The organism is Ruminococcus sp. YRD2003, from assembly GCA_900109435.1.
GTDB classification, from domain to species: Bacteria; Bacillota; Clostridia; order Oscillospirales; family Ruminococcaceae; genus Ruminococcus; species Ruminococcus flavefaciens_G.
The window spans coordinates 1-57,671 of record FNZT01000011.1 but is presented as its reverse complement, the minus strand read 5'-3'; the positions used below and the strand labels follow the sequence as shown (position 1 = coordinate 57,671).

48 protein-coding genes (1 of these 48 running past the window's edge) are annotated in these 57,671 nt (G+C 54.4%); 27 read left to right on the top strand and 21 right to left on the bottom strand.

Going from position 1 to position 57,671, the window contains the following annotated elements; translation table 11 throughout:
* The 15 genes from BMX22_RS10370 to spoVM form a co-directional block, all read left to right on the top strand.
* Positions 1-309, top strand: the 3' end of a protein-coding gene (locus tag BMX22_RS10370) for a YicC/YloC family endoribonuclease (RefSeq protein ID WP_177173018.1). The gene continues 606 nt to the left of window position 1, outside the view; 309 of the gene's 915 nt are visible here — the last part of the coding sequence; its start codon lies off the left edge, out of view; its stop codon occupies positions 307-309.
* Positions 310-312: 3 nt separating this feature from the next.
* Positions 313-570 carry a DUF370 domain-containing protein gene (locus BMX22_RS16485; RefSeq protein WP_177173012.1) on the top strand — a complete coding sequence of 86 codons (258 nt, stop codon included), beginning with the start codon at positions 313-315 and terminating at the stop codon, positions 568-570.
* Positions 560-1,168 (top strand): guanylate kinase, encoded by a 609-nt coding sequence (gmk, locus tag BMX22_RS10365; RefSeq protein ID WP_074742380.1) that lies wholly within the window; start codon positions 560-562, stop codon positions 1,166-1,168. Before BMX22_RS16485 ends, gmk begins: the two co-directional genes overlap by 11 nt.
* Positions 1,161-1,361, top strand: a complete 201-nt coding sequence (gene rpoZ, locus BMX22_RS10360) for a DNA-directed RNA polymerase subunit omega (RefSeq protein WP_031560790.1) — start codon at positions 1,161-1,163, stop codon at positions 1,359-1,361. The genes gmk and rpoZ overlap by 8 nt, the downstream gene beginning before the upstream one ends.
* On the top strand, positions 1,361-3,805 hold the full coding sequence (gene priA / locus BMX22_RS10355; RefSeq protein WP_074742379.1) for a replication restart helicase PriA: 2,445 nt from the start codon (positions 1,361-1,363) through the stop codon (positions 3,803-3,805). Before rpoZ ends, priA begins: the two co-directional genes overlap by 1 nt.
* A gap of 17 nt (positions 3,806-3,822) precedes the next feature.
* A complete protein-coding gene (def, locus tag BMX22_RS10350) occupies positions 3,823-4,284 on the top strand; it encodes a peptide deformylase (RefSeq protein WP_074742378.1) in 462 nt (153 codons plus the stop codon).
* A gap of 1 nt (position 4,285) precedes the next feature.
* Entirely contained in the window at positions 4,286-5,215 is a 930-nt protein-coding gene (fmt, locus tag BMX22_RS10345) for a methionyl-tRNA formyltransferase (protein WP_177173011.1), read from the top strand.
* A 13-nt stretch (positions 5,216-5,228) separates the two neighbouring features.
* Positions 5,229-5,933, top strand: a complete 705-nt coding sequence (locus BMX22_RS10340) for a zinc metallopeptidase (RefSeq protein WP_074742377.1) — start codon at positions 5,229-5,231, stop codon at positions 5,931-5,933.
* On the top strand, positions 5,930-7,219 hold the full coding sequence (gene rsmB, locus BMX22_RS10335) for a 16S rRNA (cytosine(967)-C(5))-methyltransferase RsmB (protein WP_074742376.1): 1,290 nt from the start codon (positions 5,930-5,932) through the stop codon (positions 7,217-7,219). The genes BMX22_RS10340 and rsmB overlap by 4 nt, the downstream gene beginning before the upstream one ends.
* Positions 7,220-7,254: 35 nt before the next feature.
* On the top strand, positions 7,255-8,313 hold the full coding sequence (gene rlmN / locus BMX22_RS10330) for a 23S rRNA (adenine(2503)-C(2))-methyltransferase RlmN (protein ID WP_074742375.1): 1,059 nt from the start codon (positions 7,255-7,257) through the stop codon (positions 8,311-8,313).
* Positions 8,310-9,035, top strand: a complete 726-nt coding sequence (locus BMX22_RS10325) for a Stp1/IreP family PP2C-type Ser/Thr phosphatase (protein ID WP_074742374.1) — start codon at positions 8,310-8,312, stop codon at positions 9,033-9,035. The genes rlmN and BMX22_RS10325 overlap by 4 nt, the downstream gene beginning before the upstream one ends.
* 67 nt (positions 9,036-9,102) lie before the next feature.
* Complete coding sequence (gene pknB, locus BMX22_RS15875) at positions 9,103-11,565, top strand: Stk1 family PASTA domain-containing Ser/Thr kinase (protein WP_081349170.1); 2,463 nt, start codon at positions 9,103-9,105, stop codon at positions 11,563-11,565.
* Positions 11,559-12,437, top strand: a complete 879-nt coding sequence (rsgA, locus tag BMX22_RS10295; protein ID WP_074742373.1) for a ribosome small subunit-dependent GTPase A — start codon at positions 11,559-11,561, stop codon at positions 12,435-12,437. The genes pknB and rsgA overlap by 7 nt, the downstream gene beginning before the upstream one ends.
* Positions 12,434-13,051 (top strand): thiamine diphosphokinase, encoded by a 618-nt coding sequence (locus BMX22_RS10290; protein WP_074742372.1) that lies wholly within the window; start codon positions 12,434-12,436, stop codon positions 13,049-13,051. Before rsgA ends, BMX22_RS10290 begins: the two co-directional genes overlap by 4 nt.
* A 54-nt stretch (positions 13,052-13,105) precedes the next feature.
* The gene (gene spoVM / locus BMX22_RS17055; RefSeq protein WP_413777961.1) at positions 13,106-13,189 is read left to right on the top strand and encodes a stage V sporulation protein SpoVM; all 84 of its coding nucleotides are present in this window, start codon (positions 13,106-13,108) and stop codon (positions 13,187-13,189) included.
* Positions 13,190-13,367: 178 nt separating this feature from the next.
* Here the strand turns inward: spoVM and BMX22_RS10285 are convergent, their stop codons facing one another.
* Together BMX22_RS10285 and BMX22_RS10280 are read right to left on the bottom strand one after the other, a co-directional pair.
* Complete coding sequence (locus tag BMX22_RS10285) at positions 13,368-13,997, bottom strand: manganese efflux pump (protein ID WP_074742371.1); 630 nt, start codon at positions 13,995-13,997, stop codon at positions 13,368-13,370.
* A gap of 78 nt (positions 13,998-14,075) precedes the next feature.
* Entirely contained in the window at positions 14,076-14,582 is a 507-nt protein-coding gene (locus tag BMX22_RS10280) for a VanZ family protein (protein ID WP_074742370.1), read from the bottom strand.
* Between the two features lie 228 nt (positions 14,583-14,810).
* Between BMX22_RS10280 and BMX22_RS10275 the strand changes: the two genes are divergently transcribed.
* The 4 genes from BMX22_RS10275 to xylB all read left to right on the top strand — a co-directional run bounded on the left by BMX22_RS10275 (position 14,811) and on the right by xylB (position 19,649).
* Positions 14,811-16,043, top strand: coding sequence for a hypothetical protein (locus BMX22_RS10275; RefSeq protein WP_074742369.1), 1,233 nt, complete (start codon positions 14,811-14,813; stop codon positions 16,041-16,043).
* A gap of 329 nt (positions 16,044-16,372) precedes the next feature.
* Positions 16,373-17,695 (top strand): xylose isomerase, encoded by a 1,323-nt coding sequence (xylA, locus tag BMX22_RS10270; protein WP_074742368.1) that lies wholly within the window; start codon positions 16,373-16,375, stop codon positions 17,693-17,695.
* A 180-nt stretch (positions 17,696-17,875) separates the two neighbouring features.
* A complete protein-coding gene (locus tag BMX22_RS10265; RefSeq protein ID WP_074742367.1) occupies positions 17,876-18,103 on the top strand; it encodes a hypothetical protein in 228 nt (75 codons plus the stop codon).
* Between the two features lie 22 nt (positions 18,104-18,125).
* Complete coding sequence (xylB, locus tag BMX22_RS10260; protein WP_074742366.1) at positions 18,126-19,649, top strand: xylulokinase; 1,524 nt, start codon at positions 18,126-18,128, stop codon at positions 19,647-19,649.
* Positions 19,650-19,805: 156 nt separating this feature from the next.
* Here the strand turns inward: xylB and BMX22_RS10255 are convergent, their stop codons facing one another.
* The gene (locus BMX22_RS10255) at positions 19,806-20,570 is read right to left on the bottom strand and encodes a M23 family metallopeptidase (RefSeq protein WP_074742365.1); all 765 of its coding nucleotides are present in this window, start codon (positions 20,568-20,570) and stop codon (positions 19,806-19,808) included.
* 119 nt (positions 20,571-20,689) lie between these two features.
* Here BMX22_RS10255 and BMX22_RS10250 point away from each other — a divergent pair, with 119 nt between their 5' ends.
* The 6 genes from BMX22_RS10250 (at position 20,690) to nifJ (ending at position 33,562) form a co-directional block, all read left to right on the top strand.
* A complete protein-coding gene (locus tag BMX22_RS10250) occupies positions 20,690-21,808 on the top strand; it encodes an ATP-binding protein (protein WP_074742364.1) in 1,119 nt (372 codons plus the stop codon).
* Between the two features lie 374 nt (positions 21,809-22,182).
* Positions 22,183-24,165 (top strand): methionine--tRNA ligase, encoded by a 1,983-nt coding sequence (gene metG, locus BMX22_RS10245; protein ID WP_074742363.1) that lies wholly within the window; start codon positions 22,183-22,185, stop codon positions 24,163-24,165.
* Between the two features lie 227 nt (positions 24,166-24,392).
* On the top strand, positions 24,393-25,478 hold the full coding sequence (gene serC / locus BMX22_RS10240) for a 3-phosphoserine/phosphohydroxythreonine transaminase (protein ID WP_074742362.1): 1,086 nt from the start codon (positions 24,393-24,395) through the stop codon (positions 25,476-25,478).
* 244 nt (positions 25,479-25,722) lie between these two features.
* A complete protein-coding gene (locus BMX22_RS10235; protein WP_074742361.1) occupies positions 25,723-26,889 on the top strand; it encodes a phosphoglycerate dehydrogenase in 1,167 nt (388 codons plus the stop codon).
* Between the two features lie 452 nt (positions 26,890-27,341).
* Positions 27,342-29,246: a molecular chaperone HtpG gene (gene htpG, locus BMX22_RS10230; RefSeq protein WP_074742360.1), complete on the top strand. Its 1,905-nt coding sequence runs from the start codon at positions 27,342-27,344 to the stop codon at positions 29,244-29,246.
* A gap of 776 nt (positions 29,247-30,022) precedes the next feature.
* Positions 30,023-33,562: a pyruvate:ferredoxin (flavodoxin) oxidoreductase gene (nifJ, locus tag BMX22_RS10225; protein WP_177173017.1), complete on the top strand. Its 3,540-nt coding sequence runs from the start codon at positions 30,023-30,025 to the stop codon at positions 33,560-33,562.
* 86 nt (positions 33,563-33,648) lie between these two features.
* On the opposite strand, the gene BMX22_RS10220 is transcribed toward nifJ, so the two are convergent.
* From BMX22_RS10220 to BMX22_RS10205, 4 genes are all read right to left on the bottom strand, one after another.
* Entirely contained in the window at positions 33,649-34,080 is a 432-nt protein-coding gene (locus tag BMX22_RS10220) for a hypothetical protein (RefSeq protein WP_074742359.1), read from the bottom strand.
* 54 nt (positions 34,081-34,134) lie between these two features.
* Positions 34,135-34,386, bottom strand: coding sequence for a helix-turn-helix transcriptional regulator (locus tag BMX22_RS10215; RefSeq protein WP_074742358.1), 252 nt, complete (start codon positions 34,384-34,386; stop codon positions 34,135-34,137).
* Between the two features lie 297 nt (positions 34,387-34,683).
* Positions 34,684-34,977, bottom strand: coding sequence for a hypothetical protein (locus BMX22_RS10210; RefSeq protein ID WP_074742357.1), 294 nt, complete (start codon positions 34,975-34,977; stop codon positions 34,684-34,686).
* A gap of 14 nt (positions 34,978-34,991) precedes the next feature.
* Complete coding sequence (locus tag BMX22_RS10205; RefSeq protein ID WP_074742356.1) at positions 34,992-35,378, bottom strand: hypothetical protein; 387 nt, start codon at positions 35,376-35,378, stop codon at positions 34,992-34,994.
* Between the two features lie 138 nt (positions 35,379-35,516).
* Here BMX22_RS10205 and BMX22_RS10200 point away from each other — a divergent pair, with 138 nt between their 5' ends.
* Complete coding sequence (locus BMX22_RS10200; protein WP_074742355.1) at positions 35,517-36,044, top strand: 4'-phosphopantetheinyl transferase family protein; 528 nt, start codon at positions 35,517-35,519, stop codon at positions 36,042-36,044.
* Here the strand turns inward: BMX22_RS10200 and BMX22_RS10195 are convergent.
* From BMX22_RS10195 to BMX22_RS10145, 11 genes are all read right to left on the bottom strand, one after another.
* Positions 36,034-36,474 carry a SpoVA/SpoVAEb family sporulation membrane protein gene (locus BMX22_RS10195; RefSeq protein ID WP_074742354.1) on the bottom strand — a complete coding sequence of 147 codons (441 nt, stop codon included), beginning with the start codon at positions 36,472-36,474 and terminating at the stop codon, positions 36,034-36,036. The two genes, BMX22_RS10200 and BMX22_RS10195, sit on opposite strands and share 11 nt — an antisense overlap.
* 31 nt (positions 36,475-36,505) lie before the next feature.
* The gene (locus tag BMX22_RS10190) at positions 36,506-39,061 is read right to left on the bottom strand and encodes a YfhO family protein (protein ID WP_074742353.1); all 2,556 of its coding nucleotides are present in this window, start codon (positions 39,059-39,061) and stop codon (positions 36,506-36,508) included.
* Positions 39,058-39,762 (bottom strand): PIG-L deacetylase family protein, encoded by a 705-nt coding sequence (locus BMX22_RS10185; protein WP_074742352.1) that lies wholly within the window; start codon positions 39,760-39,762, stop codon positions 39,058-39,060. Before BMX22_RS10185 ends, BMX22_RS10190 begins: the two co-directional genes overlap by 4 nt.
* A gap of 94 nt (positions 39,763-39,856) precedes the next feature.
* A complete protein-coding gene (locus BMX22_RS10180; protein WP_074742351.1) occupies positions 39,857-40,426 on the bottom strand; it encodes an ANTAR domain-containing response regulator in 570 nt (189 codons plus the stop codon).
* A 12-nt stretch (positions 40,427-40,438) separates the two neighbouring features.
* Positions 40,439-41,731: a glutamine synthetase family protein gene (locus BMX22_RS10175; RefSeq protein WP_143055518.1), complete on the bottom strand. Its 1,293-nt coding sequence runs from the start codon at positions 41,729-41,731 to the stop codon at positions 40,439-40,441.
* 258 nt (positions 41,732-41,989) lie between these two features.
* Entirely contained in the window at positions 41,990-44,173 is a 2,184-nt protein-coding gene (locus tag BMX22_RS10170) for an NHLP bacteriocin export ABC transporter permease/ATPase subunit (RefSeq protein WP_074742350.1), read from the bottom strand.
* Between the two features lie 16 nt (positions 44,174-44,189).
* Positions 44,190-46,373: an NHLP family bacteriocin export ABC transporter peptidase/permease/ATPase subunit gene (locus BMX22_RS10165; RefSeq protein WP_074742349.1), complete on the bottom strand. Its 2,184-nt coding sequence runs from the start codon at positions 46,371-46,373 to the stop codon at positions 44,190-44,192.
* Positions 46,374-46,384: 11 nt separating this feature from the next.
* Positions 46,385-46,807: a hypothetical protein gene (locus tag BMX22_RS10160; protein WP_074742348.1), complete on the bottom strand. Its 423-nt coding sequence runs from the start codon at positions 46,805-46,807 to the stop codon at positions 46,385-46,387.
* Positions 46,808-46,822: 15 nt separating this feature from the next.
* Positions 46,823-47,119 carry an STAS domain-containing protein gene (locus BMX22_RS10155; RefSeq protein ID WP_074742347.1) on the bottom strand — a complete coding sequence of 99 codons (297 nt, stop codon included), beginning with the start codon at positions 47,117-47,119 and terminating at the stop codon, positions 46,823-46,825.
* 3 nt (positions 47,120-47,122) lie between these two features.
* Positions 47,123-47,974, bottom strand: coding sequence for a DUF7005 family protein (locus tag BMX22_RS10150; RefSeq protein ID WP_074742346.1), 852 nt, complete (start codon positions 47,972-47,974; stop codon positions 47,123-47,125).
* A 43-nt stretch (positions 47,975-48,017) separates the two neighbouring features.
* On the bottom strand, positions 48,018-48,305 hold the full coding sequence (locus tag BMX22_RS10145) for a hypothetical protein (protein WP_074742345.1): 288 nt from the start codon (positions 48,303-48,305) through the stop codon (positions 48,018-48,020).
* 325 nt (positions 48,306-48,630) lie between these two features.
* On the opposite strand from BMX22_RS10145, the gene BMX22_RS10140 reads away from it, so the two are divergent.
* Positions 48,631-51,969, top strand: a complete 3,339-nt coding sequence (locus tag BMX22_RS10140) for an EAL domain-containing protein (RefSeq protein WP_074742344.1) — start codon at positions 48,631-48,633, stop codon at positions 51,967-51,969.
* Between the two features lie 52 nt (positions 51,970-52,021).
* On the opposite strand, the gene BMX22_RS10135 is transcribed toward BMX22_RS10140, so the two are convergent.
* The 3 genes from BMX22_RS10135 to BMX22_RS16480 all read right to left on the bottom strand — a co-directional run.
* Positions 52,022-53,230 carry an ATP-binding cassette domain-containing protein gene (locus BMX22_RS10135; protein WP_074742343.1) on the bottom strand — a complete coding sequence of 403 codons (1,209 nt, stop codon included), beginning with the start codon at positions 53,228-53,230 and terminating at the stop codon, positions 52,022-52,024.
* Between the two features lie 27 nt (positions 53,231-53,257).
* Positions 53,258-56,611: an ABC transporter permease gene (locus BMX22_RS10130; RefSeq protein ID WP_074742342.1), complete on the bottom strand. Its 3,354-nt coding sequence runs from the start codon at positions 56,609-56,611 to the stop codon at positions 53,258-53,260.
* A 277-nt stretch (positions 56,612-56,888) separates the two neighbouring features.
* Positions 56,889-57,671, bottom strand: a 783-nt coding sequence (locus tag BMX22_RS16480) for a dockerin type I repeat-containing protein (RefSeq protein WP_207645880.1), incomplete at its 5' end; no start/stop codon positions are given.

Below are 57,671 nucleotides of genomic sequence, written 5' to 3'. Positions count from 1 at the left end.
AAGCTGACCGAGATACTCGAAAGCAAAGACATCGACCAGCAGCGCATACTCACAGAGGCAGCTATATTCGCAGAGAAGGTCGCAGTCGACGAGGAGACTGTGCGTCTGCGCAGCCATATCTCACAGCTTAAAGATATGCTCGCCTCGGAGGAGGCAGTCGGACGCAAGCTCGACTTCATCGTACAGGAGATGAACCGCGAGGTCAACACTATCGGCTCGAAGGCGCAGGACCTTAACATCACGAAGGTCGTTGTCGACATGAAGGCAGAGATAGAGAAGATACGCGAGCAGATACAGAACATCGAGTGAGCCATGAGACTGATAAACATAGGCTACGGGAATATGATATCCGCAGCAAGGATAGTAACGATAGTGAGTCCCGATTCCGCCCCGATAAAGCGCCTGATACAGGAGGCTAAGGACGACGGCAGAGCTATCGACGCAACATACGGCCGCAAGACGCGAGCGGTGATAGTGATGGACAGCGGACACATGATACTGTCCTCGCTGATAACCGAGACGCTTGCGGCGAGAATAAACGGGACAGGTGATACAGAAAATGAAGAATAAAGGCAGACTTATCGTTTTCTCGGCGCCTTCGGGCTGCGGAAAGGGAACGATGCTCGCAGAGATACTGAAGGACGAGAGCTTCCGCTGCTCGGTGTCGGCGACGACCCGCAAGCCGCGCGAGGGCGAGGTCGACGGCGTGAACTACCACTTCATCTCGAATGAAGAGTTCGAGAAGAGGGCAGCAAACGGCGAGTTTCTCGAACACGCAGGCTACTGCGACCACTATTACGGGACGCTGAGGTCCGAGGTCGACCCATACCTTGAAAAGGGCATCAACGTCATACTCGAGATAGAGGTGCAGGGAGCAATGAACATCCGCAAGGCGCGTCCCGATGCGCTGCTCGTGTTCATCGCGCCGCCGTCGGTGCAGGAGCTCAGCCGCCGCCTCCATAAGCGCGGCACCGAGACCGAGGAGGTCATCGCCAAGCGCGTAGCCGCCGCCCACGAGGAGCTGACATACGCTCCGAAATACGATTACATTATAGTCAACGACGCTCTTGAGGACGCAGTGAGCGACTTCTTCGCGGTGATACGCGCAGAACAGCTTAAAACGGAATTTCAGAGCGAATTTATAGATGAGGTGTTAAAAAATGCTTAGACCCGCAGTAAACCAGATAATATCAAAGAACGAGAGCTGCTACTCGCTTGTTATCGCAGTAGCAAAGCGTGCAAGAGAGATATCCGAGGAGCTCTACGAAAACGGTGAAACTCTCGAAGAGAAGCCCGTAAAGACTGCCGTTGAGGAGCTTGCGAGCGGCAAGTGCAAGATAGTCAGCACAGACGAGGAATAATGCCCCTTATCGCAGAGACAGCAGTCAGCGGTACGGCGTACTCGTTCGATATGCTGTTCAGCTACGCGGTGCCCGCGCATATGAAGCTGCAAGAGGGCTGCCGCGTGCTTGTGCCGTTCGGCAGGAGCAACAAGCGCAGGATAGGCGTAGTCATGCGGCTGAGCGAGGGTGAGGGCTCTGCCTTGAAACCGATAGTCGCTCAGGTAGATGACGAGCCCGTCATATCGGGCGAGCTGATGAAGCTTGCGGAGGTCCTTCGCGAGCAGACCTTCTGCACCTATTTTGACGCGGTGAGGACGATGCTCCCGCCCGCAATGGGCGTCAAGGCGAAGGAGACCTTCCGCCTTGTGCGGGACTTCACCGATGTCGGTTCGCTCAGTCCCGAGGCTGACGCGCTGCTCGAAACGCTTCGCAGCGCAAACGGCGACAGAGAGCTGACAGAGCTGCTCGACAGCTATATCACCGACAACGGCAGACGTCTGCCCGACGAGCTGCTCGACGCGGGTGCTCTTGAATCAAACAATGCTTTTCGTCAGAATGTGGGGGACGCTTCCGTGAAAATGGTGCGCCTCTCGGACGAATACCTTGCCGACCCGACGCGCTTCGACCTCACGCCGAAGCAGAAGAAGGCGGCGGAATTCCTCACAGAGTACGGCGCGGCTTCCGTTAGGGAAGTCGCGTATATGTGCGGCTTCACGGACGCGGTCATCAAGCGGCTCGCGGCATCGGGAGCGGCAGAGGAATACGATATGGAGGTCCTCCGCGGCGTGGAGGACGGCTCCGACGAGCACATCGACCCGCGTGACGTCGTGCTTTCGGAAGAACAGCAGACAGCGCACGACGAAGTGCTCGCACAGGTAAATGAACACAAGCCCGCAGTCTTTCTGCTCCACGGCGTCACGGGGAGCGGAAAGACCTCGGTTTTTGAGAAGCTGATATACGACACGACCTTGCTTGGGCGACAGGTGCTCATGCTGATACCCGAGATAGGTCTGACCCCGCAGGTGCTGAGGCGGTTCCGCTCGCTGTTCGGAGAGAGGGTCGCCGTCATCCACAGCGGACTGTCGCTCGGTCAGCGTCTCGACGAATACAAGCGGATAAAGCGCGGCGAGGCGGACATCGTAGTCGGCACACGAAGCGCAGTTTTTGCACCGCTCGACAACATCGGGCTCATCATCATCGACGAGGAGGGCGAGCGCTCGTACAAATCCGACAGCTCTCCGCGCTATCTTGCGCATGATGTCGCAAAGCGCAGGTGCGTGTACCACAGCGCGGTGCTGCTGCTTGCGTCGGCGACCCCGAGCATCGAGAGCTACTACCTCGCAGAGCGCGGCGTGTACCGTCTGCTCGAGCTGAAAAAGCGCTACAGCAGCAACCCGCTGCCCGAGGTGAGCATAGTTGATATGAACGGTGAGCGCGAGGCGGGAAACGCGTCGGAATTCAGCCGACAGCTCGTCAGCGAGGTCAACGAGAATCTCAGGCGCGGCGAGCAGAGCATACTGCTTCTGAACAGGCGCGGCTACCACACGATAACGAGCTGTGTGGACTGTTTCCAGCCGATATACTGCCCGAACTGCTCGGTGCCGCTGACCTACCACAAGAAGAACGGGAAGCTGATGTGCCACTACTGCGGCTACGCGGGCGACGAGCCGAAGACGTGCCCCGTGTGCGGCTCGGAGCGTCTGAAACGCATGGGCTTCGGCACACAGAAGCTCGAGGAGGAGCTGAATGAGCTCTTCCCGACGGCGCGTATCCTGCGAATGGACGCAGACACGACGTTTTCGCGCTACTCATACGAGAAGGGCTTCAACGCCTTCCGCGACGGCGAGTACGACATAATGATAGGCACGCAGATGATAGGCAAGGGTCTGGACTTCCCGAACGTCACGCTCGTGGGAGTCATGTCCGTGGACAAAGCTCTGTACAACGGCGATTTCCGCAGTTACGAGCGCACATTCTCGCTCATAGCGCAGGTCGTTGGCAGAGGCGGGCGCGGCGAGCGCTCGGGCAGGGCGATATTGCAGACCTTCATGCCCGACCACTACGTGATGAACCTCGCGGCGGAGCAGGACTACAAGGGCTTCTACACGGAGGAGATAGCGATACGCAGAGCGATGGTATTTCCGCCGATATGCGATATGTACATCTTCTGCTTTGCGGGAGCGACCGAGCCCGCCACGAAAAAGGGCGCGGACGCGGTGCTGGAGCTTATGAACGTCAGGCTCCGCGAATTACAGCCGAAAACGCCTGTCCGCGTGCTCGGACCCGTAAAGGCATCATACGGACGTCTCGGCGGCAAGTACCGCTACAGGATAATAATGAAAAGCAGGAACACGGCGGAGATACGCGGCTTCATCAGCAGCATACTGACAGAGGGGGCGCGGCTCCCCGAAATGCGGAATATAGGACTTTACGCCGATATGAACGGCGATGTCGGAGTATAAGGAAAGGAAGGATAAATATGGCACTAAGAAATATACTGACAGACAAGGACGAGGCTCTCCACAAGGTTTGCAGACCTGTTGAGAAGTTCGACGAAAGGCTCGCGGTACTTCTCGACGATATGCACGAGACTCTCGACAAGGCACAGGGACTCGGTCTCGCGGGACCGCAGGTCGGCATATGCAGACGCATCTTCATCATGCACCTCGAGGAGGGCAGCTTTGAATGCATAAATCCCGAGGTATCACAGAGGGAGGGCAGCCAGCGCGTGCAGGAGGGCTGTCTTTCATGCCCGAATGTGTGGGGCTATGTGACCCGTCCCAAGAGCGTTCACCTGAAAGCACAGGACAGGAACGGCAACTGGTTCGAGCGCGACTTCACCGACCTCGGAGCGCAGTGTGTCTGCCACGAGAATGACCACCTCGACGGTCACGTATTCACCGAAATAGTGGAAGAATTTTTTGTTCCCGAGGAGGAATAATATGAAGGTAGTATTCATGGGAACTCCCGATTTTGCGGTACCGTGCCTGCGCGCGCTCGCGGAGGGCGGCTGCGAAGTCGCGGCGGTGTTCACACAGCCCGACAAGCCGAAGGGCAGGGGCTACAAGATGATCCCCACGCCCGTGAAGCTGGCAGCGGAGGAGTACGGCATCCCCGTATACCAGCCGCTCTCGCTCAGGAAGGGCGAAGACGCCGAGGAGAGTATGCGTATTTTGAACGATATTGCTCCCGAGCTGATAGTGGTCACGGCATACGGACAGATACTGCCGAAGGAGATACTTGAGCTCCCGAAGCACGGCTGCGTGAACATACACGCTTCGCTGCTCCCGCGCTACAGAGGAGCCGCGCCGATAAACTGGGTGCTGCTCAACGGCGAGACCGAGACGGGCGTGACCTCCATGCAGATGAGCGAGGGACTTGACACTGGCGATATGCTCATCAGGAGAAGCACGAAGATCGGCGAAAACGAGACATATGAGGAGCTTTACGCACGCCTGTCCGCAATGGGCGGAGAGGTGCTCATGGATACGATAAAAGCGATAGAGAGCGGCACTCTCAGCCCCGAGAAGCAGGACGACGCACAGACCTGCTACTCACCGATGATACGCAAGGAGATGAGTGCGCTCGACTTCACAAAGACGGCAGCCGAGGTACACAACACGATCAGAGGCGTGACGGGCTTTGCGATGCTTGAGGGCAAGAGGATAAAGGTCTACCGCTCAAAGATTTCGGACAATATTGCTCCAAATGCGGCGGACGGCGAGATAGTGGATACCGCAAGCTTCACCGTGAAGTGCGGCGACGGCAGATGCGTGACCTTTCTCGAAGTCCAGCCCGAGGGCAAGAAGCGCATGAAGACGGAGGATTTCCTCCGCGGAAAGAAGCTGACAAAGGGCGAAGTCCTCGCCTGACGGAGGTACAGACATGAACTACGGATACAATTTCGGCGCGATATCGCCTTATATCTATGACCTTCTGCTGCTTGTCGGAATGCTGGTGCTGCCGCTCATCGCGCAGCTCGGAGTGAGCATGACGTTCAGCAAATACAGCAGGAAGCGAAGCTCCCGCGGGCTCACAGCCGAGCAGGTCGCGAGGCGTATCCTCGACCTCAACGGGCTGCACAGCGTGAGGGTAGAGCGCGTGAGCGGCAAGCTCACCGACCACTACGACCCGCGCGACGACGTCGTTTGCCTCTCGGAGAGCGTATACGGGAGCACATCCGTGGCGTCCATAGGCATCGCAGCCCACGAGTGCGGACACGCCTGCCAGCACGCCGAGGCATACAAGCCGATAGTGCTCAAGAACAAGCTTGTGCCCGCGGCGAGCATATGCTCACACCTGTGGTTCTACGTGTTTTTGGCGGGCTGTTTTTTCACATTCCTTCCGTTCCTGAGATATGTAGGGATACTGATGTTCTGCGGCGTAGTGCTGTTCCAGCTGATAACGCTCCCGACCGAGCTCAACGCCAGCAGCCGCGCGATGAAGACGCTGCGCGACGACAGCATACTTGAAACGTCGGAGCTCAGCCCCGCGCGCAAGGTGCTGACAGCCGCCGCCATGACCTATATTGCGGGACTTGCGTCGTCGATGATGCAGCTCCTGCGCCTGCTGATGAGGACAAGACGATGAACGACCCGAGATATCTGACAGTTAAGCTGCTGAGCAAGACGTTCCGCAGCGGCAGCTACTCGAATATACAGCTCAGCGCAGGGCTCGACGCCTCCGACCTCGACGAGCGAGGGAAGAAGCTTTGCTCTGCGCTGTATTACGGAGTCATCGAGCGGAGGATAACGCTCGACCACATTATTTCGGGACTGTCTTCGCGCCCGATAAGCAAGCTTGACGACGAAATTGTAAATATATTGCGGTGCGGGATATACCAGATAATGTACATGGACAGCATCCCCGACAACGCCGCAGTGAACGAGTCGGTGAACCTTGCCAAGCAGTTCGGCAAGACGAGTGCAGCGGGCATGGTGAACGCGATACTGCGCAGTTTCATACGCAGCGGCAAGCAGCTCACCCTGCCCGAGTACGCGATAAAGCGCACATCTATCGAATACTCGGCGCCCGAGGAGCTCGTCCGCGAGCTGATGAAGAACGACGCGCTCGAGGTGCTGACCAGCAAGCACAGGGACGGCGCCTGTGTCCGCAGGAACCCGTTGAAATGCACGGAGGAGGAGTTTAAAAGCTCGCTTTCCGCAGCACTCGGCGAGGCGAATATCCGCAGGATGGAGGCACTTCCCGACTGCTGGACGATAGCGGGCGACCTTATACATACGACAGCCTTCGAGCAGGGCTGGTTCCACGTGCAGAGCGCGGCATCGCAGTACATCTGCGCGGCGCTTGCTCCTACCGAAAATGACCGTGTCCTCGACATCTGCGCCGCTCCTGGAGGCAAGACCTTCACCATGGCGGAGATGATGAACGGTCGGGGAGAGGTATACGCCTTCGACCTTCACGAGAAGCGCGCGAAGCTGATACGCGACGGAGCGGCTCGGCTCGGACTTGCCAATATACGGGCGTCCGCGGGCGACGCAAGGAAGTTTGACCCGAGCCTGCCGCAGTTCACGAAGATACTCTGCGACGTGCCGTGCTCGGGGCTCGCGGTAATCAGTGTCAAGCCCGAGATAAAGTACAAGAAGTTGTCGGAATTCGACGGCTTGCCTGAAATTCAGTACAATATTGCTCACAACGCCCTGAACTATCTTGCGGTGGGCGGAGAGCTGGTCTACTCGACCTGCACGATACGCCGCGAGGAGAACGAAAAGGTCTGCGCGCGGCTGCTCCACGCTCACCCCGAGCTCGAGCCCGTGGAGCTGCCCGATACAGGTCTTGCTCCCGACCGCAGGACAGAGCCGCCCTACCGCTCGGTGAACGGCTTTTTCGTAGCGAAATTCAGGCGCAGGGTGTGAGTTTGGACCGATACCGAAGAAAGGAGGTGCGGTGATTGGAAAAAACGGATATAATGAGCCTTGACCTGCCCGAGCTGGAAGCGCGGCTTGAAGCGGCGGGAGAGAAAAAATTCCGCGCAAAACAGATATACAAGTGGCTTCATGTTAAAAGAATTTTCGATTTTGACAAAATGACTGACCTATCTGTCCAATTACGCGAGCACCTCAAAGATAATTTTTGTGTAAATGGACTATTTGTGCAGAAAAAGCTTGAATCTTCTATAGATAATACTGTAAAATATCTGTATAGGCTTTCTGACGGGAACTATGTTGAGACGGTGCTCATGGAATACAGCTACGGTCACAGCATATGCGTGTCAACACAAGTGGGCTGCAAAATGGGCTGCCGATTCTGTGCCTCGGCGATAGCGGGCTTCGTGCGGAGCCTCGAACCGTCGGAGATACTGATGCAGATATACGAGACCGAGAGAAACTCGGGCGTAAAGGTGTCGGGCGTCGTGCTCATGGGCATAGGCGAGCCGCTCGACAACTTCGATAACGTCGTGAAGTTCCTGCGGATACTCTCGGACAGCAGCGGCAATAATTTCAGTCTGCGCCACGTATCACTGTCGACCTGCGGCATCGTCCCGAGGATATACGACCTCGCTGAGCTGAAACTCCAGCTCACGCTGTGCATATCGCTGCACGCGTCGGACAATGAAGCAAGAAGTGAAATAATGCCGGTCAACAGGGCATATAATATACAGGAGCTCCTCGGAGCCTGCCGCCATTACATCGACAGGACAGGGCGGCGGATAACCTTCGAGTACGCAGTCATCAGCGGGGTGAACTCCTCGGATAAGGACGCGGACAGGCTCTCCGACCTGCTGAGGGGCATCAACTGCCATGTGAACCTTATCCCCGTGAATAAGGTCAGAGAGAGAGATTACCATACCGCCTCGAGCGCAGTAGCGGACTTCGCAAAGCGCCTCGGCAAGCGCGGTATCAACGCTACCGTGAGACGAACTCTCGGGAGCGATATAGAGGCGGCGTGCGGACAGCTCAGGCGTGACGCCGCAAAGAGAGAAACAGAGAACGGAGGTGCGGATGCGTGAGATTCAAATACGGTTCGGACATAGGTCTGAGGCGTGAGGAAAATCAGGATGCGGTAAGATGCGAATACTTCGGACACAACGTCCTCGCTGTCGTATGCGACGGCATGGGCGGTGAGCGTGCGGGCAGAGAAGCCAGCCAGATAGCGATAGGCGAGTTCTACCAGCGCTTCTCCGACGGCTACAGTGAGAGCCTCGACACCGACGGTATCCGCAAACTGATGATATCAGCGGTATCTGCGGCAAACTCCGTGATATACACCAAGGCAAGGCTCGATTTCAAGAACTTCGGCATGGGCACGACCTGCGTAGCGGCATTCGTGACGGCTGACAAAGCATTCATCGCCAATGTGGGCGACAGTCGGGCATACCTTGTCACCGATACAGGTATCCATCGGATAACCACCGACCACAACGTCCCCGCACTGCTGTTCGAGCAGGGCAAGATAACCGAGGAAGAGATAGTCGGCCACCCGCAGAGACATATGCTCGTGCGCGCGGTGGGCGTGGAAAAGACAGTCCTCACCGATACCTTCATACTCGACTACGAGGACAAGATACACCTTCTGCTGTGCTCCGACGGCTTGTCGGGCTACTGCACGGACGAGGAGATATACAGCGTCATCAGCGGGCATGAGCTCGACGATATGACGGACGAGCTCATCAAGCTCGCAAACGGCAAGGGCGGGCGCGACAACGTGACCGTAGCAGTCGTATGGGACTGAGTTCCCCGCAAAAAACGTTTATGATTAATGCCAAATAGAACAACAGATCTGAAGGAAGGATAAGACCATGGATAAGTACATTGGCAAAAAGCTTGAAGGCAGATATGAGATAACCGAGCTCATAGGCGTCGGCGGAATGGCTGAGGTCTACAAGGGCATAGACGTTATCGACAACAAGGCTGTCGCTATCAAGATCCTCAAGAAGGAGTATGCCGAGAACGAGGAGTTCCTCAGGCGCTTCAGGAACGAATCCAAGGCTGTAGCAGTCCTCTCGCACCCGAATATCGTGAAGATATACGATATGGGCTTCTCGGACAAGCTCCAGTACATCGTCATGGAGTACATCGACGGCATCACCCTGAAGGAGTACATCGAGGAGGAGAAGATACTCACGTGGAAGGATACGGTCCACTTCGTGATACAGATACTCCGCGCACTCCAGCACGCCCACGACAAGGGCATAGTCCACCGCGACATCAAGCCGCAGAACATAATGATGTTCAGCGACGGCACTATCAAGGTCATGGACTTCGGCATCGCCAAATTCTCGCGTGAGGAGGGCAAGACAGCTACCGATCAGGCTATCGGAAGCGTCCACTATATCAGTCCCGAGCAGGCGAGCGGCGGCGTGACCGACGCCAAGAGCGACATTTACTCCGTAGGCGCGATGATGTACGAGATGCTGACGGGCAGAAAGCCGTTTGACAGCGACAACCCCGTAGCTATTGCAGTTATGCATATGCACGATATCCCCGAGCGTCCGAGGGCTATCAATCCCGATATCCCCGACGGACTTGAGGAGATAGTCCTCAAGGCAATGGAAAAGGCACCCGAGGACAGATACCAGTCCACAGCGGATATGATAGCGGATATAGAGAAGTTCAAGGCAGACCCGTCGACCACCTTCGGCTACTACGTCGAGGAGGGCGAGGATGACAACGAGAACACCCGCTTCTTCAATACACAGGCAGTTTCGCGCGACAGTATGGCTCAGGGCGGCGTACAGCCCCAGCAGGAGCAGCCTCAGCCGCAGGCTCAGCAGCCCGTATACGCGGGAGCACCCGCAGGCGCAGCAGCTCCCTACGGCGGCCAGCAGGCATATCCTCCCCAGCAGCAGCCCTACGGCGGCGTATACAACCCCGACGACTTCTACGAGGACGAGGAGGAAGAGGAGGAAGAGCGTTCATCGCTCATAATCCCCGTGCTCACGGCAGTAGTCGTAGTTGTCATCATCGTGGGAGTGATCATCATATCCCTGCTCTTCACGGATATGCTGAAGGATACATCACAGAAGAACGACTGGAAGATGCCCTCCGTTATCGGCATGGACTTCAACGACGCTGTTGCCAAGTACGGCAACAACATCCAGTTCAAGGAAGACGGACAGGTCTACAACGAAGCAGAGCCTGGCGTCATAGTCGAGCAGGACCCCTCCGAGGGCGTTGAGTTCAAGAAGGGCGCTGTCCTCAAGGTAAAGGTCAGCAAGGGAATGGAGACCGTCGAGATACCGAGCGTTGTGGAAATGAACGTCGAGCTCGCAAAGGATATGCTCACGCAGAAGGGACTCAAATGCGAGGTACGCAACTCCTCAAGCACGAAAGTGAGAAAGGGCTATGTCATCAAGACCGAGCCCGCGGCAGGCGAGACAGCCCACAAGGACTCCACAGTCATCCTCTACGTCAGCATGGGCGAAGAGGCAGGACAGGTACAGGTAGACGACTGGGTAGGCAAGACCATCGACGACGCGAAGATGCTCGCCGAGTATGCGGGACTCAAAGTAGTTACCAAGCCCGTAGCCTCCTATGAGAAGGAGAACACGGTAGTAAAGCAGAGCATAAAGAAGGGCGAGAAGGTCGAGACGGGAACGGAGATAATCTTCGAGTTCTCAGACGGCACGAACCCCGACGGCGTTATCCCGTTCAGTGTTGAATTCCCGTCAGACGCTGACGGACACTTCCAGATAAGCTTTATGATAGTAAATGATGACGGAAGCCGTGACAGTCAGGATACACGTTCCTTCTACGTCCCCGAGGAATCAGGCATCTCTTGGGACGTCAAGGGCTCGGGCGAGGACGCAACAGTAAACGTTCTGCTTCTCAATCTCAGCAACAACAAGCGTGCCTCCATCGGTACGTACACCTTTAATTTCGCAGACAGCACTATCACGACCAAGTCGGGCGGAGACGTAGACGCGGCTCTTAGACAGGTAGACGGCTATCGTCAGGAAGAGACAACACAGCCCGAGCAGCCCGATACAGTTACCGTGCCGGGTCTCATAGGTCTCGATTACGACTCAGCAAAGGCGCAGTACGCCGATTACTTCAATATCGTGTCCAACGGCACTCAGCCCTCAGCTGATTATCCTATTCCGAATACGATAATCGGGCAGAACGTATACGGAACAGAGCTTGAGAAAGGTTCGACAATATACGTAACTCTCAGCTCAGGACCCGCACAGGGCGGCGGCGAACAGGGCGGCGAGCAAGGCGGCGAACAAGGCGGCGAGCAAGGCGGCGAGAATCAGTGGTAAGCGCTGAGACAAGCGGAATAATAATAAAATGCTTAGGGGGACTCTACACAGTAGAGTCCCCCAATGGTATATTAGAGTGCAAGGCGAGGGGAGTATTCCGCGCAAGAGGGATAAGTCCCGCGGTCGGCGACAGCGTGACAGTCAGCGGCGGCGTTATCACGGAGATAGGCGAACGCAGGAACTACCTCATCAGACCCCCCCTTGCCAATCTTGACCAGATACTATTCGTGGTGTCGACGGTAAGTCCCGCCCCGAATTTTCTTATCCTCGACAAATTCATAGCAATCGCGGAGTACAAGGGGATAGAGCCCGTGGTTGTCATCACCAAGACCGACCTCGGCGACGGCAGTGCAGTCCGCGAGGTGTACGACGCTATCGGCATCAGGACGGCAGAGGTGGACTACACCGACGAGGAGTCCGTACAGCGAGTGCGCGAGCTCCTGAGCGGGAAGATAAGCGCGTTTACGGGCAACTCGGGCGCGGGCAAGTCCACGCTTCTGAATGCGGTAGACCCGACCCTCAACATCGCGACGGGCGAGATAAGCAAAAAGCTCGGGCGCGGCAGGCACACCACCCGTCACGCCGAGCTGTACAAGCTCACAGGAGGCGGCTACATCGCCGATACACCTGGCTTTTCCACATTTGAGACCAACCGCTACGACATCATCCGCAAGGAGGAGCTCGCGGGCTGTTTCCGCGAATTCACCAAATTTACGGGCAGCTGCCGCTTCCGTGACTGCTCGCACATCTGTGAGAAGGGCTGTGCGGTAGTGGAGGCGGTCGCGGAGGGAAAGATACCGAAGATACGCCACGAGAGCTACTGCACGATGTACGAGGAGGCAAAACAGCTGAAGGAGTGGGAGCTGAAATGAAGATATGCCACATATTTGCGGGCGGCGAGCTCGGCGATATCGCCGACTTCCGCACCACGCCCCTCCGCGGCATGGTGATATGCGCCGACAGCGGCTACAGGCACGCGCAGGAGCTTAAAATAAAGCCCGACGTGATAGTCGGCGACTTTGATTCCTACGGCGGGGAGCTCCCGAAGGACTGCGAGATAATACGGACAGTCCCCGAGAAGGACGACACGGACACGCTCATGGCTGTGAAAATAGCGATAGAGCGCGGATATGAGCATATATACCTCTACGGAGCACTTGGCGGAGCGCGTTTCGACCACGCCTTCGCGAATATCCAGACGATGCTCTATGCCCGCGGGCACGGCGCAGAGCTGGAGCTCATCGGGAATGAGCACGTGTACCTGCAAGGCGCAGGGGAGCGTGAATACCCGCAAACAGGCAGCTATTTTTCGGTGTTTGCGCTCACGGAGACGGTCAGGATAAAGGAGCTGAGCGGAGTGAAGTACCCGCTCAGGGACTACGAGATGAAGCAGTCATTCCCCGTCGGCGTAAGCAACGAGATAACCGACGGAGCAGCATTCCTCGCGATAGAGAGCGGGCTTGCGCTTGTGATACAGACAAAGTAACGAAAACTTCCGCTGTGAATATAATAGAGTATATCACAGAAGGAGGGATACATAGTGAAGATAGTGGTCATAAAGAGCCCGCGCTTCCTGTCGGGCATACTGCGAACCATATTCGGCATCAAAAAGGACGAGGAGTAACGGCATACAGATAAAGGAGCCTATAGAAAAGGCTCCTTTATCGGGCTTCGTTCTTTCAAATCAGGCATTTGCCCCATAGGGTGCTTCCGAGGGTGAGAATTACCGTTTTCCCTGCTCGCGGAGCACCCCATGGGGCAAATTTTTCAGAAATGCACGCAGGTGGGGAGACTCCCCCACGTCAATAAAATGTTACGACCGCCTCTGTGACGGCGAAAGCTATCAGCAATACGCCGCCGAGCCAAGAGAGCTCGCGGTCGGAAGCGGAAAACCTTCTGCCTGTGATACTGCCGAAAGCGACGGCAGCAAAGCCCGCGAAGAAAGCGAATGCGGCAGTCCTGAGCGGCGAGATATCGCAGAATCCGCAGCTCAGCCCCGTAGCGGCGGAATCGAGCGAGCTTGCGAGCGCGAGAGCGGCAGCCTCCGACGGCGAGAGCGACTTCGAGCCATCGGTGTCGGCGGCGGTGTCGTCGAGGTACAGCTTTATGACGAGCCCGCTGCTTCCCGTTCTCAGCGAGAGCCCGCCCCTTTCCGAGAGCCGCCTGACGAGTAAGCGCATGAGGCTCTTGAAGACGGTGATAACACCGATAGAAGTAAGCACGATGAGCCCGAGTGTCCGACAGAGCTCGGCGGGAATGAAGCAGCCCGCGATATCGGAGAGCACGAGCGCGGCACCGAGCACAGCAGCCCCCGTAAGGTTTATCACAGCCGCAGACGCGAGCGGTATTCTTATGCCGCTGTTGCAGTAAGCGGCGGCGACGAGGTAAGTGTCGAAGCTGACGATGAATGCGAGAATGACCTCCTGAAGCAAGTCATCACCTCCCGATACATAATATGCAGTCGGAGGAGGCAGTGACAATAAAGCGGGCAGACTCGGAAATTTAATTTTTTATCGGAGCTCGGCAGTTCTCCGCCTTTTCAGCCGCATTATGATGAACATAACAGCCATTGAAACGAGCAATCCCGTGAGCGCGCCGCACGAATCAATGAGTACATCACGGAGCTCGCACGAGCGCCCCGCAACGAAGTGCTGATGCAGCTCATCCGAGCAGGCATAGAGAATGCATATCGCCCATGAAAGAGCGCTCCCGAGGGAGAGAAGCCTGCGTTTGCCGACGGCGCAGGAAGTGCAGAAGCCGAGCGAGGCATAGGCGCTGAAGTGAGCGCACTTTCGGATGATGAAGCTGACGAGCCCGTGCATCTCGTCCTGCCTCTCGGGAGGGAGTTCGGCGAACCCTTTTACGAAATGTCGGAGGACGAAGTCGGTGAAGAAGCCGCTTGTCTCGGAGGACTCATCGGCATTCTCGCACGAGAGGCAGAATATCGCAGCCATAACGGCGGCAGCCAGCAGGCTGAAAATGATTCTTGAGGGGGTAAAAAAGCGATTCTTTTCCATAGTATATCCTTTCGGCAGCACCGCACAAAGCTGCAATGTATTGCCTTTTTTGCTGTACTATTGTAGCATAAAAAAGCAAAAAAAGCAACCGTATCCCCGCACGGGACGTCGGAAAGCCCGAAATGCGGGAGATTTGGAAGTTTTATCCCTCTATGTCTTGCAATTTGAAATCATATGTGATATAATAACTCTATATGGACAATTTCAGAATCTCAATCGGAGGTCAAAATGAAAGCATTTTTTGATAACGTCTGGACCAAGCGGGCAGTCTCGGTCATAGCGGCGCTTTACACGGTATGCGTCTGCTACCTGTGCTACTACTCGATATTCTACAACATACACGTTGAACAGCGCGGCTCGCTGTGCCTGATAGTGTCGGCAGTATCGGTGATAGCGCTGGTGCTGATGCTCTACACCCGCAAGCAGATAGTCACGCGGATATGCAGCTTTATAATACTGCCGGCGATGCTGCCCGTGGTGCTGATGTACTTCGACCACAAGGAGATACTCATCCCCGTCATCGCAGTGGGAGTCATAATCCTGCTTCTCTCGGGAGCGGGCGAGGGCGCGAAGACGGCGATAGGCACGGTGGTGCTCCTCCTCTACATTTTCGGAGCGCTCGGCTATTTTCTATTCACCTCATTCTTTGTTACGGCAGCAAAGCAGGAGACCTACAAGAGCGGCGAGTCGCCCTCGGGGATGTACCGATACAGGATAGTCAATACAGAGGACAGCTCCAACGGCAGCACAGCCGTATATATCGAGCCCAACTACGCCGATGTCAAGTACCGCTTCGTGACCTTCACGCTGAAAAACATGGAGCGCGTGGTATACATGGAGCGTCCCAAATGCGAGAATATAGACATATCGTGGACGACCCAGACGCGCCAGCAGATAACGAGCGAGCTCAACTCCATATCCGATAATATCTCGGTACACGTAACGCGTGCGGAGATGGCAGCGCTCGGCTACAGATACGACACCACCCTTGAGATAAGCGACGTCAACATCTACGAGCTCCTTGAGATAGGCAAGACCGCAAAGGACGTAGACGCGATAAAGCTCGACGACCTCACCGAAGAGCAGCTCGCACATTTCGGCATAGGCAAGGACAGCTCGGGCAGATACTCCGTGCTCAACCCCACGGACGAGATACTTCTCGACGCGGGCAAGAACAGGGGCGAGAAGGTCTATTTCAGCGACCTCAGCGCCGAGGGCTTCGAGCTGTTCAACAATATCAACACTGACGTATGGGGCAATCCCCTGTGGACAGTCTCCTCCGACAACAGTGTAAAGCTGAAAGACCTAAGTGACTCACAGCTTGCCCAGCTCGGCGTATCCGAGTCGGGCGACGTGCTCACCTTCAACGGCAAGGTCTGCTTCCGCTATTACGTAGCGGAGCTCGAGGACTACTACGACACCGAGTCGCGTTCTCTCTCGCTGGACCTTCTCAACACCTAAGGCAACACCGCACAAAGCCCGCCAGAAGGCTTTGTACTGTATATGCTTGCATATTTTCCGTCATCTTGCACAGAAATTCCTTGACATACGTCAGTATGCCTGCGAAATTTCTATACAATCTGACGAAAAATCTGTCGGCGCATCTCCAGCACAAGCTTTGTGCGGTATTGCCCTAAAGAAACAAAAAGCCATTTGTAGGGGGCGATGCCTACATCGCCCGTAATTATGCAGACGTAGATAACGGAACGATGTATGCGTCGCCCCGTTTTATACCGTCGCGGATGGGCAGAGGGCAACGGCAGCTGCAAGGCAGAAAAGGAGTGTAAAAAATGGGCGAATTCTTCAAAGGCATAGGCAAGATAGGATATGAGGGCAGGGACTCCGCGAACCCCCTCGCTTTCAAGTATTACGACCCCGACGAGGTCATCGGCGGCAAGACCATGCGCGAGCAGCTCCGCTTCGCGCTCTCGTGGTGGCACACCATGGGCGGCGACGGCACGGATATGTTCGGCGTAGGCACAGCGGACAAGACATGGGGCGAATCCGACCCTGCTGCAAGAGCGAAGGCGAAGGTCGATGCGGCATTCGAGATAATGGACAAACTCTCGATAGACTTCTTCTGCTTCCACGACCGCGACCTCTCGCCCGAGTACGGCTCGCTTGCCGAGACGAACGCAAAGCTTGACGAGATAACGGACTACATCAAGGCAAAGCAGGCAGAGACGGGCATCAAGTGTCTGTGGGGCACAGCCAAGTGCTTCGACCACCCGAGGTATATGCACGGCGCGGGAACGTCCCCCTCCGCGGATGTATTCGCATACGCCGCCGCACAGATAAAGAAGGCTATCGAAGCGACGGTAAAGCTCGGCGGAAACGGCTATGTATTCTGGGGCGGACGCGAGGGCTATGAGACCCTGCTGAACACGAACATGGGTCTGGAGCTCGACAACATGGCACGACTTATGCGTATGGCGGTCGAGTACGGACGCTCTATCGGCTTCAAGGGCGATTTCTACATCGAGCCCAAGCCGAAGGAGCCCACAAAGCACCAGTACGACTTCGACACAGCGACGGTGCTGGGCTTCCTGCGCAAGTACGGGCTTGACAAGGACTTCAGGATGAACATCGAGGCAAACCACGCCACTCTTGCTCAGCACACCTTCCAGCACGAGCTCCGCGTGGCACGTGATAACGGCTTTTTCGGCTCGATAGACGCAAATCAGGGAGACCCTCTCCTCGGCTGGGACACCGACCAGTTCCCGACGAACGTATACGACGCGGCACTGTGTATGTATGAGGTGCTGAAGGCAGGCGGCTTCACTAACGGCGGACTCAACTTTGACTCCAAGGCACGCCGCGGCTCGTTCACACCCGAGGACATCTTCCACAGCTACATCGCGGGCATGGACACCTTTGCCCTCGGACTTCGCATAGCACAGAAGATGATAGACGACGGCCGCATCGACAGATTTGTAGCCGACCGCTATTCATCGTGGAATACAGGCATAGGCAAGGACATCATCGACGGAAAGGTCGGCTTTGCGGAGCTTGAGAAGTACGCACTTGAAAAGGGCGAGGTGACCGATTCGCTCGGCAGCGGCAGACAGGAAATGCTCGAATCCATCATGAACAATATCATGTTCAGCATGTAAGCGCTGACATATCACACACATACCATATCTGAAAGCGACGTTCGGACTCTGCCTTCGGGCGGAGCTTCGGACGTTTTTCAGTAATTCATCTGTCGGAGGTATCACGATGTCACCAAAGAGAAAGCCCAAGCTCAGACCTAAAAAAAGATAAAAGCTCCGCCTGCGCCTGCGTGGGAGAGTGTGAAAACGCTGGATGAACTCGAAAAGCACTGGAAACACAAAGTCTATCCGCACGGGAGCATTCTGATAGGCTATCACCGCGACCATGAAGGCACGATGATATGGAAGGACGGCAGCAAGTTCTTTTACGGCTACGGAGAAAGAGGGCAGGTAACGGTGCAGCAGACCTTCAGCAGCGAGCAGGACGTTGTCAGATATGCGTTAAAGCGACATTCAAAAAACGAATGAAAAATATATGGAGGTGCAGGCGATGTCATATGTAATAGGTGTGGACTGCGGTACGAGCGGTGCCAAGACAGTCCTGTTTGACGAGGCGGGAGCGGTGATAGCCTCCGCGACGATAGAATACCCGATGTATCAGCCGAAAAACGGCTATGCCGAGCAGGAGCCCTCGGACTGGGCAAACGCGATGAAAGACACGATAAAGGCGGTAATGGCGAAGAGCGGCGTGAGCAGGCACGACGTCAGGGGCATCGGTATTTCGGGACAAATGCACGGACTTGTAATGCTCGACCGCGACAACAGCGTCCTCCGCCGCAGCATAATCTGGTGCGACCAGCGCACTTCAGCGGAGGTTGACGAGATGAACCGCACGGTCGGACGCGGCAGGCTCGTGGAGATAACGGCAAATCCCGCACTGACGGGCTGGACGGCGGCGAAGATACTGTGGGTGAAGAACAACGAACCCGAGATATACAGCCGCGTGGCGCACATACTTCTCCCGAAGGACTATCTCCGCTTGATACTCACGGGCGAGTACGCAACGGAGGTCAGCGACGCGTCGGGAATGCAGCTTCTCGACGTCCCGAAGAGGCAGTGGTCGGACGAGCTGCTCAGCGCGTTTGAGATAGACCGCAGCTGGCTCGGACAGGTGTACGAATCCTGCGAAGTCACAGGCACGCTGACGAAGGCGATGGCTGACGAGCTCGGCTTATGCGAGGGCACGGTCGTAGTCGGCGGCGCGGGCGACAACGCGGCTGCCGCGGTCGGCACGGGAGTCGTTGAGGACGGCAAAGCGTTCACAACGATAGGCACATCGGGAGTAGTATTCGCGCACACCTCCGAGATATCCATAGACAAGCAGGGCAGGGTACACACCTGCTGCGCGGCGGTACCGAACGCGTGGCACGTAATGGGCGTAACGCAGGGCGCAGGCTTGTCGCTGAAGTGGTTCCGCGACAACTTCTGCATGGCTGAGAAAGAGACCGCGCGGCTCATGGGCGAGGACGAGTATCACCTCATGGACAAGGCAGCGGAGAGCGTGCCGATAGGAGCGAACAGGCTGCTCTATCTGCCGTATCTCATGGGCGAGCGCACGCCTCACCTCGACCCCGATGCGAGGGGCGTTTTCTTCGGACTTTCGGCGATACACACGCGCAGGGATATGCTTCGGGCGGTAATGGAGGGCGTGAGCTATTCGCTCCGTGACTGCGTGGAGGTCTTCCGCGAGATGAACGTGAGCGTCAGTGACATGACGGCTTGCGGAGGCGGAGGCACATCGCCGCTGTGGCGTTCGATGCTTGCGGACCTGTACAACTGCGAGGTCAAGACGTCTGCCTCCAAGGAGGGACCCGCCCTCGGAGCGGCTATCCTCGCGAGCGTGGGAGCGGGACTTTACAGCAGCGTGCAGGAGGCGTGCGGAGCGATAGTGCGCACGGACAAAGTGCAGTCCCCGAACGCAGCGAACGTAGCGGAATACGAGAGATATTATCAGCTTTACCGCGAGATATACCCCGCACTGAAGGATAGCTTTGGAAAGCTTGCAAAACTGTAAAGGCAATACCGTACAAAGCCTTCAGGCGGGCTTTGTGCGGTGTTGCCTAAAAGATAAACGGACGCGATCGCGTCCGTTTTTGCTTTTGGATACAGAATTTGAAATAATGTAGGGGGGCGGATATCATCCGCCCGCAAATCTCCCGTCCCGAAACACTCACGTCAATTCGCTCATGGGGTCGATATAGGAGCCGTTGTGGAGCATTTCCAGGTGCAGGTGAGGGGTAAGAGCGCTCTCGATGTCGGCGGTATTGCCGAGGGTACCGATGAGGTCGCCGCCCGAGAGCTTATCGCCCTTCTGGACGCTCAGTGCCTGCGAGAGCCCGCAGTACCGCGTAACATAGCCGTTCATATGGTCGACAGTGACAGTCACGCCCCAGACGGGGTCATTTTTGACATCCGTGACCTCACCGCCCGCGACGGCGTAGACCTCCGCGCCCACGTCTGCGGCGAAGTCGGTGCCGTTGTGTGTCTGCCACGAGCCCGTAGTCTCATTGCGAACGAGTTCGCTCCCCGAGAACGGAGTTATCATAAAGCTGATGTCGTCGAGCGGGGGCTTAACGTCGGAAAGCTTTGCCGCAGCCGCGGGGACTTCCTCGACGGGCTCGCCTGCGTCAATTGCAGCCGCAGGCAGAGTAGCCGCGGGAGCGGTCGTGACGGTCACAGTTGTGAACGAAGCGGCAGTACGTACGGGAGCGGCAGTTCTCGCGGCGGCGGTAGTCTTTGGCACATTGTAAGCGCGCTTGTTGACGGGAGCCTCGGGCTCCGAGACGCTGTTTTTAGCGGTGAGACCGTTCGAGAGCTTTTTGCTCTGTCCGTATGCGAACCAGCAGGCAGAGCCGATCATGACGGCACTGATACCGAGAGCGGCATAGAAGCCTTTTGAACCTTGTTTGTTATCGGAAAACAGATTTTTCTTCACGTATAACACCTCCGCAAGTATTATTGACCGATAATCCGCGAATATACCTGAAATGTTATGTTATGGACAAAGCAGCTCGATTGTGATATAATAGTAGTGATCATTATGAGAGGTGAGCTATGGATATTGAGATAACGGCTTCGGAGCTTTCACAGCTCCGCGGCGACTTTGCAATGATAGATATACGTGACGCGACGGCATTCGACTACGGACACATCGGCGGAGCGGTGAATATCCCGCTGAATGAGCTTGCAGAGGCAGAGCTCCCGCAGAAGAAGCTGGTGCTGTACTGCAAGTCGGGCGTGCTGAGCGTCGACGCAGCGGAGGAGCTCCGCAGCAGGGGATACGAGGCATACAGTCTCGCAGGCGGCTATATCGAGTGGCTCCGCGAGCGCATGGCAGACCGCAGCCTCACCGAGCAGGTGGAGCTGAGCCTGCGCAAGAAGTTCAAGAAGAGCATATGGTGCAGGTTCACGAAAGCGATAAACGAGTACGAGCTTGTGCAGCCGAACGACAGGATAGCGGTGTGCATATCGGGCGGCAAGGACTCGATGCTCATGGCGAAGCTGTTTCAGGAGTTGAAGCGCCACGACAAATTCCCGTTCGAGGTAGTATTTCTCGTAATGGACCCGGGCTACAGTCCCGAGAATCGGCGAATTATAGAGCGGAACGCGGAGTCGATGTCGATACCGGTGCAGATATTCGAGTCGACGATATTCGATTCGGTGTTCCACATTGAGAAGAACCCTTGCTACATCTGCGCGAGGATGAGGCGAGGGTATCTGTACAGCAAAGCGAAGGAACTGGGCTGCAACAAGATAGCGCTCGGACATCATTTTGACGACGTTATCGAGACGATACTGATGGGGATGCTGTACGGCGGACAGGTTCAGACGATGATGCCGAAGCTCCACAGCACGAACTTCGAGGGCATGGAGCTGATACGCCCGCTGTACTTGGTACGCGAGGCAGACATCAAGCACTGGCGCGACTACAACGACCTGTACTTCATACAGTGCGCGTGCAAGTTCACGGAGAACTGCTCATCGTGCAGTGAGAACGGGCAGTCGGAATCGAAGCGTCTGGAGGTAAAGAACCTTATCGCGGAGCTGAAAAAGGTAAATCCGCAGGTCGAGAAGAACATATTCAGGAGTGTAGAGAACGTCAACCTCAGTACCATCATCGCCTACAAGGAGAAGGGGACAGTCCATCACTTCCTCGACGATTACGACTTGTAGGGGACGCCGCCCTCGGCGTCCCGTGAATTTGTCGTTTGCTTGACGGGCGGGCGAGGGCGCCCGCCCCTACACATTATTTCAGAAATGTCCGCGTCAGCGGACACCTTGAGTAGGGGCGGATATTATCCGCCCGCCGTTTCTCCGCCAAACCCGCGGTAACATTCTGTAGGGGACGGCGTCCCCGACGTCCCATTTCAAAATCATCGCCGACAGGGGATACATATAATTACGCATTACGCATTACGCATTTTCGGGCGCACGGAATGCGCCCCTACGCCAGCCCTTGCATTTCCCGCAAATATGTGGTATAATATATTTTGCTTACCTTTTCCTCTCATTAGGGAAAAGGATAAATCATAAAGGAGCGATTCATTATGTCAAAGAAATTCTACATCACCACCCCCATTTATTATCCATCGGGCGACCCGCACATCGGTCACTGCTACACGACGGTGGCGTGCGATTCGATAGCGCGTTACAAGCGAATGCAGGGGTATGACGTAATGTTTCTCACAGGCACAGACGAGCACGGCTTGAAGATAGAGCAGAAGGCGGCGGAATCGGGCGTGACCCCGAAGGAGTACGTAGACGTCATCGTTGACAAGTTCAAGAAGCTCTGGAGCTATATGAACATCTCCTACGACCGCTATATAAGAACGACCGACGACTATCATGTGGAAGCGGTACAGAATATATTCAAGGCACTTTACGACAAGGGCTATATATACAAGGGCGAATATTCGGGCAAATACTGTACGCCCTGCGAGAGCTTCTGGACGGAGTCCCAGCTTGACGAGAACGGCTGCTGTCCCGAGTGTCACAGACCCGTCAAGTTCGCGAAGGAGGAGGCATACTTCTTCAAGATGTCGCCGTTTGCGGAGCGCATCGAGAAGCTTCTCCTCGAGACAGACTATCTCCGCCCGAAGACGAGAGCAGTCGAGCTTGTAAACAACTTCATCAAGCCTGGGCTTGAAGACCTCTGCGTGTCGAGAACATCGTTCACATGGGGCATACCCGTGTCCTTTGACGAGAAGCACGTGGTATACGTGTGGATAGATGCGCTCTCGAACTACATCACGGCACTCGGCTATGAGAACTCCGCACACAACGATTTTGAGAAATACTGGCCTGCCGATGTTCACATGGTAGCGAAGGACATCATGCGTTTCCACGCCATTATATGGCCTGCAATGCTCATGGCGCTCGACCTGCCCCTGCCTAAGCATCTTGCAGTACACGGCTGGATAACCATGGCAGGCAAGAACGGTGAGAGCGAGAAGATGAGCAAATCTCTCGGCAACGTCGTTGACCCGTTCGTGCTGGGCGAGAGATACGGGCAGGACGCGATAAGATACCATATCCTCCGTGAAATGGCACTTGGCGCAGACAGCCTTTTCTCGAACGAGATAATGATAAACCGCATAAATTCCGACCTTGCGAACGGCTTCGGCAACCTTGTTTCGCGCACCGTGGCAATGGCTGACAAGTATTTCGGCGGCACACTTCCGACCGAGCGCGAGAGCGCCCCTCTCGACGAGGAGTTCAAGGCAGTGATCACAGGACTGCTGCCCGAGGTCGACAGATACATCGACGAGACGAAGCTGAAGCAGGCGCTTGAGACCATATTCGAGGGCGTAGCGCGAGCGAACAAGTACATCGACGAGACCGAGCCGTGGAAGCTCGGAAAGGACGAGTCCAAGCGTGCAAGACTTGCGGCGGTGCTTTACAACCTGCTCGAGGCTATCCGTATCACATCGGCACTGCTTGCGCCGTTCATGCCGACGGTAATGCCGAAGGTATGGGAGCAGATAGGCGCATCGGCAGAGGACGTGAAGTACGAGAACCTCGGAAAATTCGGCGTACTTCCCGCAGATGTTACAGTCCACAAGGGAGAGATACTCTTCCCGAGAATAGACGTAGACAAGGAGATAGAGGAGCTGAACGATATCCTCAGGAAGAATATGGAGGCAGCGCAGGCAAAGCTGTCCGCAGAGGAGAAGGGCGAGGAGAGCGCAGAGCCCATAACTCTTGCCCCCGAGATAACGATAGACGACTTTGCGAAGGTAGAGATACGAGTAGCGAAGGTAGTGTCGTGCGAGAAGGTGAAGAAGTCGGATAAGCTGCTGTGCCTGCAGCTCGACGACGGCATGGGCGGACGACAGGTAGTATCGGGCATCGCGCAGTATTACGCGCCCGAGGACCTTATCGGAAAGAAGCTCCAGCTCATCGCGAACCTGAAGCCCGTAAAGCTGAGGGGAGTAGACAGCAACGGCATGATATGCGCAGCAGACACTCCCGACGGCGTGAAGGTGATTTTCGTAGACGATTCTATTCCTGTAGGCTCAAAGATAAGATAAATACGACAAACGTAGGGGCGGATACTATCCGCCCCTACAAAATTTTTCCGCTACTGATTCGCGGATTTGCGGACGCCCGAAGGGCGCCCCTACGCCAAGCGATATATACTATTATATATGTGAATATCCAAAAATAATCAAGATTTATATTGACTTATTTTGTCAATGGGTGTATAATTGATATGTATTGCAAATACTAACTTAATATATATACGGAGGTTTTTTCAATGAGCAGAGTTTACAATTTCAGTGCAGGTCCTGCTGTTCTTCCCGAGGAAGTGCTCAAGGAGTGCGCTGAGGAGATGATGGATTACAAGGGCTGCGGAATGTCCGTAATGGAGATGTCGCACCGTTCCAAGGTTTATGACGAGATAATCAAGGAAGCAGAGAAGGACCTCCGCGACCTTATGAATATCCCCGACAACTACAAGGTCATCTTTGCACAGGGCGGCGCGTCGCTCATATTCGCAGGCGTACCGATGAACCTGATGAAGAAGGGCAAGGCAGCATACATCATCACAGGCCAGTGGGCAAAGAAGGCTGCACAGGAGGCTGAGAAGTACGGCGAAGTAGTAAGAGTCGCATCCTCTGCCGACAAGACCTTCTCCTATATCCCCGACTGCTCCGACCTCGACATACCCGAGGACGTTGACTACGTATACATCTGCGAGAACAACACTATCTACGGAACGAAGTTCTGGGAACTCCCCAACACCAAGGGCCACGAGCTCGTAGCCGATGTAAGCTCCTGCTTCCTCTCCGAGCCTGTTGACGTAACGAAGTACGGCGTTATCTACGGCGGCGTACAGAAGAACGTAGGACCTTCGGGCGTACAGATAATCATCGTGCGCGATGACCTCATCGCAGACGGCCCCGCACTTTCGATCACGCCTACGATGATGAACTGGAAGATACAGGCAGAGAACGAGAGCCTCTACAACACACCTCCGTGCTACGGCATCTATGTATGCGGCAAGGTATTCAAGTGGATAAAGAAGATGGGCGGCCTCGAGGCTATGAAGGCTCACAACGAGAAGAAGGCAAAGATACTCTACGATTTCCTTGACAGCAGCAAGATGTTCAAGGGCACAGTTGAGAAGAAGGACAGAAGCCTTATGAACGTACCCTTCATCACTGGCGATGAGGAGCTTGACAAGAAGTTCGTAGCCGAGTCGAAGGCAGCAGGCTTCGAGAACCTCAAGGGACACAGAACAGTCGGCGGAATGCGTGCGTCTATCTATAATGCAATGCCTATCGAGGGCGTAGAGAAGCTCGTAGCATTCATGAAGAAGTTCGAGGAAGAGAACTCATAAGTTCAGAGCTCAGATGTAGGGGCGGATATCATCCGCCCGCCGATATCACGACAAACCCGCGGCTATATTCTGTAGGGGACGCCGCCCTCGGCGTCCCACCAATCCATCACCGTCAGGCGATACAAATAATTCCGAATTCCGCTTTCCGAATTCCGAATTATAATTACGCATTACGAATTACGAATTACGAATTTACGGGCGGCGAAACGCAGCCCCTACAATAATACAGAAAGAGGTAATGACAATGTTCAACATACAGACACTCAATAAGATATCGTCTGTCGGCACGGACGTTTTCGACAAGAGCAAGTACGCAATCGCAGACGCTCCCGCAAACCCCGACGCTATCATGGTGCGCTCGGCAAAGATGCACGACATGACATTCGGCGATAAGCTCATAGCTATCGCGCGTGCAGGAGCAGGCGTGAACAACATTCCCGTTGACCGCTGCGCACAGGAGGGCATCTGCGTATTCAATACCCCGGGCGCAAACTCCAACGCAGTAAAGGAGCTTGCCATCTGCGCACTTCTTCTTGCTTCGAGAAAGATAGTAGAGGCTGCACAGTGGTCCGCTTCACTGAAGGGCACAGAGGACGCCCCCAAGACAGTTGAGAGCGGCAAGAGCAAGTTTGCAGGCCCCGAGATAGCAGGCAAGACCCTCGGTATCATCGGACTCGGCGCAATCGGCGGCAAGATAGCGAACGCAGCAGAGGCACTCGGAATGAAGGTCATCGGCTACGACCCCTACCTCTCTGTAGGCGCAGCTCTCCACCTCGAGCCCTCCGTACAGGTAGTAAAGGACATCAACGACATCTACAAGAACAGCGACTACATCACAATCCATATGCCTTATACTCCTCAGACAAAGAACACTATCGACGCTGAGCAGATAGCAATGATGAAGGACGGCGTACGTCTCATCAACCTCGCAAGAGGCGAGCTCATCAACAGCGAGGCAGTAGTAAAGGCAATAGCAGACGGCAAGGTAGCCAAGTACGTAACAGACTTCGCTGACGATATCGTTCTCGGAGCCGAGAATGTCATCGTACTTCCCCACCTCGGAGCATCAACTCCCGAGAGCGAGGACAACTGTGCAGTTATGGCAGCCGAGGAGCTCATCGACTACCTCGAGAACGGCAACATAAGAAACAGCGTAAACTACCCGAACCTCTCGATGGACAGCACAGACACGAAGATCTGCGTTATCCACAAGAACGTGCCGACAACCATCGCATCTATCACAACAGCAGTCGGCAACGAGGGCATCAACATCGAGAACATGGCAAACGCGAGCAAGGGCGACTTTGCATACACAATGCTTGATGTAACAGGCGAGGTACCCGCATCTGTTGAGGGCAAGATAAACGCAGTAGACGGCGTTATCCGCGTAAGAGTCATCAACAAGAAGTAAGCGCGAAAAAGCACTTGACAAAGTCTCTTCATAGTGTTATACTATATATAACCACAAAGGATATTGTGTGCATGGTTACACACGAAACGAACCCCCGAGAGCGGCAACTCTCGGGGGTTCTTTTTGGGCTATTTGTCGGACTTCAGGTGTCTGTCTAACCACTTGCTCACACAGTCACCGACTAAGCGAGCCACGACAGCCGTTACAAAGGATATTATGTATTGCATGGTATACACCTCCTTCCTGACGGAAGAAGCCGACAAGCTAATGATAGCATTTTTGTCGGATGTTGTCAATAACAGAGAGTCCGCGGCACAAATATGAACAAATTGTAAACAATCCTGCACAGACTTGACTTACGGTCAGAAAAGGACTATACTATATTTAGCACTCGAACACAGAGAGTGCTAATACAAATGTAAATCTTATACTTCTAAAAGGAGATGTTCATAATGGGCACAAAACAGTTCAAGGCGGAGTCAAAGCGCCTGCTCGAAATGATGATACACTCGATATACACGCACAAGGAGATATTCCTGCGCGAGCTTATCTCGAATGCGAGCGACGCGATAGACAAGCTTTACTTCAAGTCGCTGACCGACGACAAGGTCGGACTGAACAAGGACGACTTCGCGATATGGATAGACACCGACAAAGAGGCACGCACGCTCAAAATAACCGATAACGGCATCGGCATGACAGAGGAAGAGCTCGAAAACAACCTCGGTACTATCGCAAACAGCGGCTCGTTCAAGTTCAAGAGCGAGAACAAGCTCGAAGAGGACAACCAGATAATCGGACAGTTCGGCGTAGGCTTCTATTCGGCATTTATGGTAGCGAAGAAGGTAACTGTCATCTCGAAGGCATACGGCAGCGACAAGGCATATCGCTGGGAGAGCGAGGGCGTAGACGGTTATACTATCACCGAGGACGACAAGGACACCGTCGGCACAGTGATAATCCTCGAAATGCTCGACGACACCGACGACGAGAAGTACGGCGAATTCCTTGACGAGTACCGCATAAAGGGGCTCATCAAGAAGTATTCGGACTACATCCGCTTCCCCATCAAGATGAAGGTGCAGCACAGCCGACCGAAGGAGCAGACCGAGGAGGACAAGGCAGCCAACAAACCCGTAGAGTATGAGGACTACATTGAGGTAGAGACACTCAACAGCATGGTGCCGCTGTGGAAGAAGAGCAAGTCCGAGCTGAAAGAAGAGGACTACAAGCACTTCTACACCGAGAAATTCTACGATTACAACGAGCCTCTGAAGTACGCCCACGTCAAGAACGAGGGTATGCCGAGCTACAATGCTCTGCTCTATATCCCGTCGAAAGCGCCGTTTGACTACTACTCGAAGGAGTATGAGAAGGGCTTGCAGCTCTACTCGAACGGCGTGCTGATAATGGACAAGTGCGCAGACCTCCTGCCTGATTATTTCAGCTTTGTGAAGGGACTTGTCGACAGCGAAGACCTCTCACTGAACATCTCGCGTGAGATGCTCCAGCACGACCGCCAGCTCAAAGTGATAGCAAAGAGCATTGAAAAGACGATAAGCTCCGAGCTGAAGAAGATGCTGAAAAACGAGCGTGAGAAGTACGAGGAGTTCTGGAAGGCGTTCGGAATGCAGGTGAAGTACGGTGTATACAGCGAGTTCGGCATGAACAAGGACAAGCTGCAAGACCTGCTTCTGTTCACTTCCTCGAAGGACAACAAGCTCGTCACACTTGATGAGTACGTGACGGGTATGCGTGAGGAGCAGAAGTACATCTACTACGCGACAGGCGAGAGCGTTGCCCGCATAGAGCAGCTCCCGCAGACAGAGCTTGTAAAGGACAACGGCTTCGAGATACTCTACCTCACGGACAGCATCGACGAATTCGCGATAAAGGTGATAGCCAAGTACAAGGACAAAGAGTTCAAGAACGTATCAGCGGACGACCTCGGACTCGAGACCCCCGAGAAGAAGGAGGAGCTCAAGGCTAAGGAAGAGGAGAGCGCGGATATGCTCAAGGAGCTCGGTGAAGCGCTTGACGGCAAGGTAACGAAGGTAGTCCTCTCGCAGAGGCTCAAATCCCACCCCGTATGCCTCACCAGCGAGGGCGAGATAACGCTTGAAATGGAGAAAGTGCTGAACTCCATGCCTACCGACCAGCAGGTACACGCACAGCGCGTGCTTGAAATAAACCCCGAGCACGAGATATACGGCAAGCTGAAAGCGATAGCCGAGGCAGGCGACAAGGACAAGCTGACGAAGTATGCGAAACTGCTTTACACTCAGGCACTTATGATAGAGGGAATGCCGATAGACAATCCCGTCGAGTTCTCGAATCTTGTCTGCGAGCTGATGTAAGCATCTGCCCGAACGGACACAATGAATGCAAGCCTGTACGATACAAATCAGAGAAAAGCACAGATTGTATTGTATATGTTGCCGTAAGCGAGAACTGTATAATTGGTCATAATGCCAAAAAATCCGAAGCAAAAATGTTTTTTTGAGGAATTCTCTTGACGAAAAGTCAGAATTGCGGTATAATAACTACAGTGATTAAATAATTATGAATTATTTATCACTCGTTTTGTTGTCTCCTTTCTTTTGTTCTACACATATTTTTCTTTTTATCTCATCTTCAAAACCCGACGGAAACGTCGGGTTTATTTTTTTGCCCTGCTTATGCAATATCCCGCGGCAACGCTGTGTAGGGGCGAATATCGGACACGGTATGAATCGACGGAATACCGTAGGGGCGGGCATCCTCGACCGCCCGCAAATATACGTACATATCACCTGTAACGTAATGTAGGGGACGGCGTCCACGACGTCCCGTCCTGCCAGACCAATTTGCGGCAAGATTCTGTAGGGGCGAGTTCCGCTCGCCCGCAGATATGGCGTAACGTTTCGGGCGCACGTAAAGCGCCCTGCCGAGATGTTTGTGCAAAGTGGTGAGAGAGTGTGTTATTTTTTGGTCAATGTGACTTAAATTTGATTCGGAAGAAAAAAGAGGTTTACAAAGGTATGATTTTGTGGTATAATGTGGAGTGAAGTTATATGCGCTTTTGCAGACGGTGGACTGCAAGAACGCTCATAACCCCTGAAAAAAATTTTACAGGAGGTCATTCCAAATGGCAATCAAAAGAAAAATGAAAACCATGGACGGTAACAACGCTGCTGCTTGGGTATCATATCCCTTTACCGATGTAGCCGCTATCTACCCCATCACTCCCTCGTCCGTAATGGCAGAGGTGACAGACAGCTGGTCTGCAAAGGACAAGAAGAATCTTTTCGGACAGCCTGTAACCGTAGCTGAGATGCAGTCCGAGGCAGGTGCCGCAGGTACGGTACACGGCTCACTTTCAGCAGGTGCTCTTACAACAACATACACAGCTTCACAGGGACTTCTCCTGATGATCCCGAATATGTACAAGATCGCAGGCGAGCTTCTCCCCAACGTAATACACGTATCTGCACGCTGCGTATCCTCACACGCACTTAACATTTTCGGTGACCACTCCGATATCTACGCTTGCCGTCAGACGGGCTATGCAATGCTTTGCTCGGGCTCTGCACAGGAAGTAATGGACCTCGGTGCAGTTGCTCACCTTTCAACAATAAAGGGCAGAGTGCCTTTCCTCCACTTCTTCGACGGTTTCCGTACATCACACGAGATCCAGAAGATCGAGACATGGGACGATGCTACACTCTATGACCTCCTCGACAAGGAAGCAGCACAGAGATTCAGAGACGGCGCTCTCCACCCCGAGAGACCTGTACTCCGCGGCTCTGCTGAGAACCCCGACGTATTCTTCCAGGCTCGCGAGGCTTGCAACAAGTACTACGATGCACTTCCCGCAATCGTAGAGGACTACATGAACAAGATAAATGACCTCATCGGTACAGATTACAAGCTCTTCAACTACTACGGTGCAGCAGACGCTGAGCACATCATCGTAGCAATGGGCTCTGTAAACGAGACTATCGAAGAGACTATCGACTACCTCAACGCAAACGGCGGCAAGTACGGTCTCGTCAAGGTTCGTCTTTACAGACCTTTCGTAGCTGAGAAGCTCGTTGAAGTTATCCCTGACAGCGTAAAGAGAATTTCCGTTCTCGACAGAACAAAGGAGCCCGGCTCACTCGGCGAGCCTCTCTACCTCGACGTAGTAGCAGCTCTCAAGGGCACAAAGTTCAACGATGTCCCCGTATTCACAGGACGTTACGGTCTCGGCTCCAAGGACACAGTTCCCGCACAGATCATCGCTGTATTCAAGAACACAACAAAGCCCAGATTTACTATCGGTATCAACGATGATGTAACAAATCTGTCTCTGCCCCTCGAGGAGAATCCTGATACAGCTCCCGCAGGCACAACAGCTTGTAAGTTCTGGGGTCTTGGTTCCGACGGTACCGTTGGTGCAAACAAGAACTCCATCAAGATCATCGGCGACCATACCGACCTCTACGCTCAGGCTTATTTCGCATACGACTCCAAGAAGTCGGGCGGTGTAACTATCTCACACCTCCGCTTCGGCAAGACACCTATCAAGTCGACCTACCTCATCAACAAGGCAGACTTCGTAGCCTGCCACAACCAGAGCTACATCGACAAGTACGATATGGTATCCGACATCAAGCCCGGCGGAACATTCCTCCTCAACACCATCTGGAGCGTTGACGAGCTGGATAAGAACCTCCCAGGTCAGGTAAAGAGATACATCGCAGAGAACAATATCAACTTCTACATCATCAACGGCGTAAAGCTCGGTGAAGAGACAGGAATGGGTACACGCATCAATACTATCCTCCAGTCTGCATTCTTCAAGCTTGCAAACATCATCCCCTTTGAGGACGCCCTCAAGTACATGAAGGCTGCTGCTGAGGCATCCTACAGCAAGAAGGGTCAGGACGTTGTTGAGAAGAACTGGAACGCTATCGACGCAGGTCACCAGAACATCGTCAAGGTAGACGTACCTGCCGAGTGGAAGAACTGTGCAGATACACAGATGGGTATGCCCCCTGTTACCTGCGCGAACAAGGAGCTTCAGGATTTCGTAAACAATATCCAGATCCCCTGCAACGCTCAGAAGGGCGACAAGCTTCCCGTTTCCACATTCGTAGACAGAGCAGACGGTACATTCCCGCAGGGCTCTGCTGCATTCGAGAAGCGCGGTATCGCAGTAAAGGTTCCTTCTTGGGACGCTTCCAAGTGCATCCAGTGCAACCAGTGTGCATATGTTTGTCCTCACGCTGTAATCAGACCTGTTGCTATGACAGCTGATGAGCTCGCAAAGGCACCCGCACAGACAAAGTCTGCTGACTTCAAGCCCGCCCTCGGCGACCTCAAGTTCGTGATGACAGTTTCAACTCTTGACTGTACAGGCTGCGGCGTATGTGCTAACGTATGTCCCGCAAAGGAGAGCGCTCTTACAATGGAGCCCATCGCATCTCAGATGGATCAGCAGGAAGTATTCAACTACGGCGTAACTATCGACGAGAAGCCCGAAGTAGCAGCTAAGTTCAAGGCTGATACAGTAAAGGGCTCGCAGTTCAGACAGCCCCTCCTCGAATTCTCGGGCGCTTGCGCAGGCTGCGGCGAGACACCTTACGCTAAGCTCGTAACACAGCTCTTCGGCGACAGAATGATGATCGCCAACGCAACAGGCTGCTCATCTATCTGGGGCGGCTCAGCACCTTCCACACCTTACACGGTAAACAAGAAGGGCAGAGGTCCTGCATGGAGCAACTCACTCTTCGAGGACAACGCTGAGTTCGGTTACGGTATGTACCTTGCAACTCAGACACTCCGCAAGAGAGTAACAGACAAGGTGCTCGCACTCAACGAGAAGACAGACAATGCTGACGTAAAGGCAGCTATCGCTAAGTACCTTGAGACATACGAGGACGGCGCAGCAAATGCAGACGCTACAGACGCACTCGTAGCAGCTCTTGAGGCTTGCGGCTGTGAAGAGAGCAAGGCTATCCTTGCTGAGAAGGACTACCTCTCCAAGAAGTCACAGTGGATCTTCGGCGGCGACGGCTGGGCATATGATATCGGCTTCGGCGGTCTCGACCACGTTATCGCACAGGGCAAGAACGTAAATATCCTCGTATTCGATACAGAGGTTTACTCAAATACAGGCGGACAGGCATCCAAGTCCACACCTACAGGTGCTATCGCACAGTTCGCAGCAGCAGGTAAGGTCGTTAAGAAGAAGGACCTCGCAGGCATCGCAATGAGCTACGGCTACGTATACGTTGCACACGTTGCAATGGGCGCAAACATGAACCAGTGCATCAAGGCATTTGCCGAGGCTGAGGCATACGACGGACCTTCCATCGTTATCTGCTATGCTCCTTGTATCAACCACGGTATCAAGACAGGTATGGCAACAGCTCAGGCTGAGGAGAAGAAGGCAGTAGAGGCTGGTTACTGGCACCTCTACAGATACAACCCCGACCTCAAGAAGGAAGGCAAGAATCCCTTCATTCTCGATTCCAAGGCTCCTAACGTAGACGAGTACAAGAACTTCCTCATGGGTGAGGTTCGTTACAACTCACTTGCTCGCTCCAACCCCGAGAGAGCAGAGAAGCTCTTCAACGCAGCAGTTGAGAACGCAAAGGATCGTTACGATTACCTTACACGTCTCACAACTCTCTACGGAAACGACTAAGCTGTAACACGTTTTCGCGTACACAAACGGATATAAAAATTCTCCCCGATACGAACAGGTATCGGGGAGTTTTTTGTTATGAGGTTTTACATTTTCTTCATATAGTATGCTTTCAGCGCAAGAAACACCAGCAGATTGAACAGCATCACAGCAGTCAGTGTTATACATATCTTGATATCGAAGAAGCCCGCCGCAACAGCCGCAAAGCCGATACCATAGGTGGAAACGGGCAGGAATTTCAAGGCAGTTTCCTTCTCGATAGCCTTGTTGCGCTCGTCTGTCACCGCGATGTACTTCTCCTTGAGACTTTTCTCATTGCGGAGAAGGACGAGTGCTTCTACCAGCCCTATTATCGAGCAAACTTCAATGCTTGTAAGTAAGCCCATAGAGAGTCCCTGAGCGAAGTCGCTCGCTCCTTTTGTAATAAGCCGGAGTGCGATGTAAAGTGCAGGTGCCAAGCAGCAAATAATCAACAGTACAGTCGAGCGTATTTTTAACTTTTTTCTGAAATCTTCCATAATAATTCTCCTTTAGTTCAGTACGAGTGAAAAAATGCGAACAGTGCCGAGAGGTCAGTTCTTTCTGAAAGCAGGGCTGTTCAGCAGAGCTTCTGCAATGTCGATATTCTCGTCATCCTCGAAGATGAAGAGCTCTTCGATAGGAACGAAGAAAAACTGAGCAGCCTTGTGTGCGAGGACCAGAGAAGCGTTATATTTCCCGTTTTCGAGGGAGATTATAGTCTGCCGCGTGACGGAAAGAGCGTCGGCAAGCTCTTGCTGAGTGACTCTTCGGGCTTTGCGCATCTCCTGTATCTTATTCTTCATTATTTTTCTCCTTATTGTGTTTTCGAGCCAAGTCAGAATAAGTTAAAATAATCGCCAAAGCAACTGCGAGTGACACCCACGGGAGAGCGCCGTTAATGAGATCCATCATAGATTATTCCTCCTTTGAAGTAAAGTTTGCTTTACAATAAAGTAAAGCTTACTTTACAATAAAGTATAGCACGCTTTACATTCTTTGTCAAGCACACTTTACATATTTTTATATTTTAACAAAACAAGCTCCCCGACATCGGAGAGCCTGTTCTACAGGAAAGGAGAAGTTGATTTTGGGTAGACCTTTTAATTTTCTCTTGTTATGAGATAGCCGATGTACCATAACAGGTAGATAACGATATAGCCAAGGAACGCCGCAGCGATAATTCCGACGACTGAGCCTGTAAGGCAGTTTTCGATCCAGCTTTCTATATCGTGCGAGATTTCTTCTATTCTGGTGTGGTAGTGTTTGGCCAGGGCATTGTAGTAGTTGCTGAGCAGACAATATGAGCAGAATCCGCTGAAAACAGCGCCTATAAACGATACTGCAAGCATTACGTTTGCCCAGTCTGAAGGGCGGGGGATTCGTATCTTTTTCATAGTAACACTTCCTTTCAGAGTACCCTTAATATGCCAAATATGAAAAATACGTTCATTATCACGACTGCTACTGTGAAAATATCCTGTGAACGCTGCGACATATCGAAATCCCGAGTTTTTATGTAGGATATGGTCCTCGCGGCGAGGTGGAGGCTCGCTATTGCCCATATTACGGCGGATATCCACATCGGCGGAGTTAAGATAAGGCACATCACGAACGCGTCAAGCACCGCGTTTATGCCGTCTGAGCCGTAGTAGAGCTTGCTGTTTCCGAGGCTGGAGATGAAGTCATAATTATAGCCGAATATCGCAGCATAAATGCACCACAGGACCAGTATCGCCACAGGTAAGAATACAAGCGCATATGCTATCTTCATCTGCTGAGGTATCCTTTTATCCATAGTATCATCTCCTTTTCCGAATATATCATACCACGTTCGGGGATACTTTGTAAGGTGTCATAGGTCACTTTCGGTGTTACATTTGTAATAATGTTGCCTGCGGTGCAAAGACGTGGTATAATATAAGCGGTGATGAAAATGCTGATGATATCATTGATACAGCTCGATAAAAAAGAACAGCACTCCCACGCGCATAAGCTGCTCAGAGAGTGCCTTAAACCTTATAATATAGCCTATTCCGAGGATATGCTCTCGCTCGGGGAGCACGGCAAGCCCTACCTCGCGGAACGTCCCGATGTACGCTTCAACCTCTCTCACGCTGACGGCATCGCCGCCTGTATCGTTTCCGCGCATGAGTGCGGTATCGACTGCGAGAAGGTTCGTGAGTACCGCCCGAATGTGGTGCGGAGGGTCTTTGCTCCCGAGGAGCAGGAGCTCCTTGAAGCCGCTCCCGAGAGCGAGCGCGGTCTCCTGTTTTTTCGCATCTGGACGCTCAAGGAAGCCTTCGTTAAGGCTGTGGGCAGAGGACTGTCCTACCCGATGAGCTCCGTCGGATTCAGCTTTGCTGACGGTCGGATAATCTGTACCGAGGAGGGATTCCGCTTCCGTCAGTATATCCTGCGCGGCGGAAAATACGTGGTATCGGTCTGCGAGACTATCGGGTGACGATGTAGTACAGCAGCCCGTACACGAATGCCGCCGCCGAGCCGTAGAGGATAACGGGTCCCGCAATGGTGAATATCTTTGTACCCACGCCGAGGATGAGACCCTCGGAGCGTGCCTCTATCGCCGAAGAGCTTATCGCATTGGAAAAGCCCGTGATAGGCACAAGAGTGCCCGCGCCTGCGTGCTTTGCGAGCCGCTGATACCAGCCGAGCCCCGTCATCACGGAGCTTGCGATAATAAGCGTGACCGATGTCCAGAGAGAGGCTGTTTCGGCGTCGGCTCCCGCTGCCTCCATAAACATACGTATTATCTGTCCGACAGCGCAGATAGCTCCGCCCGTGAGAAACGCCACTGCTGTGTTTACCCGAACATTCGAGCGCGGAGAGGCGCTTCTGCTCATCTCGCCGTATGCCTGCGGTGTAATGTTCATACTATCATCTCCTTTGCGATAGTATGTGAGCTTACCTGCGGATTATACGGCTTTTTATATCAAATAACGCGGCTGTGAGGAAAAGCAGCGCTCCGAGCGCGGAAATGAGCTTGCCGAGCCCGAGCAGCGGCGCCGTGAAGCGTATCTCTATCTCGTGTTCGCCTGCCTTTATCGGGAATCCGAGGAAGGCTGTGTCCGTCTTTACGGGAGCGACCTCCTCACCGTCTGCGAGAACTGTGAAGCCCTCCTGCCATATGAAGCCCGTATTCGCAAAGCCGTCCTCCGCTGCGGAGAGCCTGCCGCATATGACGTCGCCGCCTGTCCGCGATATATCGGGCTCGAATGCGGTCATCCCCTCCGTGAGCCCGTCGAGGTACTCAGGCTCTAAGGTGTAGGCGGTCAGCTCGGAGAGCGTGAGCTCCCTGCCCGTGAGCTCTATCGTCAGCTCGTCCGAGAGGTCGGAGAGCACGTACTCGAAGAGGTCGTTGCCGTTGTGATACTTCCACGCGGGGTTCGTCAGTGTGTTCTTTACGCCGTTTATCCGTATGCGGACATCTCCGCTGCGCTCCCAGCTGAAGCTGCTCTGCGGCGTCTCTTCGCCGACACGGAAGCGCAGGAGCAGTATCTTCCCGCACACTTTTTCAGGGAGCTCGTACTTGTAGGTCAGCGCGCCGCCGTCGGGACGAATGCGCCTGATACCGTCGGAAAGCTCTGTCTCGTACCCGCCGCTGACGTCTTCGCAGGCGGAGAGGTCGAAGATGTCGCCTATATCTGTCCTGACCATTGCGGGCGTGAATTCGGCGTCGGGGAGCTCATCGGGCACTATCGTATACTTCATCAGAGCCTCGATATTCTGCGGATAATCGAGGCTTTTGTACTGCCGCAGACTCATCAAGGGCGAGCCCGTCCATATCAGCGGGAAGGCGTTTTTGTTCTCATACAGGCGATAGCCGTCGGGTGTCTCGCGGAGGAGCTCAAGTCCGCAGAAGCTGACGTCCTCGCGGGAGATATAGTACCTGTTGCCCATGCGGCTGCTGAAGAGGATGTTCCGCGAGCGCGTCGTCAGCGCAGAGTTGCGGTACTCGTTTTCGTTGTACATCTCCGAAAGATAGTAGCGGTTGTAGTCCTGCGAATGTACCGAGGAGTAGAGCGTGTCGGTGTAGTGGTCAGGCGCGTAGACCTTGTTCACGGTGTAGAGCCGCGTCGTGTCTATCGCCGTGCGTACCATTTTCCCCTCCGAGACCTCGGAGACGAGCGCCGCGACCGTCGGGGAGTTGACATTGCGGAAGCTCTCGGCGGTTTGCAGCTTGTCGTATCTGCTGCCGCAGATGCACGCGGCAAGCGGTATCACGAAAAACAGGCTGACAAAGCCTTTTTTCCCCGACCTGCGGAGCAGATACGCTCCGAGCATGAACACCGCCGCGTCGGCAAGATAGGCGAGTATGAATACGCTGAATTTGCAGCAGACCGCCGATATCGCCGAGCTCACTGCGAATACCGCGAGGATATGCCGCGGGAGGCTGCTGCTCTCCGCGGAGAATAGGCGCTCGAGCAGCTCCGCGGCGGGTATCAGCGCGAGCGGCAGAAATGCGAACAGCACTTTCGGGTCGGCGTAGAGCGTGCCGTTCAGGAGGTAGAGCACTGCGGGACAGGTCGCCGTCAGCAGCACGATGACTGCGATGAAGCGGCTGCCGCGTCTGCCGCAGAAAAGGCTGTATATCGCCGCGAATACGCCGAATGCGGATAGTCCCATGGTGTAGCCGAAGTAGGTGAGGCGGTCGAAGCGCACCGTCGGCAGAAGGTCTTGTACGGTGACGGCTGCGTCTCCGCTGCGTCCGCTGATTAGGACGTGCGCCGTCGGGAGCAGGAGCACCGCTGACATCAGCACGCTGACGGTGAGAGCTCCCGCGAACGGTATATAGCGCTTCGCCATTCCGCGGAGCTTCGCGCCGTCTTCGGAAATGACGATGTATGCTCCGTAACACGCGAGTGCCGCAAGCGCTGACACCGCGAAGTAGTAGTTGTACATTATCATCAGGAACGCCCACAGTATCAGCGGCGCTTTCCTTCCGCGGCGGAAGAAGCTGTCCGTACTCAGCATAGACATCAGCAGAAAAGGCATATAGCCCGTGAACATCACCTGTCTGTGAGTGTTGACTATCAGCGGTACCGAAAGTGCGAAAAACAGCGTGGTACAGGCGGTAACGGCGGTGCCGTGCCTGCGGCGGAAAAAGACGTACAGCAGCGCCTCGGAAATGAGCGCCGAGAGTACGCTCGTCACCATTATATAATAGCTCATCGGGACGAACGGCAGAAGGTACGACAGCATTATCACGGGCGAGTAAAGCCCGTAGTACGACAGCGCGTATATGTTCTCGCCGCCGCCTATATTCGGGGCGTAAGACGGGAAAATCCCGTGCGTTGCGCGGAAAAGCGTTCGGAAATACTCGGGGATGGCGTAGTGCTGGGATGCCCAGTCGTCCTGCGAGCCGTAGACAGTGCCGCCCGTGAGACAGCTCGCCATTATCACCAGCGTCAGAAGCATTATCCCTCCGAGTGCGAGGATATCGGGCTTGCGGTGCTTCACGGCAGCTCAGCCTCCTCCCATTCCTCGTAGGGGAGCATATGCGACAGTTTGTTTATGGTGCGCTTCTGCGAGCGGTACAGGCTGCATATCCCGCGCTTTCGGGCAAGGCTCTCCTCCGCGACGGGGGTCAGCTCTCCCGCGTATTCGGGCAGGCGCTTCGCCGAGTGGTAGGCTCCGAAATAGTACAGCGTGCCGCTGCCGTGGGAGGCGAAGGCTTCGGTCACAAGAGCGCTCGTCAGCTTGTGGTGGATGTGGCCGTACTCGCCCGCGGGGTTGTGCGTGGCAACGGTCTGCCAGCTGCGGAGCTCCAGAAGCTTCGTGATATCGGCTTCTATCCCGTCGCTGACCTCGTCCCAGCCGTCGCGGCGGAGGTTGACTTTGTCGGGGTAGTCGAGCATGAGCGGGGTGTTGCCGCCTGCGGTGACTGCCTCGCGGAATTCCGCCGAGCGTACTGCGTCCGAGCCGTGCGTCAGCGACACTACCAGCCAGCCGCCGTCAAGAAGATGCGCTCCGCCCCACAGAGTCTCGTCGTCGGGGTGGGCTACTATCATCAGCTTGTCGGCGTCTGCGGGACAGCTTACGTCCTCGGCGGCGAGGGAGGGGACATTGTAAGCACGGTATGCGTTATAGTGCAGAGTGAATGTCACCGCGCAGCTCAGCGCGAAAAACACCGCTGCAAGCGCGAAATACAGCTTTTTCATGACCGCTCCTTTCTTCGTCTGACTGCAAAAAGCGCCGATACCTATCGGCGCTCGGGTCCTATGCGGGGGGGTAACAGTCAGGTTAGCGCTGCCGCTACAGGTCGTACTGCGAGATTATGTGCTCTGCGACCTCGCGCCGCGTTTGCCTGTTGTTCATCGCCTGCTTCTCTATGTACCTGTGTGCCTGCGGTTCGGTGAATTTCAGATACTTCATCAGCACCGATTTAGCGCGGTTTATCACTCGTATCTCCTCTATCCTCCCCAATACCTCGGGGCTCTCTTTCAGTCCCGACATACGGCTCAGATTCGCGCTCAGAAGCCGTATATCACGGCTCAGCGTCTCACGGCTCAGGGGGCGCGCGACTACTATCACTCCGTAGTCCGAGAGCCTGTCCGCAAGCTCGTCCGCTATCTCACCGTGACAGACAAAGATTATCCCCGCGGATGTCTCCTCTGCCGCTGTTTCGGCAAGCTCCTGTCCGAATTCGTCTTGCAGCGGGGTGCATATTATGATGAGGTCGGGCGATGCTTCGCCGCCTATCAGCCGCCGCGCTTCGCTGCCTCCCGTTATCACCGCTACCGAGCCGAAGCCCTCTATCTGCACCGTCTCTTCGATGAGCGCGGCTTCCTGACTGTCGGCTGAGATTATCATTGCTCTGTTCATATTCCGCTCCGTTTACAGGTACATAAAGTATGCCTTTTCTTCAAATTCGTCCTTGTCCTTCGCAAGATTGTACTCCTGTATCTGAGTCTTCAGCCGCGTGAGTATGCTGCTGCATATCTCCTCGGGGAGCGTGCGCTTTACGAATTCACTGCTTTCCGCTACGGATACAGCCTCTGCGAGTGACATCGGAAGCTGCTCGAAGCCCGCGGGCGTGTCGCCTTTCATCGTGCAGTCCATGAGCGAGCAGTCGCCTGTGCGTATGCCCTCCATGCCTGCCGCAAGTATCAGCTTGAACGCGATATAGGGGTTGCAGGCGGCGTCTGCCGAGCGCAGCTCTATGCGCGGGGAGACTCCCACTGCCCTCGGTATGCGTATAAGCTGGGAGCGGTTCTCAGATGACCAGTCCACGTACTTCGGCGCATAGCCCATGCCGAAGCGCTTGTAGGAATTAGTGGTGGAGTTCAGGAATGCCGTTATCTCGCGGATACGGCTGAGAACGCCCGATATGAAGCACTTGCCCTCGCGGGACATATCCTCGGGCTTGCCGTCAAATATGTACTCGCCGTTCTTTTTCAGGCTTATGGATATGCTCAGCGCACTGCCGTGCTCGTTGCTCAGCGGCTTCGGCATGAACGAGGCAAAAAGCCCGTTCTGCGCCGCTATCGACTTTACTACCGTCTTGTAGTGCGCCATGTCGTCTGCTGCGGTGACAGGCTCGTTCTCGCGGAACTCTATCTCGTTCTGTGCGGGTCCGTGCTTGTGGCAGGAGCTCTTCGGGCTGAGTCCCATTTCTTCCAGCGAAAGGCATATCTCGCGCCTTGCGTTCTCGCACTTGTCAAGCGGCGCTACGTCAAGATAGCCGCCGTTGTCGTGCGGTATCTTCGTCGGCTCTCCCTTCGCGTCGAGCTCGAACAGGTAGAACTCGCACTTCGTTCCCATTTCACAGGAGTAGCCGTCAAGGCGCAGCTCGTTCATCGTGCTGATAAGGTCGCTGCGGATATCGCCGACGTAGTCGCTGCCGTCTATGGTCTTGAGCCCGCAGAAAAAGCGGACGACACGCCCTGACTTGGGACGCCACGGAAGTACCGACAGCGTCGATATATCAGGCACGAGGAGCAGGTCGGAACAGTGCTCCGCAAAGCCCGACGCGTCGAACGGTATGCCGCTCGAAAATGCCCTCTCGAGCTCGTTGGGCATTATGGCTACGTTTTTGAGATTGCCGAATATATCACAGAATGTGAGCCTTATGAACTTTACGTCGTTTTCTTCGACGAATTTCAGTATCTCCTTTGGTGAAAAGCTCATTTTCATGACCTCCTGTACGATGTGCTGTTTGATGCCGTGCTCTGCCAATTGGACCCTGCCAAAAATAAATGCCGTGTATTCCTTGGCGCGGGACAGTCCCGTAACAATATATTATACCACATTTTCGGGGAAAATGCAAGGGCGTAGGCAGACTGAGCGGTATGGATGAAAACAGGCGTGATAAAGCCCGAGCTGCACCGCACATTGCCGCAAGACAGGCTTTGTGGAGTGATGCCTTTGCTTTATCACGCCGTTTGTTCATTTGTCAAGCCGCTGGCGCTCTACGAGTTCCGCGAAGTATCCGCCTTTTTCGATGAGCTGCTCATAGGTGCCCTCTTCTGTCACGCTTCCGCCGTCAAGGACGAGTATGCGGTCGCAGTGGCGGATAGTCGATAGTCTGTGGGCTATGACGATCCGCGTACAGCCCATTTTGTCAAGCGCTTCGCTGACCTGCTTCTGCGTCTTGTTGTCGAGCGCACTGGTCGCTTCGTCGAACATAAGTATCTTTGGCTTCGGTGCTACCGCACGCGCTATCATGAGACGCTGTTTCTGGCCGCCTGATATGCCGCCCTGTCCCTCGGAGATGATGGTCTGCATCCCCATGGGCATCGCGCGGATATCGTCGGCTATGCCCGCTATCTCGGCTGCCTCCCATGCGGCGTCGAGCGTGAGGTGCGGGGCTGAGATTATGATGTTTGAGAAGATATCGCCCTGAAACAGTCCGCCACTCTGTATGACCGAGCCGATATTTCGCCTCAGCGAGCCGAGGTCAAGGCTGTTGAGGTCCTTGCCGTCGTAGTATACCGCGCCCTTTTCGGGCTTCTCAAAGCCTAACAGCAGCCTCATCAGCGTGCTCTTTCCGCAGCCTGTCTTGCCGACTATGGCTACGTATTCGCCTGCCTTTATCTTCAGGGACATATTGTTCACTATGTAGGGCGAGCTCTCGCTGTAGCGGAAATATACGTTGTTGAGCTCTATGCTGCCCGTCAGCTTTGTGACTATCTCCTTGTTGTCAGCGGTCTCGGGCTCGGCTTTCAGGAACGGCTCTGCCATTTCAAGTATGGGTTTTACCCTGCCGACCGACAGCGCTATGCCCGCAAGTGAGCTGAATGCGCCCATTACTGCGCCGTATGCGGCTGTGAACGCGAAGTAGCCCGACTGGTCTATGCCGCTCTTTACCGCGAGATAGTACAGCACGATATTCGATATCAGCCCTATCGCCGTGGTTATGACGGAGTTTATCTTGATGAACGTCGGCGGGGCGTATATGAGCTCCGCTCCGTCGGAGTAGAGGTTCAGCCAGCGCGCAAAGAAGCGCTTCTCGGCGCCTGCGAGCTTTATTTTCTGCACGCCGCTTATCATCGCATAGGTCATGCCCGATTCCTTCGCGCCGTGCTCCATCTGCTTCTTGCTGATGCGTATCTGCACCGCCGACGATACGACGCTGAATGCGACCGTTGTGAGTATTATCAGCAGCGAGGGTAATACAAGCGCGGGGGCAAAGCTGACTATCTGCGTGATGTACAGCAGGGACGTCAGCGATGTGAGTCCTGTTCCCACGAACATACCTATCATCAGCGAGCAAAGACTGCTGACAGACTGCGAACGGCTGGTCAGCTCGCCTGCGCTGTACTGCCTGAAAAAGTTGGCGGGCAGGCTCATGACCCTCATCATCATCGCCGACTGGACCCCGAGATTCGTCTTCGTCTGGACCCTTGTGTTCAGCAGCGAGCTTATCGAGCTGATGAGCTGTGCCGATATCGCTGTGCAGAGCATACATATCGCGATACCGATGAGCAGATTCGTGTTCCTGCTCGATATTACGGGACCCGTAAGGGCTTTGGTTATCCTCGGCATAAGCATACCTACGCCCGTAACCGCCAGTGTGGACGCCACTATCACTGCCCAGTCGCTTATGGAAAGACAGTTCTTCATATACAGAAGCAGGTCGGGGATGCCCAGTTTTTTCTGCGGGAACGGCTTGTAGAAGCAGTATCCCTCGCGCTCGAACTGTGCCGCTGTCTTTGCGTTGAGCTTTACCTTGCGCCCGCTCTCCCTGTCGAGGTAGCTGTAACCGCTGAAACCGCTCGGGAGCAGGGCAACGGGGTCGCCGTTTTCCTTGGTGTAGGCGAGGACAGGTCCGAAGGCGTCCTTCCACCATTTCTCTTCGAGCACTATCTGACGCCGCATTATGCCGTGCGGTCTCAGGCAGTAGTTGAGCTGCTCTTCGTGTGTCTTGATGTTCTTCGGTATCTCGACGGGCTTGTAGTGATAGTATTTCAGCAGGTCATCTATCGCCTGCTTTGTGATTATGCGGTCGTCGCTTATCTTTGAAGCCGTCTTCTGTCCCAGAACTACTCCTGCGACACGGAAGAAGGAATCTTCAAACATCTGCTGGTCGAGGTCGCTTCTCTGCTTTATCTGTTTTTCAAACCAACCCAAAAGCCTTCTCCCTCCTTTATTCGTTGGTGACGAGCTCTGTATAGGCTCCGCCCAGTGCCATGAGTTCGTCGTGTGTGCCGCGCTCGATGACTCTGCCGCGCTCAAGGACGATTATCTCGTCGCAGTCGCGTATCGTGGAGAGGCGGTGTGCGATGACTATACAGGTTATGCCTCTGTCCTTTATCGACTTCACGACTTCGTATTCGGTCTTGGCATCGAGGGCGGAGGTGGCTTCGTCAAGTATGATTATGGACGGGTCCTGAGAGAGGACACGCGCTATCTCGAGCCTCTGGCGCTGACCTCCCGAGAGGTCACGTCCGCCCGAGGTGAGCTTGCACTGGTAGCCGCCGTCACGCGCCATTATGTCCTCGTGGAGCTGAGCGTCGCGTGCGGCAAGTATCATCTCGAAGTCTTTGATTGACTCGTCCCACATTTTGATGTTGTCTGCGATAGTGCCCTCAAAGAGCGTTATATCCTGGTCTACGACTGCGACCGAGCCTGTCATTACCGAGCGGCTGTGCTCGCTCCTCGGCTTGCCGTCGAAGAGTATCTCGCCGCTCCATGGCTCGTACAGCCCCGATATCAGCTTGGACAGCGTGGACTTTCCGCAGCCCGATGTGCCGACGAATGCCACTCTTCCTCCCGGTCTTATCGTCATCGAGAAGTCTTTTATCAGCGGGTCGGCGAGCTTTGAATAGCCGAAGCTGACGTTCCTAAGCTCCACTGAGCCGCCGAGCTTTTTGAGGACTGCCTCTTCTTCGCCGCCCTCTGCCGCATTCGGGTCTGTGGGGTACTGCATTACGTCCTCGACGCGCTCCATTTGTGTGCGCATCTCCTGTATCGTCTGTCCCGCGGATATGAGCGTCATCGCAGGTGCCATGAACGACCCGAGGAAGCCTTGGAACATTTGCAGGGCGCCGAGCGTGAAACGCCCGTTCATTACGAACCATATGCCCACTATCATTACGGCGTAGTTCGCCGCCTGAGAGAGAAACGTGGGTATCATGCCGAGGTAGCTGTTCATCTTCGCGGACTTTACCTCCTGCGAGTTCACAGATGCCTGATAGCCTGCCCATCTCCTGAAAAAGCCGTTCTCGGCTCCGCTCGCCTTTATTGTCTCTATCATCTCTATGCCCGCTACTGTCGTTGCGGCGAGCTTGGCGCTGTCACGCTGCATCACACGCGTGATGTTGATGCGCTTCTCGGAGATGACTCTCGACATGAAGATGTTGATGACAAGCGTGCTTATGCCTATCGCCGTCAGGAGCAGGCTCTGCTTCAGCATGAGCACGAGGTAGAATATCATCATTATCGTGTTCAGCAGAAGGGGCGCAAAGGTGTTTACGAGTGTGCTCGCGATGCTTGCGTTCGTTTCCTGGCGCGACTGTATATCGCCTGCCATTCGCTGTGAGAAGAAGTCCATGGGCATATGGAGCACCTTCCATATGAACGACGTGCTGCCTATCACCGACATCTTGCCGTTTATCTTCAGGCTGTATATGGTCTGTGCCCATGCGACGATTATCTGAAGTACGGCAAGTCCTGTCATTACCGCGATGAATGGTGTGAGCCATTCCTTGTTCTGCCCCGTGAGGAGCCTGTCCATGAATATCTTCGACATTATCGGGTTGATGATGCCGAATATGGACGATATGACCGTGGTGAGCATTACAAAGGCGACTGCCGCTCCTGCGCCTATCAGACGCTTTCTTGCGAAGTCGAGCGTGCTCTTGCGCTTGCCGCCAGGCTCGAAATCCTCGTCGGGAGTGATGTTGAGGGTGATGCCTGTAAACGATTTGTCGAATTCTTCAGGACTTACCTTGACAAATCCCCGCGCAGGGTCGTTTATACAGGCGTATTTTCCCTTGAAGCCGTCCAGTACGACAAAATGGTTGAAGTTCCAGTGTATGATACATGGAAACTTGCCCTTTTCCCGTATCGTCTGAGGTGTGCGGCTGTATGCCTGTACCTTGAAGCCGTAGGACTTTGCTGCTTTGGAGATGTTTTTTGCATTTGAGCCGTCACGCGACACTCCGCAGTCGGAGCGCACCTGCTCAAGAGGCACCCACTTTTCGTAGTATGCCATTATCATTGCAAGGCTCGCCGCTCCGCATTCGAGGGCTTCGAGCTGCATTATAACCGGCACCTTTGCCGAGCCCTTCGTGACGGGCTGTTTTATCTTGACTCCTTTTTTACTCATCTTTGACCTCGTCAGTTGAAAAGGAATTTGATAGGATGTACGCTCTCTGTCACTACCTTGACATCGTATTTCCCGTCAGCTTTGTTTATGGGGGCGTATGCGACAGCCCTGCCGTAGTCGTCTGTGCCGACTTCGGTGATGAAGTATTCCTCGTCGTTTATGCGTATGGGCATACCTGCGGATATAGCGCTGCCTGACACGTCGGTGAGCATTACCTGTGCCTGTCCGTTTTCAACTATGGCTATCCCGCTTACCGACGTTTCAAGTCTGCCTGCGACGCTCCATGCAAAGAGTCCGCCGAGCAGTATGATGACAGCCGCAAGAAGTGCCCATATGCCAGGATTCGTCACCTTCAGGTAGTCCGTGAGCTGCTCGGGCGAGGATATGCGTTCGAGCGACTGCTGCCTGAATATGCTTTTCTTGTCTTCAGCCATTTATTGTCACCTCGTTCATTCGATGTTCAGGAAATCAACAAAGCCTGTCACCTCGAACACGTCCATTACCTCGGGGCGGACGTTCCTTACCGTCATCTCGCCTTGTTCTTCCATTGCCTTTGCTGCGGAAAGCAGCACGCGCAGCCCTGCGCTTGAGATGTATTCGAGCGCGCTCAGGTCGAGTATGAGCTTTTCCGTTTCCTCAAGCTCGGGCTCGAGCTTCTCCTCAAGCTCGGGAGATGTGAGCGTGTCAAGTCTGCCTTCGATAGCTGCTGTGAGTTCTGTGCCGTTTCTTCGGAAATCTACTGTCATTGTTTATTCCTCCTTTAGTCCTATCATTCCTGTAATGCCTGCATCGCACATTCTTTCGATGCGCTGCGCGTTCGTGAGAGAGGCGAAGCCCTCGCTCTGTGACCACTTTTCAAGCCCGTATGCAGCCTGTTCTGCCAGCTCTGTGACGGCTGTCCTCACCTTCGGGGAGAGCCCTTTCGTGTACACATCCAGCCTCGAGCCGCTGCCTCCGATGATGCCCATAAAACGCAAAAACCATTCGGCTCTGTAAAAACCGAATGCATCGTTCAGCCCGATGAAGTCTGCCATGAGCTCGTCGTGCAGCCTGTTTTCGGATATGCCGCGGGTCTGCTTGGTGTACAGGTGTGTACACTCGTGGCTGCGGCGTATGTGCAGCGACTTCTCCGCCCAGATGTCGGGGGAGAGCCCGAGCTCGGAGGCAGGGACGTTGCTGTAGGGCTTTGCCGAAAGAATGATGAAGCGGGTCGTCCTGCCCGAAACGAATGACGCTCCCGTTTTTTCAATGCCCTCGGGACGTATGCCCCTGTTGACGATATTTGTCACGAGGCTCTCGAAGTCGCGCGGGTCATCCGCCGAAATAATTGGGATATCACCCGCAAATGAGGCGAATATCTCCAGCCGCACGCCCTCGGGGGAAAAGTAGTCAATGGGACGCTTCGGGCAGAGCCTGGCGTTTATTATCTGCGCGGCGCCGACTTCCTGCGCGGTGTGTGCCAGTGAAAGCCAGCCCTTCATATAGTCCGTTCCGTCATCTTCGGGAGCTTCTGCACCCGAGAAGCGGTTAGCGGTGTATTCTGAGAGTTCTGATGCTTCGGTCCCGTTCAGACCGTATTTTTCGATGACTTCATTTATCATTTGAGTATATGTCCTTTTTCGCGCGTGATGCCGCCGAACTGCGTCATGTCATGCTGTCTGCCCACTGTACTTGCAGATTCGTGCGCTCTCTGCCAAATACGATGCAGTGGCGGTTCCTGCATACGTATATGCTTACGTTTCCGCCCATTTTGCGCTCGCTGCGGACAAAGTGTACCTTCTGTCCGCAGTGCTTGCAGAAAGCGTTGTGTTCGTCGGCATCGACTGTTCCGATGAGCTTCTTCTTCACTTCGTCTATGAGCCCGCCTCCCGATACCTCGCCGAGAGCCTCTGTATCGAGCTCCATGTCCTCTGTATCATTTATGTTTGTCATTAGTATGACCTCCTTGCTGTGTTCGGGCTGCCGTCGGCAGCGGTTGAGTATAAATATATTATAACATAATAATCGCTTTATTGAAACTATAAACGGCAATATTTACCAGACATATAACGCCAAAATTATTGCCTCGTTATTGTGCGATTTGCCCAATCCTGTGCAGCATCTACAAAAAATATACCGCTGTTACGGCGTTATGACTGCCGATGCGGCTTTTATGTAGATTTTACATTTTTTGCTTGAATTCGCGGAAACTTTGTGGTATAATACATGGTGACTGATTTATTCGCACACTATGCCCGCAAAGGATGTGGATCTCACCATGAACAACAGAAAACGTATCGCTCTTTTCGTCGGACAAGCTGACGAATCATACCAGAACCGCTTTATCAGCGGCTTTATTAAAAATGCTTTTGCGGGCAACTGCGACGTCTGCATTTTCTCAATGTACCGCAAGTACCAGGATACTCCCGAGCGCGAGCAGGGCGACTCGAACATCTTCTGCCTAATGGAGCCGAGCAGATTCGACGGCGCTGTCATCCTGAAGGACAGCATCCAGACCGAGAATGCCGCGGAAAACCTCGAGCGGCACCTCAAGGATATCTTCGACAAGTCTATCGTCGTTATCGAAAAGGAGAGCGACCTCTTCCCAAGCGTTTGCACTGACTGCTATTCAGCCGTGTTTGACCTCATCACTCACCTCATCGACGTACACGGGTTCAGGGATATCGCTTTCCTCTCGGGAAAAAAATGGCACAAGCACTCGAAGGAGCGCTTGCAGGCTTACCGCGATGCTATGGCGAAAGCGGGGCTGACTGTGAATGAGGAGCGTATCTTCTACGGCGATTTCTGGTATCAGAGCGGCGGTGTTTGTGCCGAGGAGCTGCTCGCCGACGGGAAGAAGCTCCCCGAGGCGGTCGCCTGTGCCAACGACCAGATGGCGATAGGGCTCTGCAAGGCTTTCAGCGAGCGCGGCATCCGCGTCCCAGAGGATATCGCCGTGGTCGGCTTCGATTCGACCTTTGAGGGACAGACAAGTCCGAGCCCCATTACTTCGGCTCTCATTCCCGCTGAGGAGTTCGGCAAGTACGTTTTCAGGTTCCTCACCGACAGAATGAACGGCAAGGAGCCCGAGTCATTCAAGCTCAGCACGCCTCTGCTCATCGGGGAGAGCTGCGGCTGCCACTGCGAGACTATGCCGAAATACCATATAAGGCGTTCCGAATGGGGGACCGATATCTCGGAGGAAAGCTACGATTCCGTCTATAATACCCTCGACGAGAGCCTTATCTCACAGTCGTCCGTGCAGGAGTTCCTCGATACCGTGTACTCCTATGTGTATCAGCTCCGCGCGGAGGAATTCCACCTCTGCCTGTCGGGCGAGTGGAAAAATGCGGGGCAGGGGCTCTGCCTCAGAAATAACGGCTACTCCAAGCAGATGATACACGCGATACGCTTCCGCTCTGACCGCAAAAATAATATCTCGGGTCTCGGAGAGAGCTTCGATACCGCCGATATGCTGCCTGAGCTCTTTGAGCCGCATGACGAGCCTGTGGCTTATTTCTTCACGCCGCTCTTCTACGAAAAAAACTGCTTCGGATATGCGGCTGTCAGCTACGGCAGTCAGATACGCAGCTATGACGACACATACCGTCGCTGGATAAACTCGGTCAGCAGAGGACTGGAGGTGCTCAGGCGAAACGTGATGCTCGTACAGATGCAGGAACAGCTCGAGCGTCTGCACAGCAGCAAGTTCACGGTCGCAAACTACGCCTACGAGAGCCTCGGTCCCGAGGAAAAAGAACAGTATCAGCTCGTATCAAGAATACTCGACGAGAATCTGCTCGACTACTGCTTCCAGCCTATCGTCAGTGCCGCTGACGGCAGCGTTTACGCCTATGAAGCGCTCATGCGCTCGCGGACTCTGCCCAAGGTCTCGCCGCTCTCTATCATCAAGTACGCTGCCATGCAGGAGAGACTTTCGGATATCGAAAAGGCGACCTTCCTCAATGTCCTTTGCTTTATTGATAAGAATGAGGAGAGTTTCGGCGGCGCCCGCGTCTTCATAAACAGTATCCCAGGAGTGAGCGTCGGGGAGGATGCCGCTCCCGAGCTCGAAAGCCGCCTTGCCGCTCATGCCGACAGGGTCGTGGTCGAGCTGACCGAGGAGGCGGAGCTCAAGGATTCCGAGCTCGAAGTGCTCAAGGAGCATTTCGGGAAAATGCATATCAATATCGCTGTCGATGACTATGGTACGGGCTATTCCAACGTCAGCAACCTGCTGCGCTATATGCCCGATTTCGTCAAGATAGACCGCTCGCTGCTCAGCGATATACACGAGTATCCCCAGAAGCAGCACTTCGTGCGCGAGATAATCGACTTCTGCCACGATAACGGCATCAAGGCTCTCGCGGAGGGCGTCGAGACTGCCGAGGAGCTGCGGACTGTCATACATCTCGGCGCTGACCTGATACAGGGCTTCTATACGGCGAGACCTTCTGCGGACGTTGTCGGTCAGATAGACGAGAAATGCCGCAGTGAGATAAAACAGTACTATCAGGAGCGCGTAGACGGCAACAACAAGCGCATCTACATCGCCGGCAAGACGAACCGCGTCTCTCTCGCGAAGCTCGCTAAGGACGGCTGTACCGATATCGTTGTCGGGCGCGATGAAATGGTCTACAAGGATATCTCTATCATCGGTACTCCGCAGATGAAAACAGATATCCACCTGCTCGTCGAGCCTGATTATAAGGGGTGTATCACCCTCGAGGACGTCTGCTTCTCAAACGTGAAGAACCGTCCGTGTATAGAGCTCGGTGAGAACTCGAACGTCACTCTCGTGCTCGTCGGCTCGAATACTCTGCATGATTCGGGTATCCTTGTGCCCGAATCCGCTAAGCTTGTGACCGAGGGCGACGGTTCGCTCAGCATAAGCCTCAACGCCGCTGAGACCTACGGCATAGGCGCCGAACACGGTTCAAGACACGGTGAGCTCGTTTTCGAGCAGGACGGCGCTGTGCGGATAAGCGCTCGCGGCAAGGACAGCATCTGTATCGGCTCGGGGCTGGGCGGAGGTATACACATAAACCGCGGCGAGTTCATATTCGACGTGGACACCGAGTCGTGTGTGGGTATCGGTGCGCTTTCGGGCGATACGGAGATGAAGATCACGACCTGCCACATTGAGTCCGATTTCTCGACAAGTTCGGGCGTCTTCATAGGCTCGCTCGACGGCTGTGCTGAGCTGCATATCGAAAAGAGCTCAGTGAACTTCAATATCCACGGCAAGAAGGTCGCGGCGATCGGTTCGCTGAACGGAAAGTCGGCTGCGATATCTACCGAGCAGGTGAGCATCGTGCTCAGCGTGTTCGCAGACGATTCGACCTGCTTCGGCGCTCTTAACGGTCATACCGACATAGATCTCACGGATTCGCACATAAAGATAGATGCTATCGGTCAGGAGGCGCTCGCCTTCGGCGGAAAGAGCGATGATTCGCGTATCTCGGTCACCGATTCCGATACGAGGGTCGTCGTGAGGTCGGCGCTCGGCAGGGATACGCTCGCCCGCGATGAGGATTTCTTTATCAAGAACGGCAGACACAGATTCGTGATAAACGGTGAGGAGCTCGAACGAGCCGTCACTATCAACTATACGTGATATCATGCGAAAAAGCCATAAAGAAGCTCTGCTCCTTTATGGCTTTCTTTGTTTACCATGTGAGTTCGTCGGCGTGGAGAGGGGCGGGATTTGTCATGATGCTCTCGACCCTGCCCGCGCGTATCTTTATTATGCGGTCTGCCATTTTGCATATCTCGGCGTCCTGCGTCGACATTATCACGGTGGTAGTCTTGTCGCGGACTATCTTCTCTATCACGTCAAGCAGCTCGACCTTGCCTTCGGGGGTGAGTGCGGCGGTAGGCTCGTCTGCAAGAATGGCTGTCGGGTTCTTGACAAGAGCTCGGGCTACGGCTGCGCGCTGCTGCTGGCTTGCCGTGAGCTGTGACGGATAGTTGTCAGCCCGAAGCTGCATACCCACCTTTTCAAGTGCCGTTTTCACGGGCATGGGCTCGCGGAGAAGGTCGGAGACAAGGCGGACGTTCTCCTTGGCGGTCAGGTTGGGCATAAGGCGGGGAGTGCGGAAGATAAAGCCGAACTTCGTGCGCCTGAGCTGCGTGAGCTTCCTGTCGCTGAGGTTGGAGCGGTCCTTGCCTTCAATGAGAAGTGTGCCGCTTGTGGGGCTCTCCATGCCGCCGATGATGTTCAGCAACGCACTGCCGCTGCTGCCCGAGCCGTCCGTTATGACTACGAATTCGTTCTCGTATATGTCAAGGTCTATGCCGCTGAGCAGCTGAACTTTCCCTGCGTCGGAGGTGTGCTCCTTCGTAATGCCTTTCAGCGAGATGACCGCCTTCTTCGTCTCGGGGAGCTTGAACTCGAAGCTGAATTCATCTATCGACATGGCTGCAAGGGCTGCCAGCCGCTCGCAGATGATACGCTCGTCCTCCTGAAAGCTGTCGGCGCCTGTCTTGCCGATGAGCTGGAAACAGCCGTATGCCTTGCTGCGTACTGTAAGAGGCAGGCACATCACCGATGCTGCCTTGAAGCCGCTGCCGTCATATACCGTTGATATGCCGCTTCCGCTGTGCATGACGGTCTCGCCGTTCAGCACGCACTGCCCCTCGGAGCCGCTGCCGTTCTGTATGCTTATACCCGTGATGTCGGAGGGTCCCTTGTGGAACAGGGGATAGAGGCGTTCCTGTCTGCTGTCGGTTATCCATACAACAGCCGCCTCGCAGTGAACTATCTTTACCATCGTCTCCAGACTGTGTGACAGTACCTCGTAAACGTCGTCCGTTTCAAGGAGCTGCTCCATTATCTGCATGGTCGCATCTATTATAGCCGCATTTCGTTTTGCCATTGCTTTGATCCTCTTTTCCGTTCATTGTCATGCTGCGTCTGTGAGCTTGAAATTCCGTGCTTTCCTCACCGTAAGAATGCAGATGACCGCTAAGAATACCAATACCGCGAGCATCGTCCATTTCCATGCTTCAAGCTGTATGCTGCGGTCAAAGTGCAGCATATCGGTCTCCATCAGCCTTAATATGCAGAAGCCCAGAAGCGAGCCCGTGCCAAGCCCTGTGAGCATACCGATGAGCGTCGTGATGACGGGCTCGTATAAGATGTAGACTATGACCTCGCGCGGTCTGAAACCGTTTATCCGCATAGCTGTGAGCTCTGCCTTTTTGCTGTCAAAGTACACCGACATTATGTTGAACATTATGAAGCAAGCCGTTATGCCTGCCGCTGCCGCAAACATGAGAGCGATGATGTCCGCATCGGAGGTATAGCTCTCATATTTGCTCTGTGTATCCTCTTTCATGGTTATCCTGCCGACGCCTTCGGTGGCTCTGAGCCTCCTCAGAAGCGCTGTTACGTCAGCTCTGCCCTCTTTGACAAGGAAGGTGTCATTGCTGCTCTCCTTGCCGAACAAGGTTTTGTAGCCCTCACGCGTTACAAGCATCTCTCTGCCTATGTAGAGGTCGAATATGCCTGCCACATATGTGGCTGTGCTGTTCATGGAGCTGTCAAAGAGTGTTATCTCGTTTCCGACAGAGAGGCTGTTCGTCTCGGCTGTACGGTTGGATATCCATACGCCGTTCCCTTCGTCGTAGACCTTTCTGCCCGTATATGTGTCTGTCCCGCGGAAGAAGTCCTCAAGCTCCGAGAAATCGCCGCAGATGAGCTCTGCATTCGATATCCTGCCGTCAGTATCGAAGTACACCGTGCGGCTCTGTATCTCGGTCCAGTCTGCGCCCGAATCGTTGAGTATCGCCTGTATCTTGTGCTCGGTGCCCTCATTCGAGTTGTCGAACGATATGCTCATATCGTACAGCTCGATCTTGCTGTACTGAGCGTCAAGCGAGCTGAGTACGCCCGACCGCACCGTCATGCCTGCAACAAGCAGCGTACAGCAGCCTGCGATGCCTATTGCCGATACTGCCGCTCTTTTTCTGTCTGCCCACATATTGCGCAGTATGAGGCTCCTGTAAACAGATGAGGTCTTTTGCCTTTTGTCCCGCTTATGGCTCCTTTCGGGGAGAGCGCCTTGCAGGAGTGCCGACGCTGATGTGCGGATATGGGGCAGGCAGGCTGCACATACTGCGGCGGCGCTTATGATGATGCATGATGCGGCTGCTGCTGCCGCTGCTGTCGGGAGGAAGCCTCTCTCGGTGATGTCAAAGACGTAAAGGCGTCCGTAGATGTCGGCTATCTTGTCCTGCAACAAGTAATAAGCAAGTGCCGCTCCGAGGACTGTGCCCGAAAGAGCGCCGGATATGCCGAAGATAAGGTATTTGCCGAGTATTGCACCGTCGGAGATGCCCATAGTCTTTGCGGCTCCGATGAGCTGACGCTGCTTGTGGGATATCCTGCCGAGAGCTGTGTATATGACCGCTGCTCCGAGCAGTGTGAGCACGAGCGAGAGGATGATGCCCATTTTCTTTGTGCTCTCGATGTTGCTGCTTATGAGGGTGTACGATGCGTTTCCCTGCGCGCCGAGGACTGTCCAGCTGAATTTGCCCTGCTCGGACAGCGTCTTTTGCGCCTTTCTGAGCTTTGCTTCCTCTTCCGCGTACTCCCTGAGTTTGACCTCGAGGGACTTCTGTCCTTCTTCCAGCTCGGTCAGGGCTGCGGTGTACCCTTCGATGCCTTCGTCATACTGCGTCCTGCCGCTTTCAAGCTCCGCGCTTGCTTTCCTGTGCTCTTCCTGAGCTTTGCTGTACTCTTGTGTGTGCCTGACATATTCGTCAAGGGCGCTGCGGTGCGTCTTGCGTTCGTCAAGGTAGGTACGGTGATTTTTGTCCCAATCGGAGGCTGATGCTGCGAGAGAATCGTATGCATCCGAATCGGAGCGGAGTTCGTCGATGACCCTGTCCGTGATGTATTCCCTTGCTGCCGACCCCGAGAGCTTTCTGAGCGGGTCGTCGTCGCTGAGCCTGCGCTTCAGCTCGGTCTCGCCTGTCTCGTCGAAAACTTCGTATACGACCTCTTCTGCGGTCTCGCGCAAAGAAAGGTCCAAACTGACCGTGAGGTCCTCTACTATGGAGAAATTGAGAGCTGATGCGCTCTCGTTGTCGGGGTCGATGGTGTATGTGCCCGTGCGCCAGTCAAGACCGTTGGCAGGCTCGCCGATGCTCTCCAGTACAGCCAGATATATCTCGTAGCGCACGTCGTCCTTTGCAAGCTCTATCTGACGATAGCCCGTTGCGAGCTCCTGCCTCGTCCTCTTGAGAGCTGAGTCGGATTTGTCCAGAGCGGCTTTCTCGTCGTTGAGCGCTGTCTTGGCGGCGTCGAGCTCCTTCTTGGAGGCTTCGAGCTTTTCTTCGTCTGCTCCGAGCTTTTCCAGCAGGCTGTCAAGTTCGAGCTTTGATGCCTCTGCCTGCGCTCTGCCGTCGCTGAGCTCCTTTTCGGTATTTGCGATCTCGGCGTCCGCTGCATCGAGCTTCTTCTGACCGCTGTCTATATCCTCTTGTATGCTTGAACGTATTTCGTTGAAACGTTTTTCCTCGCGCTCGGGAGCAAGCGCTTTCAGGCGGTTGACCGTTTCTTCAGCCGACAGCAGGTATGCCTTGTCGAAACGGCTGCCTTCGGCGGCTGCCTCAACGTCGATGACCGCTTTCATATAGCAGTTTTCAAGCTTTTCTGCGTCGAATGCTGACGGCAGGACGATGACGTTTCGCTCCCCAGGGACGCTGAGCTTTCCGCAGCCGTGGTCGGGGTGGCTGACCCTGCCTGTGATAACGTAGTCGCTGCCCTTCAGATATTCGGGAGTTTCGCCGTTTGCGCCCTGTATGCTGACGGTGTCGCCGATGCTGAGCGAGAGCTCCTTCATAAAAGCAGTCTCCACGACGCACTCGGTCTCGCTCTCGGGAAGCCTTCCCTCCAGTATTTGCAGGGTGTTGATGCCCTCTGTGAGCGAGATGATGTCCGCATTGACAAATAGTTCGCCGTTAACAAGCCGTCCGCTCGTCTGATATACGCCCTCAGCCGCTTTTACGCCTTCAACGGCGCGGATAGCGGTCAGGTCTTCTTCGGTGATGAGAAGGGGAGAGTCTATCTCGGCGTCACGGAAATTAGTGCCGTTATAGTAGCTGCTGCTGCTGCGGACAATGGCGTCCGACGTGCAGCTGAAGCCGAGGTAGGACGATGCGGCGAGCGCTGAGAGCGCAACGACCGAAAAATATGAGATAAAATGCTTTTTGATGTTCCGTACGGAATCCTTGAACTGTGTTTTTTTCATAGCTCTGCACCTGATATCTGTTTTACATTCCGATTTTTTGCGTTGACTATACACAATCATTATACCATGTTCATAAAAAAATAGCAATATGTACGGACGATTTTCTTGCGTTTGTCCGTTCTCTGCGGCGGTGTATGACAAAAGCTGAGAGAGCCCGCAAGGGACCCTCTCAGCTCTTTGGGATAAAGCCGTATATTTCGTGTCAGTGTGAGTACATCATGTACCCTCGCGGAAGAAGTGGGGGAGTGATTCCATGATGTATCACCTTGCGCCGCTCTCACTGTTCCTCGGGGAGCTTGCTGATTGCGCCTGCGTCGAGTCTCTGTATTGAAAGCGCATCTCTTGCTGTAACGCCGTCGCCTCTGTTATATACATCGGCATTGTCGAGAGCCTGTTCGTCGAGACCGTACTTGTCCTTGTTTGCAACGTACTGGAGGATAGCGACTGCGTCAGCTACCGAGACCCTGCCGTCCTTGTTGGCGTCGCCGTAGACTGTGTTGTACGAAGGAGCAGCAGTTGTTGTTGTCTCTGTTGCTGTGGTGGTAGTAGTTTCCTCTTCCGTTGTGGTGGGAGTTGTTGTAGTTGTTTCTTCCGTTGTGGTGGGAGTTGTTGTAGTTGTTTCTTCTGTTGTGGTTGTAGTGGTTGTTGTTGTCTCTTCTGTAGTAGTTGTTGTTGTTGTCTCTTCTGTTGTAGTGGTGGTAGTGGTGGTTGTTGTTGTCGTTGTGGTGGTAGTTGTTGTAGTTGTGGTGGTTACGGGCTTGGGACCGTCTATCTGAGTGCCTGCCTTAGCGACGATTGCTTCGTCGATAGTGAAGTTGGAAGTGCCATCCTCTGTCTCAACATAGAGGATATATCCCGAGCCATCGGGAAGTTTGTAGTTTGCGTTTGCAAGCTGTACGTAGTTGCCGTCGGATACTCCGTTGGCGATGTGGTCGTACTTGGTCTCGCCCGATGCGTCCGTGTACTGGAGCGAGAGCATCATATTGCCCGAGCCGCTCGCTGCTACGCTGAAGCTGTAGGTCTCGCCTGCCTTGAAGGTGAGCGAATCGAGAGACTTCAT

Bases quoted from the DNA above. Each gene is read 5' to 3' on its own strand.
- BMX22_RS10280 (WP_074742370.1), bottom strand. From the start codon at position 14,582: ATGGAAAAGAATCGCTTTTTTACCCCCTCAAGAATCATTTTCAGCCTG.
- BMX22_RS10155 (WP_074742347.1), bottom strand. From the start codon at position 47,119: ATGACAGTAGATTTCCGAAGAAACGGCACAGAACTCACAGCAGCTATC.
- BMX22_RS10235 (WP_074742361.1), top strand. From the start codon at position 25,723: ATGTTCAACATACAGACACTCAATAAGATATCGTCTGTCGGCACGGAC.
- fmt (WP_177173011.1), top strand. From the start codon at position 4,286: ATGAAGGTAGTATTCATGGGAACTCCCGATTTTGCGGTACCGTGCCTG.
- def (WP_074742378.1), top strand. From the start codon at position 3,823: ATGGCACTAAGAAATATACTGACAGACAAGGACGAGGCTCTCCACAAG.
- BMX22_RS10200 (WP_074742355.1), top strand. From the start codon at position 35,517: ATGCTGATGATATCATTGATACAGCTCGATAAAAAAGAACAGCACTCC.
- rpoZ (WP_031560790.1), top strand. From the start codon at position 1,161: ATGCTTAGACCCGCAGTAAACCAGATAATATCAAAGAACGAGAGCTGC.
- BMX22_RS10160 (WP_074742348.1), bottom strand. From the start codon at position 46,807: ATGGCTGAAGACAAGAAAAGCATATTCAGGCAGCAGTCGCTCGAACGC.
- BMX22_RS10135 (WP_074742343.1), bottom strand. From the start codon at position 53,230: ATGGCAAAACGAAATGCGGCTATAATAGATGCGACCATGCAGATAATG.
- BMX22_RS10250 (WP_074742364.1), top strand. From the start codon at position 20,690: ATGGATATTGAGATAACGGCTTCGGAGCTTTCACAGCTCCGCGGCGAC.
- xylB (WP_074742366.1), top strand. From the start codon at position 18,126: ATGTCATATGTAATAGGTGTGGACTGCGGTACGAGCGGTGCCAAGACA.
- BMX22_RS10140 (WP_074742344.1), top strand. From the start codon at position 48,631: ATGAACAACAGAAAACGTATCGCTCTTTTCGTCGGACAAGCTGACGAA.
- BMX22_RS16485 (WP_177173012.1), top strand. From the start codon at position 313: ATGAGACTGATAAACATAGGCTACGGGAATATGATATCCGCAGCAAGG.
- BMX22_RS10340 (WP_074742377.1), top strand. From the start codon at position 5,229: ATGAACTACGGATACAATTTCGGCGCGATATCGCCTTATATCTATGAC.
- gmk (WP_074742380.1), top strand. From the start codon at position 560: ATGAAGAATAAAGGCAGACTTATCGTTTTCTCGGCGCCTTCGGGCTGC.
- priA (WP_074742379.1), top strand. From the start codon at position 1,361: ATGCCCCTTATCGCAGAGACAGCAGTCAGCGGTACGGCGTACTCGTTC.
- metG (WP_074742363.1), top strand. From the start codon at position 22,183: ATGTCAAAGAAATTCTACATCACCACCCCCATTTATTATCCATCGGGC.
- BMX22_RS10145 (WP_074742345.1), bottom strand. From the start codon at position 48,305: ATGACAAACATAAATGATACAGAGGACATGGAGCTCGATACAGAGGCT.
- BMX22_RS10165 (WP_074742349.1), bottom strand. From the start codon at position 46,373: ATGAGTAAAAAAGGAGTCAAGATAAAACAGCCCGTCACGAAGGGCTCG.
- BMX22_RS10175 (WP_143055518.1), bottom strand. From the start codon at position 41,731: ATGAGCTTTTCACCAAAGGAGATACTGAAATTCGTCGAAGAAAACGAC.
- htpG (WP_074742360.1), top strand. From the start codon at position 27,342: ATGGGCACAAAACAGTTCAAGGCGGAGTCAAAGCGCCTGCTCGAAATG.
- BMX22_RS10180 (WP_074742351.1), bottom strand. From the start codon at position 40,426: ATGAACAGAGCAATGATAATCTCAGCCGACAGTCAGGAAGCCGCGCTC.
- BMX22_RS10215 (WP_074742358.1), bottom strand. From the start codon at position 34,386: ATGAAGAATAAGATACAGGAGATGCGCAAAGCCCGAAGAGTCACTCAG.
- BMX22_RS10275 (WP_074742369.1), top strand. From the start codon at position 14,811: ATGAAAGCATTTTTTGATAACGTCTGGACCAAGCGGGCAGTCTCGGTC.
- pknB (WP_081349170.1), top strand. From the start codon at position 9,103: ATGGATAAGTACATTGGCAAAAAGCTTGAAGGCAGATATGAGATAACC.
- serC (WP_074742362.1), top strand. From the start codon at position 24,393: ATGAGCAGAGTTTACAATTTCAGTGCAGGTCCTGCTGTTCTTCCCGAG.
- xylA (WP_074742368.1), top strand. From the start codon at position 16,373: ATGGGCGAATTCTTCAAAGGCATAGGCAAGATAGGATATGAGGGCAGG.
- rsmB (WP_074742376.1), top strand. From the start codon at position 5,930: ATGAACGACCCGAGATATCTGACAGTTAAGCTGCTGAGCAAGACGTTC.
- BMX22_RS10210 (WP_074742357.1), bottom strand. From the start codon at position 34,977: ATGAAAAAGATACGAATCCCCCGCCCTTCAGACTGGGCAAACGTAATG.
- BMX22_RS10205 (WP_074742356.1), bottom strand. From the start codon at position 35,378: ATGGATAAAAGGATACCTCAGCAGATGAAGATAGCATATGCGCTTGTA.
- BMX22_RS10185 (WP_074742352.1), bottom strand. From the start codon at position 39,762: ATGAAAAAGCTGTATTTCGCGCTTGCAGCGGTGTTTTTCGCGCTGAGC.
- BMX22_RS10220 (WP_074742359.1), bottom strand. From the start codon at position 34,080: ATGGAAGATTTCAGAAAAAAGTTAAAAATACGCTCGACTGTACTGTTG.
- BMX22_RS10195 (WP_074742354.1), bottom strand. From the start codon at position 36,474: ATGAACATTACACCGCAGGCATACGGCGAGATGAGCAGAAGCGCCTCT.
- BMX22_RS10290 (WP_074742372.1), top strand. From the start codon at position 12,434: ATGAAGATATGCCACATATTTGCGGGCGGCGAGCTCGGCGATATCGCC.
- BMX22_RS10150 (WP_074742346.1), bottom strand. From the start codon at position 47,974: ATGATAAATGAAGTCATCGAAAAATACGGTCTGAACGGGACCGAAGCA.
- BMX22_RS10130 (WP_074742342.1), bottom strand. From the start codon at position 56,611: ATGAAAAAAACACAGTTCAAGGATTCCGTACGGAACATCAAAAAGCAT.